This is a genomic window from Cellulosimicrobium sp. SH8, assembly GCF_025818875.1.
Lineage (GTDB): Bacteria > Actinomycetota > Actinomycetes > Actinomycetales > Cellulomonadaceae > Cellulosimicrobium > Cellulosimicrobium cellulans_D.
In genome coordinates, this window is sequence record NZ_JAMXMH010000001.1 from 457,780 (window position 1) to 515,450 (window position 57,671).

Below are 57,671 nucleotides of genomic sequence, written 5' to 3' on the forward strand. Positions count from 1 at the left end.
GAGCGGCGGGATCTCGCTCGCGCAGTGGGACGCGGTCCGCGCCGTCCCCGGCGTCGAGGTCGCGGCCCCGCTCGCGACCGTCGGTTACGTCATGCAGCACGTGGCCGTGCCCGTCGACCTGACGTCGGCGGTCGACCCGGGGGCGGAGCGCCAGGTCCTGCGCGTGCGCCCGACCGTCGTCTCCGACCGCGGCACGACGCACGTCCCCGACGGCGACACCTACCTCTACGCGACCGAGCACCCGATCGAGATGGTCCCGGGGGAGCCCTGGGAGGACGGGGTCGTGTACGAGGCCGGCGAGCTCCCCGCCCCGGTTCGCCTCGTGGAGCACGACCCTGACGGCGCGACGGAGGACTGCGTGTGGGGTGCGGCCCGGGACGACCAGGACGTCGACCGGTTCGCGCCGCGCGACCGGGAGTCCTTCGCGTGCTGGTCGTCGGCGGGGTCGGTCGCCGCGGCGCCCGAGGCACCGACGGCCTGGGTCGGCGTGACCGTCCCGCTGCTCGTCGTCGCGGTCGACCCGGCGCAGGAGGCCGCGCTCGACGGGCTCGACGGCGCGGTCGTGGACGGGCGGTATCTCGGTGAAGGTACAGGTGCCGGTGCCGACGCCGAACCGGCGGCGCCCGGCGAGCTGCCCGTCCTCGCGGCGACGAGCACGGCGCTCGACCAGACCGTCACGCTCGACGTCGAGCGGCTGCCCGCCGACGCCGCGACGACCGTCGCGTCGTCGCGGACCGTGGGAGCGGCGCTCGACCTGCTCGGGGACGCCCCGGGGACCGTCGTCGACCGGGTCGAGATCGACCCGCAGGACGTGCACGACCGGCTGCTCGCCACCCTCGCGTCGCCGCCCGGCGCGGGCGAGCCGCCCTGGCTCCGCGCGCCGACCACGATCGTCGGGCCCGACGCGACCACCGTGGTCGACGCGGTCCGCGTCGTCGGTCCGGCGACCAGCGGGCCGGTCGACGTCGCCGGGGACGAGTGGGCGGGAGCGTTCCGCGACGACCCCGGGCACGACCCCGTCCCCGTCACGTCCGCGGACCTCCCGTCGCGCCCCGTCGCCCGGTACACCCCGCAGGACCGCGGGCTGGGCCTCACCCTGCGGGCCGTGGGCGCGTTCGACCCGGCGCTCGTCGAGTCCGGCCCGGAGCTCGCGACCCTCCCGTTCGAGCCGACCGCGCCCGCGGGGGCGGACGGCGCCGACGACGCGAGCCGGGCCGCGCTCGGTGACCGGCCGCTGCTGCCCGGCCCGGCCGTGAGCGGCTGGACGGGGCAGCGCCCTGCGCTCGTCACGTCGCTCGAGGCCGCGGCGTCCCTCGCGGGCTACACGCGGGCCGGCGAGCCGCTCCCCGTCGGCTCCGCCGCCCCGCTCGCGTCCCTGCGCGTGCGCGTCGAGGGGGACGTGGGGCTCGACGCGCGGTCCCAGGAGCGCGTGCGGGCCGTCGCCGACCGCATCCACACCGCGACGGGCCTCCGCGTCGACCTCCTGGTCGGGTCGTCCACGACGCACGTCCCCGCTGCCGTGCCCGCGGGAGCGTTCGGCCGGCCGGACCTCGTCGTCGCCGACCCCTGGCTCCAGGAGGGCGTCGCGACCGCGATCGTCACCGCGGTCGACACCAAGAGCCTCGCCCTGGCCGTCCTCGTCCTCGTCGCGTGCGCGCTCGCGGTCGGGAACGCGACGAGCTCGGCGGTGCGCGTGCGCTCGACCGAGCTCGCGGTGCTGGCGTGCGTCGGCTGGCCGCGCCACCGGCTCTTCGGCCTCGTGCTCCTGGAGTCGCTCGTCACCTGCGGCGTCGCGGGGGTGCTCGGCGCGGCCGTCGCCGTGGTCGGCGCGCCCCTGCTCGGGGTCACCCTCGTGCCGTCGTCCGTGCTGCTGGCCGTGCCCGCGGCGGTCGCGCTCGGCGCCGTGTCCGCGCTCGTGCCCGCGTGGCGCGCGGCGCGCGCCGACCCCGGCTCGGCCACTCGCGCGCCCGTCGCGCACGTCGGCCGGGCGTGGTCGCCGCGCCGCGTCGGGACCCTCGCGGTGCTCGGCGTGGCGCGGGCGCCCGGCCGGACGCTCGTCGGCGCGCTCGCCCTGGCGCTCGGCGTCGGGGCGGTCGGGGTGCTCGTCGCGGTCTCCGTCGCGTTCCGGGGGGCCGTCACCGGGACCGTGCTGGGCGACGCCGTGACCGTCCAGGTGCGCGCGGCGGACTATGTCGCCGCCGGCCTCGTCGCGCTCCTCGGCGCCGTGACGGTCGCCGACGTGCTGTACGTCGCGGTCCGCGAGCGCGCGGCCGAGCTCGCGCTCCTGGAGGCCGTGGGGTGGGGCTCGCGCAGCGTCGCCCGGCTCGTGCTCACCGAGGCCGCGGTCGTGGGTGCGGTCGGCTCGCTCGTCGGGGCCGGGGCGGCGCTCGCCGTCGCGGGCCTGCTCGCCGACGACGTCCCGGCCGCGGTCGTCGTCGCGGCGACGGGCGCCGCCGTGGGCGGGGTCCTCCTGGCGCTGCTCGCGGCGTGGTGGCCCGTGCGGACCGTGCGACGTCTGCCCGTCGCGCGTCTGCTCGCCGCCGAGTGAGACCAGGAACGGCCCGCCAGCACGGCTGCCCCGGACCGTGACGGTCCGGGGCAGCGGGGGGCCGTCCGCGTGCGGGACGGCGCAGGGCGTGACGCTCCTGGGTCAGATCCAGTAGCAGTACGTCGTGTTGATGGGCACGACCCGGCAGCACTCCTCGATGCGGCCGCCCGAGAAGTAGTTGTGCCAGCAGTAGTAGTCCTTGGCCTCGGCCTTCGCCGTCGGGAGCAGGGCGCCCAGGAGCCGGTCTCCGAGCGTGTGCAGTCGCGTCATCGCGTGTCCTTCCAGAGGTCGACGTGCAGCGCGCGACGACGGGGTGTCGCCGTGCGCGCCGAGCGTCGCGCGGCGTCCTGACGGTCCGCTGACGCTCCGCTACCGGTGCTCAGCCCAGCCGCTGCTTCGCCGCGAGGACCCGCACGACGGCGGCGTCCACCTTCGCCGCGAACGCCGGGTCGGTCGTCGCGCGCTCGACGACGGCCGCCACCATGGGCTGCACGACGCCCGGGTCGGCGGACGCGAGCACCATGTCGCCGCCCGCGTCGATCGTCAGGACGGCGCGGTCGGCGGGCGACCACGCCTGCACCTGCTGCGCCGCGGACACGTCGTCCGTGATGACGACGCCGTCGAACCCCAGGTCGCCGCGCAGCATCCCGTCGACGACGACGGGCGAGAACGCCGCGGGCAGCGAGCCGTCGATCTGCGCGTAGACCGCCGTGGACGTCATGACGAACGCGGCGCCCGCCTCGATCCCCGACGCGAAGACCGCGACGGACGGGTCGTCGCGCGTCGTCACGTCGTCCGTGACACCCGCGTCGGTGTCCGTGTTCTCCGTGACGCGGCCCAGCCCCGGGAAGTGCTTGATCGTCACGTCCACCCCGGACGCCTCCATGCCGGCGCTGAAGGCGTTCGCGTGGGCCGTCACCGAGTCCGGCGTGAACCCGTAGTTCCGCTGGAAGTACCCGATCGGCGGGTTCTGCGCCGCCGTCCCCTCGGGCACCAGGTCCATCACCGGCGCGAGGTTGAGGTTCACCCCGGCCGCCGCGAGCTCGCCGCCCCACGTCGTCGCGTCCGCCTGCAGCGTCGCCGGGTCCAGCGTCGCCTGGTCCGTGGCCGTGGGGATCTGCGAGAACCCGGGCCCGCGCAGCACCTGGACGTACCCGCCCTCCTGGTCGGTCGCGACGAACAGCGGCGTGCCGTTGGTCGTGTCCGCCGAGACGAGCGCCGTGAAGCCCGCGACGAGGTCCGCCGTCGGGCCGGTGCCCGCCTGCGACCGCCCGGCGAGGAACACGTTGCCGACGTGGAGCTGCGACACCGCGTCGTAGCTCACCTGCTGCGGGCTGCTCACGTCGACGCCGACCATGAAGAGCTGTCCGACCTTCTGCTCGAGCGTCCACCCGGCCAGCGGGTCCTCGGGCGGGGTGGACGGCGTCGGGGGAGGGCCCGACGGCGACGGGTCGGGGGAGGCGGTCGGCGCGCCCGAGGGCGACGGGGCCGGGGCGGGGCCCGGGCGGGTGAGGTACCACGCGACCGCCGAGACGGCGGCGAGCGTGGTGACGACGGCGACGACGATCCAGGTGGTCCGGGCACGGGGGGTCAAGGGCGGCACCTCCAGCGGCAACCGTAGCCCGGCGTCGCTCGACGCGCGGAACCCGGAGCGGCGCGACATGATGCCCGCACGGACAGCCGCGTCCCGGGGCAACGGTGCCTCGGGACCCGCGCGCTGCAGACGACGTCACCGATCCTGGAGCACGGCATGACCCACCGCCCGCCCGCCCGTCTCGTCGCCCTCGACCGTGCTCGCCGGGCCACCGCCGCGCTCGTCGCCGCCGCGCTCGCGCTGGCGGGCGCGGTCGCCCTGGTGGCCGGCCCGCAGGCCCGTCCCGCCGCGGCGGCGAGCGGGTTCTGCCCCGACCCCGACGACTTCCCGAACATCGGCCCGCTGCCGATCTTCACGGACAACAACGTCGCGGTGTACGCGGGCGGGGACTACACGGCGACGGGGACCTCGGCCGAGAGCGAGGGTGTGCTCGTCGTGCGGGGGGACGCGACGTTCGACACCCCGGGGAGCTTCAACGTGGGCACGGTCGGTGCCGGGTCGGGCATCACCCCCGCGCCGGGGTCGCCCATGCTGCAGGTTGGCGGCGTGATGAGCATCGCCACCGGGACCAACGTGATCGTGGGCGCGAACCTCGTCGGCGGCGGGGCGGTGCACGTCGGCGGGGACCTGGCGGACGCGGGCGGCCTCGACACCAACGGCGGCGCGGTCGAGACGAACATGGGCGCGGACGCGGCGATCGCGCCGTGGCAGGGCTTCCAGGACGCCGTCGTCGACACGTCGGCCGTGCTGGGCGCCGCGCCGGACACCGGTACGACCGCGCGCGACGGAGGCCGCGTCACGTTCACCAGCGCCGACCCGGGCAACACCACGCTCCAGGCGTTCACCGTCGACGCCGCGGTCCTCGACGGCGCGTCGGAGTTCTTCTTCGAGGGCATCCCGGACGGCGCGCCGATCGTCGTCAACGTCGTCGGCGACGAGCCCGTGACCGTCTCGTCCGCATACGTCGACATCAACGGCGAGCGCGTCGACGACCCGGCGAACATCGGCAACGCGGCCGCGCGCACCCTGTGGAACTTCACGGGCACGGGCGACGTCACGGTGAGCGGTGCCGGGCAGTGGGTGGGCTCGATCCTGGTGCCGTCCGCGGACCAGGTGACGCTCACGGCGAGCACCAACGGGCGCGTCTACGCGGGCAACGACCTCACGACGTCGGGCAGCGGCAACGAGCAGCACAACTACCCCTGGATCGGCCCGGGGCCGTTCGACTGCATCCCGTCGGCGAGCTTCGTCGTCCAGAAGACCGTGACGGGCGAGGCCGCCGCCGACGTGCCCGCCGACACGACGTTCGAGGTCGGGTACACCTACGAGGAGCCGGACGGGACGACCGGCGGCGACACGCTCGTCGTGCCGATCAGCGGCGCGCTCGTCAGCGGACCGACGCTCCCCGTCGGCACCGTCGTGACGATCACCGAGACGAACCTGCCGACGGTGCCCGGCGTCGAGTGGGGCACGCCCGTCATCGAGGTGAACGGCGAGCCGCTCGGAGACCCCGCGCAGTTCACGATCCAGGAGAACCAGACCGTCACCGTCACCGTGGTGAACACGGCGAACGGTGGTGGCGTCCCGGTGGTCGGCGGGTTCTCCGTGGCCAAGGCCGTGACGGGCGACGCCGCGGGGCTCGTCCCCGACGACACCGCGTTCCTCGTCGACTGGGAGGCCACGCTTCCCGAGGGGGCCACGTACGACGGCGACCTGTCGGGCACCCTGACCGTGCTCGCGGACGGGACCGTCGTGGACGGCCCGTCCGACCTGCCCGTCGGCACGACCGTCACGCTCACGGAGCAGACGCCGCTGCCGGAGGTCGACGGCGTGGAGTGGGGTGAACCCGTGCTCAGCCCGGCGTCGCCGATCACGATCGTCGAGGGCGCGACCGGGGTCGCGGTCACGGTGACCAACGTCGCGGGCGCCGTGGTCGGGGGCTTCACCGTCCAGAAGTCGCTCGAAGGCGACGCGGCCGGCGTCGTCCCGCCGGGCACCGCGTTCCTCGTCGACTGGACGGCGACCGTCCCCGCGGGTGTCGTGTACGACGGCGACACGTCGGGCACGCTGACGGTCCTCGCCGACGGGACCGTGACGGACGGCCCGTCCGACCTGCCGGTCGGCACGACCGTCACGCTCGTCGAGCAGCCGCTGCCCGACGTCGACGGCGTCGTCTGGGGCCTGCCGACGCTCGAGCCCGCGTCCCCGATCACGATCGTCGAGGGGCCGACGAGCGTCGCGGTGACCGTGACGAACACGGCGAACGCGCCCGAGGAGGTCGGCGGGTTCGCGGTCCAGAAGTCCGTCACGGGCGACGCGTCCGGGGCCGTGCCGCCGGGCACCGCGTTCGTCGTCGCCTGGGAGGCCGAGCTTCCGCCCGACTCCGGCTACGAGGGCCCGACCTCCGGGACGGTGACCGTGCTCGCGGACGGGACCGTGGTGGACGGCCCGCAGGACCTGCCCGAGGGCACGGTCGTGACGTTCACGGAGCAGACCATGCCCGACGTCCCCGGCGTCGACTGGGGGCAGCCCACCGTCTCGCCCGGCACCGTGACGATCGGCGAGGGGGACGCCGTCGCGGGCGTCGTCGTGACGAACACGGCGACCGCGCAGGTCGGCGGGTTCTCGCTCGCGAAGGCGGTCGAGGGCGACCTCGCCGGGAGCGTGCCGCCCGGGACGACGTTCGAGGCCGAGTGGTCCGCGACCCTGCCCACGGGCTTCACGTACGACGGCCCGCTCACGGGGACGCTGACCGTGCTCGCGGACGGCACCGTGGTCGACGGCCCGCAAGACCTCCCCGTCGGGACGGTCGTGACGTTCACCGAGATCAACCTGCCGGAGGTCGACGGCGTCGTCTGGGGCGCCCCCACGTTCTCCCCGGGTTCCGTGACGGTCGGCGACGAGGAGAACACCCTCGTCACGCTGACCAACACCACGCAGGACGTGGCCGAGGTCGGCGGGTTCTCCGTCGCCAAGGAGGTGACCGGCGACCGCGCGGACCTCGTGCCCGCCGGCACCGAGTTCACCGTCGCGTACTCGTACGAGCTCGACGGCACCCTCGTCGGCGGCTACCTCCAGGTCCCGGCCGACGGGACGGTCGTCGCCGGCCCGCAGAACCTCCCCGTCGGCACGGTCGTCACGTTCACGGAGGCGGACCTGCCGGAGATCCCCGGCGTCGCGTGGGGCGTCCCGACGTTCAGCCCGCCGACGGTCGTCGTCGGCGACGGGGAGGACACGCTCGTCACCGCGACCAACACGGCGAACCAGGCGGTCGGCGGGTTCTCCGTGGTCAAGCGGGTGACCGGCGAGGCGTCCGACGCCGTCCCCGCGACCACGGAGTTCGTCGTGGGCTACGCGTACGACGGCCCGGACGGCACCGTCACCGGGTCGCTCACCGTCCGCGCAGACGGGGTCGCCGTCGACGGCCCGCAGGACCTGCCCGTGGGGACCGTGGTCCGGCTCACCGAGACCGACGTGCCCGAGATCGGCGGGGTCGACTGGGGCACGCCGACCTTCACGGTCGACGGGACGGCGGTCACCGAGGTGACGGTCGGCGACGGCACGGTGGTCGTGACGCTCACCAACACCGCGGAGGACGAGCAGCTCGCGATCACCGGCACCGACGCGGTGCTCGTGACCGTCCTCGCCCTGGCGTTCCTCGGGGCCGGCAGCGCGCTCCTGCTGTTCCGCGCCCGCCGTCGCCGCCCCGCCTGACGAGCACCGGACCGACGGCCGGCGTCCCGCGGGGTGCCGGCCGTCGTCGCACCGGCGCGGGCCGATCAGCACGGGGACCGGGACGAACGCCCCCGGGCAGAGACGAGGATCACAGGCGAGACTGCGTCATGGGGGGAGAGCAGCGACGTCTCAGAGACAGACGGTGGCACCACGACCCGGGTACCACCGACCGCCTGACCAGGAGCGTGCATGACCCGAGGTTCCCGCCCCCGATCGTTCGACTCTCTGCGCCGAGCCGTCGCGGCTGTGACCGCGGCGACCCTCGCGCTCGCCGGGGCGGTCGTGCTGGTGACCGGGCCCCAGGCCGCACCCTCGTTCGCCGCGGTCGGGCAGTGCCCGGACCCGGGCCAGTTCCCCGGCCTCGGGAGCGGCGCACCTCTGTTCACGGACAACAACGTTGCGGTCTACGCCGGGGGCGACTACACGGTCGGGGGCGGAGCGTCGGAGTCCGAGGGCCTGCTCGTCGTCCGTGGCAACGCGACGTTCAACAAGACTGGTGCCGACCAGCGGTTCAACGTGGGTACCGTCGGGGCGGGCTCGCTCATCGCGCCTGATCCCGGATCGGTGATGATGCGGGTCGGAGGGGATCTGAACGTCGTCGACCCGACTCGACTCATCATCGGCGAGATCAGCGGAGCCGCGACCCAGCCTGGAGGCCAGGTCCTCGTCGGCGGTGGGCTGACCGGCACCGGGCTGATCGAGAACTATGACGCGCCTCCGCCGGAGACCGGTCTGGGTGCGGCGGGGGCACTCGGTCCGCTCACGGACTTCCAGGACCTCCTCGTCGACACCTCCGCACAGCTCGGTGCGCTCGCACCGACGCAGCCTGCGCCTGTGCCCGGGCAGTTCCTCACGTTCACGGGGCCGGGTGTCGGCGCGCCGACCGACGAGCTCATCGTGTTCGACGTCGACGCCTCGGCGCTCGCAGGCAACATCTCGCTCGCGTTCGAGAACATGCCGGAGTGGGCGCCTGTCGCGATCAACGTGCGCGGCGCCGGCGCGGTCACCTTCAACATCCAGTCGGTCCTCTGGAACGGGGTGCAGCAGAACTACCCGGGTGGCCCGGACATCGGCAACGTCTCCGCGGCCCTCCTGTGGAACTTCGTCGAGACGGACACGATCAACCTGACGGGGGGCGGTCAGTTCGTCGGATCCATCCTGGCCCCGAACGCTGGGCTCACCGCCCAGCAGAGCACGAACGGCCGCATCTACGTCGGCGGCGACTTCACGACGGACGGTCAGGGCAACGAGCAGCACAACTACCCCTGGATCGGGCCGGGGCCCTTCAACTGCGTCGCGACGACGAGCTTCGTCGTGCAGAAGACGGTGACGGGCGCCGCCTCCGCGGCCGTCCCCGCCGGGACGATGTTCACGATCCACTACTCCTACGTCGAGCCGGACAGCACGACCGGCGAGGGCGACCTCGAGGTCCCGCTCAACGGCAACCTCGTCGCGGGCCCGGACCTCCCCGTCGGGACCGTCGTGACCATGTCCGAGCCGACGTTGCCGAGCGTCCCCGGCGTGTCGTGGGGATCGCCGGTGTTCCGCGTCAACGGTGACGTGGTGAGCGATCCCGCCTCGTTCACCGTCGTCGACGGCACGATGATGACCGTGACGGTGGTCAACACCGCGAACGCCGGCGGTCCCGTCGGCGGGTTCTCCGTGCAGAAGGCACCGCTCCAGGGCAACGCGGCGGGCGCCGTCGACCCCGCGACGGAGTACCAGGTCGAGTGGGCGGCCACGCTCCCGGAGGGAGCGACGTACGACGGCGACCTGTCGGGCACGCTCACCGTGCTCGCGGGCGGCGCGGTCGTCGACGGCCCGCAGGACCTGCCGGTCGGCACGACCGTGACGTTCACGGAGGTCACGCCCGACCCGGTCGACGGCGTCGTCTGGGCGACGCCCGTCGTCGATCCGTCGACCGTGACGGTCGGGGAGGGCCAGGACACGCTCGTCACGGTGACCAACACGGCGACCTCGCAGGTCGGCGGGTTCACGGTCGTGAAGATCGTGGACGGCAACGCCGCGGGGCTCGTCCCGGACGGCACGCCCTTCACGGTGACGTGGACCGCGGACGTCCCCGACGGCGTCGACTACGGGGGCCCGACCACGGGCGAGGGCGAGTTCTTCTGGAACGGCGAGCCCTACGCCGGTCCTGTCGATCTTCCCGTCGGGACGGTCGTCACGTTCACGGAGGTCGCGCCGCCGACGATCGACGGCGTCGTGTGGGGCACGCCGTCCATCAGCCCCGCCGAGCTCACGGTGGGCCAGGGCCAGCCGGCGATCGTCCAGGTGACGAACACCGCGAGCACCGTGAACGGCGGGTTCACGCTCCAGAAGGCTCTCCTGGGCAACGCGGCGGGTGCCGTGCCGGGCGGCACGGAGTTCCTCGTGGACTGGGCGGCGACGCTGCCGACCGGGGTCACCTACGGCGGCCCCCTCGCCGGGACGCTCACCGTGCTCCGGGACGGGACCGTGGTGGACGGCCCGCAGGACCTCCCGGTCGGGACGGTCGTGACGTTCGCCGAGCAGACGCCGCTGCCCGAGGTCGACGGCGTCCAGTGGGGCAGCCCGATCATCTCGCCCGAGTCGCTCGTCGTGAGCGAGAACGGCGGGCAGCCGGTCGCGGTGACGGTCACGAACGTCGCGACCTCCGTCAACGGCGGGTTCACGCTCCAGAAGGCGCTCGCGGGGAACGCGTCGGGCGCCGTACCGGACGACACCGAGTTCCTCGTGGACTGGTCGGCGGTGCTGCCGACAGGCGTGACGTACGACGGCGCTCTCTCCGGCACGCTGACGGTGCTCGCGGACGGGACCGTCGTGGACGGCCCGCAGAACCTCCCGGTGGGCACCGTCGTCACGCTCACGGAGCAGACCCCCCTGCCGGACGTGCCGAACGTCGTCTGGGGCGAGCCGTCGTTCGACCCGGGCGCGGAGATCACCATCACCGAGAACGGTGGTGAGGCGGTCGGCATCACCGTGACCAACACGGCGACCAGCACGGTGGGCGGGTTCGCGGTCGCCAAGGACGTCGTCGGGGACGCGGAGGGCCTCGTGCCCGGGAGCACGCAGTTCTCCGTGACGTGGGTCGCGACGCTCCCCGCGGGCGTCACGTACGAGGGCCCGGTCACCGGGACGCTGACCGTCCTCGCGGACGGGACCGTCGTGGACGGACCGCAGGACCTCCCGGTCGGGACGACCGTGACGTTCTCCGAGACGGCGTTCCCGACGATCCCGAACGTCGTGTGGGGCGACCCGTCGTTCGACCCCGCCACGCTGACGGTCACCGAGACCGGGGACACCCCCACGCTCGTGACGGTGACCAACACGGCGTCGAGCGTCGTCGGCGGCTTCACGCTGCAGAAGGACGTCCAGGGGAACGCGGCCGGGATCGTGCCCGACATCACCACGTTCACCGTCACCTGGACCGCGGTCCTGCCGCCGGACGTCGCCTACGGCGGCCCGCTCACCGGCACGCTGACGGTCCGGGCCGACGGGACGGTCGTGGACGGCCCGGCGGACCTCCCGGTGGGCACCGTGGTGACGTTCGCCGAGCAGACCCCGCTGCCGGAGGTCGGCGACGTCGTGTGGGGCCCGCCGTCGTTCACCCCGGCCCAGCTCACCGTCACCGAGAACGACGGCGAGCCCGTCGCGGTCACGGTGACGAACACGGCGAACTCGGTCGTCGGGTCGTTCGGCGTCGCGAAGGCGGTCGCGGGCAACGCCGCCGGGCTGGTGCCCCGCGACACCGCGTTCCTCGTGGACTGGAGCGTTACGATCCCCGACGGCGTCGAGTACGACGGCGACCGGTCGGGCACGCTCACCGTCCTCGCCGACGGCACGGTCGTCGACGGGCCGGCCGACCTGCCGGTCGGGACGGTCGTGACCCTGAGCGAGCAGACCCCGCTCCCGGAGATCGACGGCGTCGTGTGGGGCACGCCGTCCTACGACCCCGGCACCACGGTCACCATCACCGAGAACGCCGGCGCGCCCGTCGTCGTGACGCTGACGAACACCGCGACCACGGTGGACGGCGGGTTCTCGATCGCGAAGGCGCTGACCGGGAACGCGGCCGGGCTGGTGCCCGGCGACACCGCGTTCCTCGTGGACTGGTCCGCGGAGCTTCCCGACGGCGTCACGTACGCGGGGCCGCTGACCGGGACGGTGACCGTGCTCGCGAGCGGGGCCGTCGTCGACGGCCCGCAGGACCTCCCGGTGGGCACGACGGTGACGTTCACCGAGCGCACCCCGCTGCCGTCGGTCGACGGCGTGGTCTGGGGCGTGGCGTCCTTCGCTCCCGCGTCGACGCTCGTCGTCGTGGAGAACGGGGGCGACCCCGTCACGGTGACGGTCACCAACACGGCCGCGACGGTGAACGGCGGGTTCACGGTGGCAAAGGCCGTGACCGGGAACGCCGCCGGCCTCGTGCCGGACGACACGGAGTTCGTCGTGGGCTGGACGGCGGTGCTGCCCGAGGGCGTGACATACGCCGGTCCGCTGACCGGCACCCTCACGGTCCTCGCGGACGGGACGGTCGTGGACGGTCCGGCGGACCTGCCGGTGGGCACGGTCGTGACGTTCACGGAGCAGACCCCGCTGCCCGAGGCGCCGAACGTGGTCTGGGGGAGCCCGGCGTTCGCGCCCGGTGCCCAGGTGACGGTCGTCGAGGGCGCGACGGGCGTCGAGCTCACCGTGACGAACACGGCGTCGAGCGCCGTCGGCGGGTTCACGCTGCAGAAGGACGTGACCGGGAACGCCGCCGGCCTCGTGCCGGGCGACACCGCGTTCTCCGTGACCTGGGTGGCGACCCTCCCTGCGGGCGTGACGTATGACGGGTTCCTCACCGGGACGCTGACGATCCTGGCCGACGGGACCGTCGTGGACGGCCCGCAGGACCTGCCGGTGGGCACCACGGTGACGTTCACCGAGGCGACGCCTCCCGCGCTCGACGGCGTCACGTGGGGTGCGGTGTCCGTGGACCCCGCGACGCTGACGGTCGCCGAGAACGGTGGGGCGCCGTCCGCGGTGACCGTGACGAACACCGCGAACGCGGTGACCGGGTCGTTCGGGGTGGCCAAGGCGCTCGCGGGGAACGCGGCCGGCGTGGTGCCGGACGACACGGCGTTCCTCGTCGACTGGACCGCGACGATCCCGACCGGGGTCGACTACGACGGCGACACGTCCGGCACGCTGAGCGTGCTCGCGGACGGCACCGTCGCGGACGGTCCGGCGGACCTGCCGGTCGGCACGGTCGTGACGTTCGCCGAGCAGACGCCGCTCCCCGAGCTCGCGGACGTGGTCTGGGGCACGCCGGAGCTTTCGCCGGAGTCGGTGACGATCGCCGAGGGCGACGAGCCGGTCGTGGTGACGGTGACGAACACGGCGACGAGCGTCGTCGGCGGGTTCTCGCTGGCGAAGGGCGTCCAGGGCGACGCGGCCGGGGTCGTGCCGGACGACACCGCGTTCCTCGTGGACTGGACGGCGACCCTGCCTGTCGGCGTGACGTACCCCGGCCCGCTGACCGGCACCCTCACGGTGCTCGCCGACGGGACGGTCGTGGACGGTCCGCAGAACCTGCCCGTGGGCTCGGTCGTCACGTTCGCCGAGCGGACCCCGCTGCCCGAGGTCGAGAACGTCGGGTGGGGTACCCCGACGTACGCGCCGGGCGCCGAGCTGACCATCACGGAGAACGACGGGCAGCCTGTCGCGGTGACCGTGACCAACACGGCGACGAGCCTCGTGGGCGGGTTCACCGTGCACAAGGAGGTCGGCGGCGACGCCGCGAGCCTCGTCCCGGGTGGCACGGCGTTCCAGGTCGACTGGACCGCCCTGCTCCCGGCCGGGGTCGAGTACGACGGCGCCACGGAGGGCACGCTCACCGTCCTCGCCGACGGCACCGTGGTCGCCGGTCCGCAGGACCTGCCCGCGGGGACCGAGGTGACGTTCACCGAGCGCACCCCGCTGCCGGAGGTCCCGGGCGTCCTCTGGGGCGAGCCGACGTTCGCGGTGGACGGCGTGGCCGTCGACCCGGCGACCCTCACGGTCGTCGCGGACACCGAGGTCGCGGTCGCCCTGACCAACACGGCGAACGACGCGCACCTCGTCGGCGGGTTCGCCGTGCACAAGGTCGTCACCGGAACCGCGGCGGGCCGGGTGCCCGACGACACCCCGTTCACGGTCACCTGGACCGCGGACGTCCCGGGCGGGACGCTCTACGAGGGCCCGACGTCGGGGCGCCTCACGGTCCGCGCCGACGGCACCGTCGTCACGGGCCCCGCGGACCTCCCCGAGGGGACCGTCGTGACGCTCGGCGAGGTCGACCTGCCGAGCATCGACGGCGTCCGGTGGGGCACGCCGGCCTTCACGGTCGACGGCGAGCGCACCACCCGGCTGACGGTCGCCGTCGGCGAGCTGGCGGACGTGACGCTCACCAACACGGCGAGCACGACCGGGGGTCTCGCCGTGACCGGCGCGACCACGGGCGGGCTCGTCGGCCTGGGCGCGCTGCTCGTCCTCGGCGGGGCCGCGCTGCTCACCGTGACGAGGCGCCGCCGGACCGCCTGACGGGCAGGACGCCGTCGCCCACCGCGACGCACGACGGGCCGGTCACCCCGCGGGGTGTCCGGCCCGTCGTCGTACCGCTCGCGCGAAGGTGCCCGACCTCAGTCGTGGCCCGCGAGCGTCGCGAGGGCCTTGGTCCACAGCGTGTGCGCGCGCTCCGCGCGCTCTGCCGTCTCGATGTTGCGCTCGACGACGCGCACGCGCGTCCCGGAGTCGTCCGGCTCGAGCGTGATGGCGATGTCGTGGTAGTTCTCGGGGACGTCGGGCAGGCCCATGGTCGGCGAGAAGTGCGTGAAGTGCAGCAGTCGCGGCCGCTCGACCGCGACGACGGTGCCCCAGTCCGCGAACTCGCGGCCCATGTAGTGCCCCTCGAACGTGACGGGGCTGCCGGGCCGGAAGTCGGTCTCGACGTTCATGCCGAGCATCCAGCGGGCGCTCGGGTGCAGCAGCTCGGCCCAGACGACCTGCGGCGGCCGCGCGACGTGGATCTCGGAGGTCGTGCTGTGCTCGGTCAGGGCTGGGTCGGTCATGGGTACCTCCGGGGGGCTCGGGGGCGGGGGCCCGCTTCTGGGGCGACGGTAGACCCTCCGGGCGGCACCGGCAGCCGGTAGGTTCGGGCGCGTGACCCGACTCGTGCTCGTCCACGGCCGCGACAACCAGGGCCTCGACGCCGACGTCCTCGACCGCACGTGGACCGTGGTGCTGGACGCGGGGCTGCGAGCGGCGGGATCGAGCCGCGTGCTGGACGACGCCGACACGTCGTTCGTCTTCTACGGCGACGCCCTCGCGGGGCTCGTCGCGGGCGACGCGGAGCCGCCGCCGGTGACGGTGCACGCGCTCACGGCCCTGCCCGGCGACGAGCTCGCGTTCGTCGCGGCCGTCGTCGAGGAGGTGCTGCGGGGCGCGGGGGCGGGCGTCCCGGCACGCCCCGAGGGCGCCGGTGCCGGTGCGGGGGAGTGGCTGAACCTGCTGCTGTCCGCGCTCGACCGGTACGTGCCCGGCCTGAGCAGCGCCGTCGTCGTGCTGCTCGCGCGCGACGTCTGGGCGTACCTGCACGACGACGCCGTGCGCACGACGATCGACGACGCGCTCGCCGCCGCGATCCCCACGGACGGCCCGGCCGTCGTGGTCGCGCACTCGCTCGGGTCGGTCGTCGCGTACTCGGTGCTGCGCGAGCACCCCGACGCCGCGCGGTGGGACGTGCCGCTGCTGCTCACGCTGGGCTCCCCGCTCGCGATCCGGGCGATCCGCGACGTCCTCGCCGCGCGCGCCCCGGTGCGCGTTCCCGCGCCGGTGCGCCGCTGGGTAGCGGCGCGCGACCGCCGGGACGCGCTCGCGCTCCACGGCCTCGGCGCCGACGCGTTCCCGCTCGACCCCGCGACGCCCGCGATCGAGGACCTCGTCGTCGCGAACGCGGCGCCGGGCCACCACGCCGCAGCGGTGCTGCTCACCGACGGCAGCCCGGCGGGCTACCTCGCGCGCCCGGAGGTCGCGGGCACGGTGGCGGCCGCGCTGGACGGCTGACGCGACCTGTCAGCGCCAGGTCTCGGCACGGCGCGACGTCGTGCCGGCAGGTTCACGACACGCCGTGGAGCCGCGCGTGCAGCGACCGGATCTCGGGAGCCAGCTCGTAGGCAGGGCCGTGCACGGGCACGCCCGGCGCGACGTCCCCGATCGCGAGGGGTCTGACGGGTCCGGGCGCCACGCCCCACTCGTCGAGCCAGCCGACGAGCTGCGTCGTGCTGGACGCGTAGACGATCGGGCCGAGCCCGACCCACGCGTGCGCCGCGCTGCACATCGCGCAGTGCTCGCCGGACGTGTACACGACCGCGGCGCGCCGCTCGTCGGGCGTGAGGTGCTCGGCGGCCCAGCGGGCGATCTCGAACTCCGGGTGCCGGGTCGCGTCGCCGTCCTTCACGCGGTTGCGGTCCTCGAACCGCACGACCCCCGCGTGGTCGACGAGGAGCGAGCCGAAGGGCTCGTCGCCGTCGTCGAGCGCCTCGCGCGCGAGCTCGACGCAGCGGCGCAGGTGCACGAGGTCGTCGGGGGTGGGGAGGGTCTCGGAAGTCATGGCGCCCATCCTCGCCCGGTCAGCGCGCGAGCGCGAGGACGCTGCGCACGTCCGCGACGAACCCGTCCACGTCGTCCTGGGTCGTGTCCCACGCGCACATCCAGCGGACCTCGACCCGGTCGGGCGACTCGCCCGGCCCCCAGTCGTAGAAGCGGTGCCGCTCGCGCAGACGCTCGACGGCGACGCGGGGGAGGGTCGCGAAGACCGCGTTGACGAGCGTGGGCTGGGTGAAGGCGAGGCCCGGCGCCGGAGCGGGGGCGCCGCCGTCGGGCTTGACCGCCGCCGGGACGACGACGTCCGCGAGCCCGGCGCGCAACCGCCCGGCCATCGCGTTCGCGTGCCGCGCGTTGCGCAGCCACAGCTCGTCCTCGTCCGCGAGCTCGTCGACCTCGGCGACCGCGTCGCCCACCGGCTCGAACAGCGCAAGGAGCTGCGCGGAGACGTAGCGCATCTTCGACGCGAGCTGCATGGTCGCCTTGCGCACGAACTCGACGCCGTCGACGGCCGACGGGTCGAGCACGACGACCGCCTCCCCGAGAGCGAGCCCGTTCTTGGTGCCGCCGAACGACAGCACGTCCACGCCCGCGTCCGTGGTCAGCGCGCGCAGCGGGACGTCGAGCGCCGCGGCGGCGTTCGCGAGTCGCGAGCCGTCGAGGTGCACGCGCATGCCGCGGGCGTGCGCGGCGTCCGCCACCGCGCGGATCTCGGCCGGGGTGTAGAGCGTGCCGAGCTCCGTGGACTGCGTGAGCGACACGACGAGCGGCTGCGCGCGGTGCGGGTCGCCGAGGTCGCCCGCGAACCGCTCCACGGCGTCGGGCGTGAGCTTCCCGTCCGGCGCCGGCACGGCGAGCACCTTGATCCCGCCCACCCGCTCGGGCGCGCCGTTCTCGTCCGTGTTGAGGTGCGCGTGCTCCGTCGCGACGACGGCGCCCCAGCGCGGCAGCATCGCCATGAGCGCGACGACGTTCGCCCCCGTCCCCGTGAGCACCGGGTAGGCCGTGGCGTCCGGGCCGAAGCGGGACCGTACGGCGTCCTGCAAGCGGGCCGTCCACGGGTCCTCGCCGTACGAGATCTCGTGCCCGGCGCTCGCCGCGGCGAGCGCGGCGAGGACGTCGGGATGGGCGGGGGAGTAGTTGTCCGAGGCGAACGAGGTCACGTGCCCAGCGTAGGGACCCGGTGAGGCGCGGGCGCGAGCGAGCGGGCGCACACGTGCCTAGCGTCGAAGGTGCGCCCGGCCGGGCGCCGCGACCAGCGGAGGTGCAGCCATGACCATGAATCCCCACGACCCCGCCGACCCGGACCGGCCCACCGACCCGGGCGGACCGGTCGAGCCGGCGCGACCGGCCGAGCCCACGGTCGAGCCGCCGAAGTCCCCGGGGCCGCCCCCGGACCCGTCGGAGCCGCCGCACGACCCGAGCCACGCGGACCCGGTCCCGGGCGAGCCGCGGCCCTCGGACCCGACCCCCGACTCACCGCCCGACTGGCCGTCGTCGCCGGGTCGGCCCGTCGGCCCGGACGAGCCGAGCCACGACGACTGAGTACGGTCCGCGCCGCGCTCCCGAACGGCCGCCGGATCACAGGAGCCGGCGCGAGCCCGGGTGCGTGACGCGCAGCCAGCGGTAGCCGTAGCCGTCGAGCCGGACCTCGGTGCTCCCGTCGGGGTCCGGCTCGACGTCGTCCGCGTCGAGCAGGTCGACGAGGCGCGCGTCCTCCGGCAGGTCGTCGAGCGCGAGCCGGACCACGACCGGGTCCGGGGACAGGTTGTGGACGGTGACCATCGACGCCTCCTGCCACGTGCTGCGCAGCGCGAGGACCGACGGCTCCGGCTGGTCCAGCACGGCGACGTCGCCCCAGCCGAGCTCGGGGCACTCGCGGTAGCGGTGGGCGAGGAGGCGCACGAAGGTCAGCAGCGAGTCGGGGTCGCGTCGCTGGTCCGCGACGTTGACGTGCTCGGGCGCGTAGCCGTCGCCGGGAACGGGCCCGGAGAGGCGTCGGGCAGGAGCGCGCGAGAACCCGCCGTTGCGTCCGGACGTCCACTGCATCGGGGTCCGCACGGCGAGCCGTCCGTCCGCCGCGAGGTTCTCGCCCATGCCGATCTCCTCGCCGTAGTAGAGGACCGGCGTCCCCGGGAGCGCGAAGAGCAGCGAGTACACCATCCGGACGCGCCGCGGGTCGCCGCCCAGCATGGGCGGGAGCCGACGGCGCAGCCCCCGACCGTAGAGCTGCATGTCCTCCTCGGGCCCGAACGCGGCGAAGACCTCCTGGCGCTCGTCGTCGGAGAGCTTGTCGAGCGTCAGCTCGTCGTGGTTGCGCACGAACGTCGCCCACTGCGCGTCGTGGGGGGTCGGGGGGCGCGCGGCGAGCGACGCGGCGAGCGGCCCGGCCTCGTGCCGAGCGAGCGACAGGTACAGCGCCTGCATGCCGTTGAAGTCGAACTGCAGCGTGAGCTCCGAGCTCGACGGGCCGGACTCGCTCCCGTCGCCCTCCCCGTCGTCGCCGAAGTAGAGGCGCTGCTCCTCGAACGGCAGGTTGACCTCGCCCATGAGGATCGAGTCCCCGGTGCGGCGCGAGAGGAACGACCGCAGGGCGCGCAGGAAGTCGTGCGGGTCCTCGATCTCGTCCGACGGGTTGGCTGCCGCGTCCCCGAGGAAGAACGGCACCGCGTCGACGCGGAAGCCCGAGAGCCCGAGCTGGATCCAGTAGCCCATCGTCTTCGCGATCGCGTCCCGGACCTTCGGGTTGGCGGTGTTGAGGTCCGGCATGTGGCGGTAGAAGCGGTGCCGGTACCACTCGCCGGTGCGCTCGTCCTTGGTCCAGATGCCCTCCTCCTGGTCGGGGAAGATCACCTGGTCCTTCGTGGGCGGCGGCTCGTCGGCGCGCCACACGTAGAAGTCGCGGTACGGGTTGTCCGTGCTGGCGCGCGAGGCCTTGAACCACGGGTGCCGGTCGGACGTGTGGTTGACCACGAGGTCGGCGATGACCCGGATGCCGCGGTCGTGGGCCGTCCGGACCAGCTCGACGAGGTCGCCGACGTCGCCGAGCCGCGGGTCGACCGCGAGGAAGTCGGTGATGTCGTAGCCGTCGTCGCGGTCGGCGGTCGGGTAGAACGGCATGAGCCACAGGCACGTGACCCCGAGGTCGGCGAGGTGGTCGAGGCGCTGCACGAGCCCGGCGAGGTCGCCCACGCCGTCGTCGTCCCAGTCCATGAACGTCTCGACGTCGAGGCAGTAGATCACCGCGTTCTTCCACCACAGGTCGCCGGTGTCGCTGATCCTCATGCCGCACCTCCTTCGGTCGTCGCGGTCGCCGACCGCAGGAGCGGCAGCAGCGTCTCGCCCGCCGCGTCGAGGAACGCGTCCTGCTGCTGTCCCACGTGGTGCAGGTACACCTCGTCGAACCCGCACGCCGCCAGCTCGGCGACGCGGTCCGCGAAGCGCTCGGCGTCGTGCTCCACGAGGACCGTCCCGCGCACCTCCTCGGGACGCACGAGGTCAGCGACCGCGTCGAACTGCTCGGGGGTCTCGAGGTGCCAGCTCACGCTCGGGGGCAGCAGGTTGGAGCGCCACTGGTCGTGCGCGACGGCGAACGCCGCGGCGTCGTCGTCGCCCCACGCGACGTGGACCTGCAGGGCGAGCGGACCCCGGCCGCCCGCGTCGCGGTACGCGCCGACGACGCGGCGCAGCGACTCGACCGGCTGGTTGACGGTCACGAGGCCGTCGGCCCAGTCCGCGTGGCGGCGCGCCGTCGCCGGGGTGACGGCTGGGCCCACGAGGCGCGGGACGACGTCGGGCAGCGACCACACGCGCGCACGGTCCACGGTGACGTGGCCGCGGTGCGAGACCTCCTCGCCTGCGAGCAGCGCGCGGATGACGTCCACGCACTCGCGCAGGCGGTCGTCCCGGTCGGGCTTGGGGGGCCACGGGTCGCCCGTGACGTGCTCGTTCATCGCCTCGCCGGAGCCGAGCGCGGCCCAGAACCGGCCGGGGAACATCGCGCCGAGCGTCGCGATCGCTTGCGCGACCACCGCGGGGTGGTAGCGCTGGCCGGGCGCCGTGACGACGCCGAACGGCAGGTCCGTGCTGGCGAGCGCGGCGCCGAGCCAGGACCAGGAGTGGCCCGACTCGCCCTGCCGCACGCTCCAGGGCGCGAGGTGGTCGGAGCACATCGCGGCGTCGAACCCCACCTCCTGGGCACGACGCGCGGCACCCAGCAGAGGGCCCGGGGCGATCTGCTCGTGGGACGCGTGAAAACCGAGGGAGACCATGGCGCCAGTGAACCGAGGCTCCGCCGGACACGCTCGGCGAGGAGGGGGACCGGTGGAGGGAGCGTGCGCGCTCGGCGGGGGCCGCCCCGTGCCGACCCGGCCCCCGTACGCTGACGCGATGCGCCTGCTGACCTGGACGTTCGCCGCCTACCTCGCCGCCGTCCTCGTCGTGACGCTCTGGCCCTCCCCGCAGTCCACCGACGCGCCCGGCTGGGCGACGTCGACCCTCGGGTTCCTCCAGAGCCTCGGGATCCCGATCACGCTGCCCGTGCTCGAGGCGCTCGCGAACGTCGTCATGTTCGGGCCCTTCGGCCTGCTCGGGGTCCCGCTCCTGCGCGGCGCGACCGCCCGACGCCGTGGCGCGCCCCTGGGCGTGTGGCGCGCCGTCGGCGTCGTCACCCTCGCGGGCTGCGCGCTCTCGGTCGCGATCGAGCTGACGCAGAACCTCCTGCCGGGGCGCGTCCCGACCGTCCAGGACGTCGTCCTGAACACCGCGGGGGCGCTCCTGGGCTCGGCGCTCGTCGGGCTCGTGCTCGTCGCCACGGGCGCGCGGCGCGCCGTGGCGTCGCGTGCCGCGTGAGGCCCCCGGGACGGCGGCTCAGCCCACCGTCCCGTCGACGTAGTACCAGCGGTCGCCCTCGCGCACGAACCGGCTGACCTCGTGGAGGCGGCCGCGGTCCGCGCGGTCCGTGCGCGACCGGTGGTGCGCGACGAACTCGACGACGCCCGTGGCGTCGAACGGGCCGCCGGCCTCCGTGCGCACCACGTCGAGGCGGCGCCACTCGAGGTCGTCGTCGAGGTCGAGGTCGGACGGCCGGGTGGACGCGTGCCAGGTCGCACGCAGGTAGCGGGCGTCGCCGACGGCGAACGCGCTGTAGCGCGAGCGCATGAGCGCCTCCGCGGTCGGTGCGTGCGGGCCCGGTGCCGAGCCGACCGGACCGGGCCGCAGGCCTGCGTGGTAGCGGCCGCAGCACGCCCCGTAGGCGTCGCCCGACAGGCACGGGCACCGCGCGTCGTCGGCCGTGGTCACGACGCGGCCCGCCGCCGGTCCGTCTGAGCAGCCGCGGCGCACTCCGCCCCGGGCGCCCGGCCCGAGCGCTCCACCGCGTCCGCGATGGTGCGCGACACCGCCTCGAGACGGGCCAGCCCCTCGGGGCCGAGGGGCTCGAACACGACCTCGCGCAGCAGCTCGGTGTGCCCGCGCACGGTGCGCAGGAGCGCGCGCCGGCCCGGGTTCGTCAGGACGATCCACGTGCCGCGCGCGTCGTCGGCGCACTCGGTCCGCTCGACGAGACCGCGGTCGGCCATGCGGCGCGTGAGGTGCGAGACGCGGCTGCGCTCCCAGCAGAGCTCGGCGGCGAGCTCGCCCGTGCGGAGCGCACGGTCCGTCGCGGCGTGCAGCGCCGAGAGCGCCTGGAACTCGGCCTCGGACAGGTCGCCGTCGTCGCGCATCCCGGCGGCCAGCACGCGGTCGAGGGCCTTGCGCATCGTCACGTAGGCGTCCCACGCGTCGCGCTCGGCGTCGTCGAGGATCGGGTGTCCCGCCATGCGGACGATCCTACCGCGGTGGGTGACACGTCACCGAGATGGAGTTACGGTGACGCATCACCAACTTTGGTGACACGTCACTCTTCTGGAGGAACCATGACCTCGACCCCGCGCCTCGCGGTCCTCGTCGGGAGCACGCGCACCGGGCGCAACAGCGAGGGCGTCGCGCGCTGGGTGCTCGACCGCGCCGTGCAGCGCACCGACGCGACGTTCGAGCTCGTCGACCTCGCCGACCACCCCCTGCCCCACCTCGACGAGGCGCTCCCGCCGCGCCTGCAGCAGTACGAGAACCCGCTCGTGTGGGAGTGGTCGCGCGTGATCGACGGCTTCGACGGCTACGTCGTCGTGACGCCCGAGTACAACCACGCACCGCCCGCCGTGCTGAAGAACGCCCTCGACTGGCTGTACCACGAGTGGGCCGACAAGGCCGTGGGCTTCGTCGGCTACGGCGCGCAGGGCGGCACGCGCGCCGTCGAGCAGCTGCGCCTCGTCGCGGGCGAGCTGCAGCTCGCCGACGTCCGCACCCAGGTCGGGCTGTCGCTCTACGACGACTTCGAGGAGTTCCGGACCTTCGCGCCGCGCGAGCGCCACCTGCGCGACCTCGACGCGACCCTCGACGAGGTCGTCGCCTGGTCGCGCGCCCTCGCGACCGTGCGCGAGAGCAAGGCCGTCGCCGCCGCCTGACGCCCGGCCGGGGCCGTCCCCGTGCGCGACGGCGCCCGCCCACCGGGGTGAGCGGGCGCCGTCGGGCATCACCTCACCCGGGCCGGGGGCCCGGGCGGTCCGGCGACGGGGTGCGGGTCAGCTCTGCGCGGCCCACGGGCCCCAGCGGTCGCCGGGTGCCTGGTTCCGCGTCCACCACTTCGCGGTGTACGTCGTCCCCTCGTAGGTCACGCTGTCGCCCTTGACGTAGACGCGGCTCGGCTTCCACGCGCCGACCCCGTCCGCGTCGACGCCCGCGATCTCCTCCCACGGGCCCCACGGGTCACCGGGTGTCTGGCCCTTGGTCCACCACTGGGCCCGCCAGACGGCGCCGCCGTAGGTGACGGTGGACCCGCCGGTGTAGGTGGCGCCCTTGGACCAGGCCGGCGGCTCGGCGTACGTCGGCTGGGCCTGCGGGTTGAGCTCGTCCGTGAGGACCGTCTTCGCCGCGTTGGTGATCGGGTCGTCGAGCAGCAGGACGTCGAGCCCCTGCTGGATGTCGTTCGAGATGATCGCGCCGTTGTACCAGTAGGCCGACCACGAGCCGCCGAGGATCAGCCGCTCCGCGGACAGCGGGCCGCGGTCGAACCACGCGATCTCGACCGGGTTCGCCGAGTCCGTGAAGTCCCACACGGAGATGCCGCCCTGGTACCAGGCCTGGACCATGATGTCGCGGCCCGGGACGGGGATGAGCGAGCCGTTGTGCGCGACGCAGTTCTCCGTCGCCGCCTGCTCCCGCTCGATCTTGTAGTAGCTCTTGAAGACGAGCTCGCCGCCCACGATGTCGTAGATGGCGTCCGCGCCCTTCTCGGGCCCGACCGTCGGGTTGCACGTGGGCGCGCCGCCGCCGCCGAGCTCGTCGGTGAAGACGACCTTGGTGCCGGCGTTGTTGAACGTCGCCGAGTGCCAGAAGGCGAAGTTCGTCGTGTCGCGGACGACCTCGGTGACCACCGGGTGCGCGCGGTCGGAGATGTCCATGAGGATGCCGTCGCCCATGCACGCGCCCGCCGCGAGGTCCTTCGACGGGTAGGTCGTGATGTCGTGGCAGCCCGACGTCGTGCTCGAGCCGTTGCCGCCCGGGTTGCCGCCCTCCGGGAAGAGGACGGGCGTGGAGACGAGCTCGGCCGCGGCCGGGTCGTCGAGCGGGATCTGCACGACCGAGATGAGGTCGTGCGGCGGCTGGCAGTCGGGGAACGCCGCGTTGGGGCTGTACGACGAGACGTAGACGAACAGCTCCTCCCCGTCCTTCGACGGCGCGAGGGAGTGCGTGTGCGAGCCGCACTGCGTCTCGACGGCGGACACGTACTGCGGCGACGTCGGGTCGGAGATGTCGAAGACCTTGACGCCCTCCCACGAGTCCTTGACCGTGGCGCTCTGCGCGACGTTGTCACACGAGTCGTTGCTGCGCGACGAGTCGGTGCTGAGGACGAGCAGGTCCCCGTAGACCGAGATGTCGTTCTGGGAACCCGGGCAGACCACCTGCGCGACCTGCTGGGGGGCGGTCGGGTTCGCGACGTCGTACACCGTGAACCCGCCGTAGTTGCCGGCGAAGGCGTAGCGGCCCTGGAACGCGAGGTCGCTGCTGTACTGGCCCTCGGGCGCGAACTCGCCGTTCTTCGGGATGTTCGCGACATGGGTCAGGTTGGGGCTGCCGGCGACCTCCCCGGGCGCCAGGACGTCGGTGGCCTGGGCGAGGGGAGCGAGGCGCTGGGCGGGAAGGTCCGCGAGCGAGCCGGCGGCCTGCTCGGTGAGCGCGGCCACCGCCTCGGGAGAGCCGTCGGACGGTTCGGCGGCTGCCGACGTGGCGACGGCGAGCGAGGAGACGGCGAGAGAGGCCGCCATGGACGAGGCGAGCAGGACCCGGCTTCTTTGCCGGCGCGTCTTGTTCGTCGTTCGATGCACGAGCGAAACACCTCCTTGGTAGTGTTCTGCGAATTCTGTCCGGCAGGTGTGATCTGGACCACCCCAAGCGCGCGCATCGCGGTGACTTTTTACACGGAGGGAACAGGGCGGGTGCAGAGTTTTCCCAGCGGTAACGCAGTCCCGAGCCTCGGCGCACGCGCCCTGACCTGCGGCGCCGTCGTGCTCGGGGTCGCGCTCGGCGCCTCGGCGTGCACGCCGGACCCGGATCCGACCTCCACGCCGTCGAGCGTCGTCGTGCAGCCCGGGCGGCCGGGCGAGGAGGCGGCGACGGTGGCGCCCGAGGACTACGAGGCCGGGCCCGAGGAGGACTCCTGGAACCAGGCCGACGCCGCGTTCGTGACCGGGATGATCGAGCACCACCTCCAGGCGCTGGAGATCGCGGCGCTCGCGCCGGACCGCGCGGGGTCCGACGCCGTCCGGTCGTTCGCCGAGCGCGTCACCGCCGCGCAGGGCCCCGAGGTCCACGCCCTCGCGTCGTGGCTGCAGGCGCGCGACCTCGCCGTCCCGGAGGGTGCGGAGGACGTCGGCGGGACGGGCCCGCGCGCGCCCGAGGGATCGGGGCACGAGCACGGTGACGGCGTCTCCGGGATGCTCACGGACGAGCAGCTCGCCGCGCTCGAGGCGGCGAGCGGCGCGGAGTTCGACCGCCTCTTCCTCGAGGGCATGATCCAGCACCACCAGGGCGCGCTCGACATGGTCGACGTCGTGCTCGTCGAGGGACAGGACCTCTTCGCCAACGAGATCGCGGCCGAGACCGCCGCCGGCCAGGGCGGCGAGATCGACCGCATGCGCGACCTCCTCGCCGCGCTCTGACGTACCGAGCCAGATCCGCATCCAGCGAGGTAGAACCCTGGTCGCGCGAGGTAGAGCCGTGGTCCGTGCTCCGGTGCTGTCGCCCGTGGCGTGCGCGACCGTGGCCCGCCCCGGAGTCGGGACGGGCCACGATCACCTGCCCGGGGGCGGGGTCAGCAGTAGAGGTTCGCGCCCGTCGTCGTGCCGAGGATCTGCGCGAAGCGCTGGAACGCGGTGACGCGCGACTGGACCTGTGCCGGGTTGCCGCCGTTGCACTCGATCGAGCCGTTGATCGAGCGGATCGACTCGCCGAAGCCCGCGCCGGAGACGATCGCCTGGTGCCCGGACATCGAGCCCGCGCCGGACTGCGTGTTCCAGAACCACAGACCGGTCTTCCAGGCCACGGCCGAGTTCTGCTCCACGAGGTACGGGTTGTTGAGCAGGTCGATGCCGAGGGCGTCGCCCGCGGCCTTGTAGTTGTAGTTCCAGCTCAGCTGGACCGGGCCCTTGCCGTAGTACGCGCTCTGGCCCGCGGGGCATCCGTACGACTGGGAGTAGTCGCAGTAGTGCGGGTAGTTTGCGGTGTTGATCTCCTTGATGTAGACGAGCCCGCCGGTCTCGTGGTTGACGTTCGCGAGGAACGCCGCGGCCTCGCGCTTGGCGACCTCGGTGCCACCCGTCGTCGCGAAGCCCGGGTAGGCCGACAGCGCGTCGACGAGGCCCTGGTAGGAGTAGAACGCGTTCCGGTTCGGGAACATCTGGTTGAACTGGGCCTCGGAGACGACGAAGTTGCTCGGGTTGCCGGGGTTCCCGGGGTTGCCCGGGTCGGTCCCGCCGCCTCCGCACGCGCCCTGGGTGCGCCAGACGCCCCACTCGCCGGTGGTGCCGGGCGTCTCGCCCTGGGTCCACCAGCCGGCCTTCCAGTTCTGGCCGCCGTGCGAGACGACGGCGCCGCCCAGGTAGACCGTGCCGGAGCTCCACGCGGGGGCGCAGGTCGCGGCGTGCGCCTGCTGCGCCGGGCCGGCGACGGCCCACGAGAACGCTCCCACGAGCACGAGGAGAACGGCGAGGAGCAGGGCGAGGGGTCGGGACGCGGGCCGCTGGGCGACCGCGGCGGACGCCGCGGGGGAGGACGACGCCGGAGCTCGGGTGTGCATCGGTGCACCTTTCGTCGGTGGTCGGGTCGGTTCGAGCCTGGCGGCGCCGCGTGACGGTGGACAACCCCCGTACGGGGATCCCCGTACCTGTGGGACGTGGGGAGGCCGAGCCCGGGTCGCTCGTGGCGGGTTCGTGGCGGGTTCGCGGCGGGGTTGACGACGGCGACGGCGGGTGCGAGAGTGTGCGGAACCCGGAAACGTTTCCAGGGCTGTCGAGGTCGTCAGTCTGGAAACGTTTCCAACTCTGAACGGTCCTTCGACGACGAGGTGGACGACAGTGACGTCATCACGCGCCACGCTGATCCAGGTGGCACAGCGGGCCGGGGTCTCCCTGGCCTCGACCTCCCGCGCCCTGCACGGGACGGGCGCGAGCCCCGCGATGGTCGAGCGCGTGCGCGCCGCGGCCACCGAGCTCGGCTACAGCCCGGACGCGATCGGGCGCTCGCTGCGCCTGAAGAAGACGTTCCAGGTCGCGTTCGCCGTCGCCGACATCGGCAACCCCGTCTACGTCGAGATGATGACCGCGATCCACGAGGTCCTCGCGCCGCACGGCTACCGCGTCGTCGTCATGACGACGGGGGACACCACGCGGTCCACCGTCGAGCTCGTGCGCAGCCTGTCGAGCGGGTTCGTCGACGCGATGATCCTCAGCCCGCTGCGCACCGACGACGAGCTCGTCGAGGAGATCCGGCAGGCGCCGGTCCCCGTCGTCGTCATCGGCCGCACCCTGGCCGACCGCGGCATCGACTCCGTGTCCACCGACTCGGCGGGCGGCATCGGCGAGGCCGTGCGCCACCTGCTCGGCCTCGGCCGCCGCCGGCTCGCGTTCCTCAACGGCCCGCTCGACACCACGCCCGGTGAGGCGCGCCAGCGCGGCTTCGACGCCGCGACGCGCGGCGACGACTTCACGGGCGAGCGCGCCGACGCCGTCGTCGCGGCGGACTTCACCGTCGCGGCGGGCCTCGCCGCCACGCGCTCGCTCCTCGACGGGTCCGACGGCGGCGCTCGCCCGGACGCGATCGTCGCGGCCAACGACCTGCTCGCCATCGGCGCGATCCGGGCCGTCCGCGAGCGCGGCCTGTCGGTCCCCGAGGACGTCGCGGTGACCGGCATGGACGACACCGAGATCGGCCGCGTGTTCCAGCCCAGCCTCACGAGCGTCTCGCTCGGCTCGACCGAGCGCGGGCGGATCGCCGCGGAGCTCGTCGTCGACCTCGTGGACGGCGACGCGCAGGCCGGGCGGCACACCGCCGTCGGGCCGCGCCTCGTCGTGCGCGAGTCGACCGCCGCCCCGGCCGCGACGCCCGAGGCGGGGGCGCAGCACGCGGCGGGCGACGCCGTCGAGCACGCCGCCACCGCCGTCGAGCACGAGGTGACCGTCGACGCCACGGGAGGGGGTTCTCGATGAGCGCGCCGACCCTCGCGGGCGACCCGCACGCCGCGGCGGCGCGCCGACCGGACCGCGGCGCCCCGCGCCGGACCGGGGGCATGGCGCGCGCCAAGCGGCGCGAGGCGGTCGCGCTCGTCCTGCCGTCGCTCCTGCCGATCCTCGTGCTGAGCGTCGCGCCGCTCGTCATGGGCGTCGCGCTCGCGTTCACGGACGCGCGGCTCGTGCGCCACCCGGACTACCAGTTCGTGGGCGTCGACAACTTCGTGCGCCTCGCGGACAACTCGTTCTTCTGGGACTCGTTCCGCATCGGCATGATCTGGGCCGTCTCGGTGACGCTGCTCCAGCTCGTCGCGGCGATGGGCCTCGCGCTCCTGCTCAACTCCGGGCTCCGGCTCCAGGGGCTGACGCGCGTCCTCGCGCTCATCCCGTGGGCGATGCCGCCGGTCGTCGTGGCGATCATGTGGCAGATGATCTACTCGCCCAACGCGGGGCCGCTCAACGCGTTCCTCGGCGCCCTGGGCCTGCCGGACGACATCAACTGGCTCGCGGACTTCTCGACCGCGCTGCCCGCGGTGATCGTCGTCGGGGTGTGGGTCGGCATGCCGCAGACCACGGTGACGCTGCTCGCCGGGCTCCAGCAGATCCCGGACGAGCTCCACGAGGCCGCCGCGATGGACGGCGCGGGCGCGTGGCGCCGGTTCACGGCGGTGACGCTCCCGAGCCTGCGCCCGATCATCACGTCGATCACGTCGCTGAACTTCATCTGGAACTTCAACTCGTTCTCGCTGGTCTACGTGCTCACCGAGGGCGGGCCGGGCGGCCGGACCATGCTGCCGATGCTCTTCACCTACCTCGAGGCGTTCAAGAACCGGAACATCGGCTACGCCGCCGCGATGGGCGTCGTGCTCGTCGTCGTGGTCGTCCTCCTGCTCGCGATCTACCTGCGGTCGCAGTTCCGCTCCGAGAAGGAGAGCTGACCCGTGCGCGCACTCGTCCGCCCGGCCCAGTACGTGGCCCTCGCGTTCTACATCCTCTTCCTCGGCTTCCCGCTGCTCTGGCTCATCTCGGCGTCGCTCAAGTCGTCGGGCGAGCTCAACTCGCTCACCGTGAGCCTGATCCCGCAGGACTTCCACTGGGAGAACTACTCGCAGGCGCTCTCGCGGCAGGGCCTCGTGCGCTCGGCGTGGAACAGCGCGATCGTCGCGGTCGTCTCGACGATGCTCGTCATCGTCATCGCGCTGCCCGCGTCGTACGTGCTCGCGCGCCTGCGGGGCAAGATCCGCGCGGCGGGCGTCGGCTGGATCCTGGTGAGCCAGGTGTTCCCGGTGATCCTCATCATCCTGCCGCTGTTCCTCATCCTGCGGACCATCGGCCTCACGGACTCGCTCGTCGGGCTCACGCTCGTCCACACCACGTACACCCTGCCGTTCGCCCTGTGGATGATGCAGGGCTACGTCTCCGCGATCCCCGTGGACCTCGAGGAGGCGGGCTCCATGGACGGCGCGAGCCGGTTCACCGTGCTCCGCACGATCGTCTTCCCGCTGCTCATGCCGGGCGTCGTCGCGACGGCCATGTTCAGCTTCGTCTCCTCGTGGAACGAGTTCTTCTTCGCGCTCGTCCTGCTCCAGTCGCCCGAGAACTACACGCTGCCCATCACGCTGAAGATGTTCATCGGCGGCGAGGGCAAGGTGGCGCTCGGTCCGCTCGCCGCGGGCTCCGTGCTCGCGGCCATCCCCAGCATCGTCTTCTTCTCGATCATGCAGAAGAAGCTCACCGGCGGTCTGCTGTCCGGCGCCGTGAAGGGGTGACCCCCCCAGATGTACCCCCTGCAACACCCCCACCCGAAAGGTAGAACCATGAAGACTCGTGGTGCGTCCATCGCCGCATGCCTCACGATCACGACCCTGCTCGTCGCCTCCTGCTCGAGCGGGGGCGGCAGCGGGGACGACGGCGCCGACGGCGGCCCGGTCACGCTGAAGTTCCAGTCGCTGTCCGACCAGCCGGCCGCCATCGAGGCGACCGAGAAGATCGTCGCGGACTGGAACGAGGCCAACCCCGACGTCCAGGTCGAGATCGTGCCCGCCGGCTGGGACGGCATCTACGACAAGCTCATCACGCAGTTCAACGGCGGGGCCGCGCCGGACATCATCCACTACGAGGCCGCGAGCATCGTGCCCTTCGCCGTGGACGGCTACCTGGCCGACCTGTCGGAGTACATGTCGGACGAGAAGCGCGCCGACATCCCCGAGGGCATCCTCGACTCCGTGACGGTGGACGACCAGGTCATCGCGTACCCGACCGAGCTGCAGTCCTACATGGTGTTCGCCAACAAGACGATGCTCGAGGCCGCCGGCGTCGAGATCCCGACCGGCGAGACCATGACGTGGGACGAGCTGCGCGAGATCTCGAAGGCCACGACGAAGGACGGCGCGTACGGGCTCGGGTGGGGGCTCGCGAGCCCGACGGCCGCGTTCATGGCGATGGCCCCCGGGTTCGGCGGCCAGTACTTCGAGGGCACCGGGGCCGACGCGAGCATCACCATCGGCGAGGGTGAGATGGCGCTGCCGGAGCTCGTCGACGAGATGGCGCACACCGACAACACGGTGCTGCCGGTGACGCTCACGCAGTCCGGGTCGGAGACGCTCGCGTCGTTCTACGCGGGCCAGGTCGCGATGACGATCCAGGGCTCGTTCCAGGCCGCGAACATCGCCAACGACGCCCCCGAGGGCTTCGACTGGGTCGTGCTGCCGCCGCTCGAGGGTCCCGACGGCGCCGAGCAGGCCGCCAACCCGCAGACGCTGTCGGTGAACATCGACTCCGAGCACGTCGAGGAGTCCGCGGAGTTCATCGAGTTCTTCACGGACACCGAGAACCTCGCCGCGCTCAACGAGGCGGACGCGCTCATCCCGGCGACGACGTCGGCCCAGGAGGCCATGGCGGCGTCGCTCGGCGACGAGAACGGCTGGTCGACGATCCTCTCGTCCGGCCAGTTCCTCACGTCGGCGCCGTACCTGTTCGTCGACGCGTACGCGCAGTGGAAGGACACGGTCGCGACGCCCGCGTACCAGAAGTTCCTCGCCCAGGAGATCGACGCCGACCAGCTCGCGACCGAGCTCGAGGCCGGCTGGGACGAGATCACCAAGTAGCACCTCGGCCGCTCGCCGCGCACCGTGACAGCGGTCGTGGCGAGCACCGAGCAGCAGCGGCCGGGGCGGTCGCGCACACGACCGCCCCGGCCGGGAACCGCGGCCCCGACGGGTCGCACCGGGCGCCTCGCGCGCCGAGGAGAGATCGACAGGGAGTGGACCGTGACCTGGCTGGACGACCGAGCGGTGGCAGTGATCACCGGAGCGGCGGTGGGGGACGCGCTGGGGGGCGCCACCGAGGGCTGGACCCCCGAGCAGATCGAGGAGCGCCACGGGGGGCGCGTGACGGGGATCGTGGAGCCCTGGTACCCGAACTGGCAGGACGCGCGTCCGATCGCGCCCTACCACAAGGGCGACGGGCACATCACGGACGACACCCTCATGACGCGCGCGCTCGTGGAGGTGTACGCGAAGCGGCGCGAGCACCTCGACGCGTACGCGATGGCCGAGGACCTCGTGCCGCTCATGATCGGCGAGCCGCGCTGGATCCCGGAGCTCGAGTCGACCGCGCTGCTGCTGCAGCGCGTGTTCCTCGCCGAGAAGTGGATCGTCGCGCGCCTGCACTACGGGCACGTGGACCCGCGCGAGGCGGGCGTCGGGAACGTCGTCAACTGCGGTGCCGCGATGTACGTCGCGCCCGTCGGTCTCGCGAACGCGGGCGACCCCCGTGGCGCCTACGCCGAGGCGATCGACCTCACCGGCGCGCACCAGTCGAGCTACGGCCGCGAGGCCGCGGGCGTGTTCGCGGCCATGGTCGCCGCGTCCGTCGCGCCGGGGGCCACGGTCGACGACGTCGTGCACGCCGCGCTCGACGTCGCGCACGACGGCACGGCCGCCGCGCTCCAGGCCGTCGTCGAGGCGTTCGACGGCTGGACGACGGCGCCCACGACCGACGAGGAGGAGCGCGCGCTCGCGCGGCTCGTCCGGGAGACGGTGGCCCCGTTCGACTCGGTCGGGCCCGCGTACCGGCAGATGTCGATGGACGCGCGCCGCCCGTCGCGCACCAAGTCCATCGAAGAGCTCCCCGCGGCCCTCGGGTTCGTGCTCGGGCACCGCGGCGACTTCCGCGGCGCGGTCCTCGGCGCCGTGAACTACGGGCGCGACGCCGACTCGATCGCCGTCATGGCCGGTGCCGTGTGCGCCGGGCTGGGCGGGACCGCCGTCGTGCCGGACGAGTGGCTCGACGCGATCGAGCAGGCGAGCCGCATGGACGTCCGGGAGACCGGCCGCCTCATGGCCTCCGCGGCGGCGGACATCCTCCGCTCCGACCGCGAGCGCGCCACGTCGCGCCTGCGCGCGCTCGCCGAGCTCGGCGGCGCGTCCGTGGACGGGAACGGGACTGGCGTGCCCGACGGCGCGGCGCAGTCCGCGCGGGCGGGTGACCCGGCGTGAGGCTCACCTGGGCCCAGCCCGAGGACCTGCTCGCGCACGAGCTCGTCCAGGCGACGGCGGAGGGTAAGGACCCCGCGTCGCTCGCCGACGTCCGCGACCGTTGGGTCGCCGCGGGTGGCGACCCCGTCCCCGCGGTGAGCGGCGCCGGTCCCGTCCCCGCGACCCCGGCGCTGCGCGCGCTCGCGCGCGACCTGCTCGTCGAGCTCGACGCGCTCCCCGCGGCGCCCGCGCCGCACGAGCCCGACGACTGGGACGCGATCCTCGCCATGCTCCCGGCGGCGCCCGGCCTGCCCACCCGCCCGGGCGCCGTCGGGTCCTCCGCCGGCACGGCCGTGGGCACGGGCACCGCCGACGCCGCGTACGCGGACCGCGTGCTCGGCGCGTGGACCGGGCGCGCGGCGGGCTGCCTGCTCGGCAAGCCCGTGGAGAAGATCCCGCGCGCGGGCATCGAGGAGATCCTGCGCGCGACGGGCCGGTGGCCGCTCGACCGCTGGTTCACCGCCGTCGGGCTGCCCGACGACGTCGCCGCGCGCTGGCCGTGGAACCGGCGCAGCGCCCCGACGTCGCTCGAGGAGAACATCGACGGGATGCCCGAGGACGACGACCTCAACTACCCGATCCTCGCGCTCGCCCTGCTGGAGCGGCACGGGCGCGGGTTCACGACGGACGACGTCGCACAGCTCTGGCTCGACGCGCTGCCCGCGGGCCGCGTGTTCACCGCCGAGCGCGCCGCGTACCGCAACATCCTGGACGCGCGGCCGGTGCCGGAGACGGCGACGCACCACAACCCGTTCCGGGAGTGGATCGGCGCGCTCATCCGCACGGACGTGCTCGGCTGGGTCTCGCCCGGCGACGTGCGCGAGGCCGCGCGCCTCGCGTGGACGGACGCGCGCCTGAGCCACACGCGCAACGGCGTCTACGGCGCGATGTGGGCGGCCGCGCTCGCGTCGGCGGCGATGGTCTGCGAGACGGTGGACGAGGTGCTCGACGCGGCGGACGCCGTCCTGCCGCCGGGCAGCCGGCTGGCCGCTTCGATCCGGCTCGGCCGCGACGCGGGCCGCGACGGCGACGCGTCCGAGGCGGGCGTGCGCGCCGGGCTCGACACGATCCACGCCGCGTACGGCGACCTGCACTGGGTGCACGTGCTCGACAACGCCGCGGTGATCGCCTACGCGCTCACCGCAGGGCGTGGCGCGGACGGTCGCGGCGACTTCGGCGCGAGCGTCGCGATCGCCGTCACCGCGGGCTGGGACACCGACTCCGCGGGGGCGACGGTCGGCGGCGTGGTGGGTGCGCTGCAGGGCGTCGACGGGATCGGGGACCAGTGGACCCGTCCGCTCGACGGCCACATCGCGACCTCGCTGCCCGGCGGCGAGCAGAGGATCGTGGACCTCGCGGCGCGGACGGTCGCGCTCGCGACGGTCCCGGTCGTGGTGGCCGGGGGAGCCGTGCAGGGTCCCACGGAGGAGGCACAGGCATGAGCACGACGGCGGACGCGGGGCAGGACCCGGCGCGCGGCGGGACCGTCCCGGGTGGCTCGGGGCGGGTCGTGGTGGTCGGGTCGGCGAACGTCGACCTCGTCGTCGACGTGCCGCGCCACCCCGGCGGCGGCGAGACCATCCTCGGCGGCGACCTCCGCCGCAACCCGGGCGGCAAGGGCGCGAACCAGGCCGTCGGCGCGGCGCGCGCGGGCGGAGCGGACACGACGTTCGTCGGCGCGCTCGGGCACGACGACGCGGCCGACCTGCTGCTCGCGTCGCTCGACCGCGGGGGCGTGCGGACGGACCTCGTCGAGCGCGTCGACGTCCCGACCGGCACCGCCCTCATCACCGTCTCGCCCGACGGCGAGAACGCGATCGTCGTCGCGCCCGGCGCGAACTCGCACGTGACGGTCAGCGCGGCCCAGGCCGAGCGGATCGCCGCGGCGGACGTCGTGCTCGCGCAGCTCGAGATCCCGCTCGACGTCGTCCGTGCCGCCGCGGCCGCGCGTCGCCCCGGCGCGCTGCTGGTGCTCAACGCGGCGCCGTCGCGCGACCTGCCGGACGACGTCTGGGCCGCGATCGACGTGCTCGTCGTCAACGAGCACGAGGCCGCCGACCTCGCCGGGGTCGCCCTCCGTACGGCGCCACGTCCCGGAGACGTGCAGGGCGCCGAGGGCGCTCCGGGCCCCGAGGGGGCGACGGCGCGCGAGACCGACCCGAGCAGCCTCGCGAGTCTCCTGCTCCTGCGCGTCCCGGCCGTCGTCGTGACGCTCGGCGGCCGGGGGAGCCTCGTGGCCGAGCGCCTGCCCGGGGGGAAGCTGCTCACTGACGTCCCCGCGGTCGCCGTCGAGGCCGTGGACACGACCGGAGCGGGCGACACGTTCTGCGGCGTCCTCGCCGCGGCGCTCGCGCGCGGCGCCGACGTGCCCGACGCCGCCCGGCTGGCCGCGGCCGCGGGCGCGCTGGCGGTGACCCGGCCCGGGGCGCAGGACGCCGCGCCCGACGCGGCGGACGTCGTCGCGCTCGCGCGGCGGGCCGAGGGCCTCGCCTGACCGACCTGAGCCACTTCGCAGCACGACCGAGCGCGGGCCCGCCCGCCGAGGGAAAGGCACCATGACGTACACGTTCGACCCGCTGGTCCCGCGACCGATCGACCTGCCGACCGCGGTCGCGCTCGACGGGCCGCTCACGCCCGAGCAGTCGCTCGCGCTCGACGAGGCGAAGATCTTCGTCGGCCCGGTCGACCCCGCCGACCGTCCGGCCTGGCGCGAGCGCCTCGCCGCGTGGCGCGACGACGCCCGCCGCCGCCACGGGTACACCGGTGCCGCGTACGACCGCCCGGACGCCGCGTGGGCTGCCGGGTGCTCGACGGTCGCGCAGGTCTGGCTCTGGGACGAGCTGCTGTACTCGTTCGAGGAGCACCGGTTCACGCCGGAGCGGTTCCTCGCCGACGCGCGCGAGCGGTTCGGCGGCCTCGACGCCGTCGTGCTGTGGCACGCGTACCCCGTCATCGGGATCGACGACCGCAACCAGTGGGACTTCTACCGCGACGTCCCGGGGTTCGTCGACCTCGTGCAGACGTTCCACGACGCGGGCCTGCACGTGTTCGTCGACTACAACCCGTGGGACGTGGGCACGCGTCGCGGGGACGACGACCTCACCGAGCTCGCCGCCGTCGTGCGCGACCTCGGCGCCGACGGCGTCTTCCTCGACACCCTGAAGAAGGCCGAGCCTGAGCTCGTCGCGCGGCTCGAGGGCGCGCGGCCCGGCATCGTCCTGGAGGGCGAGTCGAAGCTTCCGGTCGAGCGCATCGAGGACCACTCGTCGTCGTGGGCGCAGTTCTTCGCCGACTCGCCCGTGCCCGGCGTGCTGCGCGCGCACTGGTACGAGCGCCGGCACATGCAGCACCACGTGCGCCGCTGGCACCGTGACCACTCCGAGGAGCTCCAGTCCGCGTGGCTCAACGGCGTGGGCGTCATGGTGTGGGAGGTCGTGTTCGGGGTGTGGGTCGGATGGTCGCCGCGCGACGCCGCGACGGTCAAGCGCCTGGTCACGGTCCAGCGCGCGGCGCGACCGTTGCTGCTGGACGGCGAGTGGACGCCCCTCACCGAGCTCGCCCCCGAGGCGGAGGAGGCGGGGGTCTACGCCTCGCGCTGGGACCTCGACGGCGTCACCCTGTGGACGCTCGCGAACCGCGGCGACGAGGACTACGACGGCCCGCTGCTCCCGTTGGACCACCCCTCCCGTCGAACCCTGGATCGTTCCTCAGCCGGGGCCGTCGGTGGGGAGGAATCCGGGGTTCGGCGGGGCGTGCGGGTGCCGGGGCGGGGGATCGCCGCGGTGCTGTGCGTGGCGGACGGCGTCGGCGAGCCCGACTGGCTGCCGCATCTGCGCGACGTCGTCGCCTCGCTCGACACGTCTGCGCCGCACGACGCCGACGCGCGGTTCCCGCACCGGCTCGCGCGACGCCTCGCGCCGGGCGGGACGGGGGCGACGGGCGCGCCCGAGCCGGGGGCCGTCGTCGTCCCCGCGGGGCCGTACGTGCTGACCGTCCGGTACCGGGCGCGCGAGACCGGGATGTACCAGGGCGCGCCGTACGTGGACGAGTGGAAGCCGCTCCCGCCGCGCCTGCACGACGCGCGGACCCTCCAGCGCGACGGCGAGCTCGCCGCGCCCGTCGCGGTCGGCCGCGACGTGACGAACGCGGAGTTCGCGGAGTTCCTCGCGGCCACCGGGTACGTGCCCGCCGTCGCGCACCGCTTCCTCGCGCACTGGGCGGACGGCCGTCCCCTGCCCGGCACGGAGGACGAGCCCGTGACCTTCGTCGACCTCGACGACGCGCGCGCGTTCTGCGCGTGGCGCGGCGGGCGCCTGCCGACCGAGGACGAGTGGCAGCTCGCGGCGGAGCAGCCCGGGTGGACGCGCGGCGAGCCCGCCGTGTGGAGCTGGACGGGCTCCGAGCACTCCGACGGCCGCACGCGGTTCGTCATGCTCAAGGGCGGCAGCGACTACCGCGCCGACGGCTCCGACTGGTACGTCGAGGGCGGGCGCCACGCGGCGGACTACGCGGTCAAGCTCCTCGTCCCCGGACTGGGGCTCGCCCGCGGCGCGACCGTCGGGTTCCGCTGCGCGTGGGACCTCGCCGACGGCGACCCCTCGCCCGGGCGGGTGGCGCACCCCGGCGCGCGCGCGGCGTCGGGCACGAACGACACGGAGGTGACGGCATGACGGACGGACCTCGGATCTCGCGCGACCCGTCCACCGGGGCGCTCGCGGGACTGCGCGTCGTCGACGCGTCGACGCTGTTCGCCGGGCCCATGGCGGCGATGCACCTCGGCGACCTGGGCGCCGACGTCGTCAAGGTCGAGCACCCCACCAAGCCCGACCCGTCGCGCACGCACGGTGCCGCGAAGGACGGCGTGAACCTGTGGTGGAAGACGCTCGGGCGCAACAAGCGCACCGTCACCGCGAACCTCGGGAGCGACGGCGGCCGGGAGGTGTTCCTCGCCCTCGTCGCCGAGGCGGACGTCGTCATCGAGAACTTCCGGCCCGGCACGCTCGAGCGCTGGGGCCTCGGCTACGACGAGCTGTCCGCGCGCAACCCGCGGCTCGTGCTCGCGCGCGTGAGCGGGTTCGGGCAGGTCGGGCCGTACCGCACCCGCCCCGGGTTCGGCACGCTCGCCGAGGCGATGAGCGGGTTCGCCGCGATGACCGGCGAGCCCGACGGCCCGCCGACCCTCCCGCCGTTCGGGCTCGCCGACGGCGTCGCGTCGCTCGCGACCGCGTTCGCCGTCATGGTCGCGCTGTCCACGCGCGAGCGCACCGGGCACGGGCAGGTCGTGGACACGGCGATCATCGAGCCCATCCTCGCGATGCTCGGGCCGCAGATCACGCGCTGGGACCAGCTCCGCACCGTGCAGCCGCGCACCGGCAACCGGTCCGCGAACAACGCGCCGCGCAACACGTACCGCACGCGCGACGGTCAGTGGGTCGCGGTGTCGACGTCGGCGCAGTCCATCGCCGAGCGCGTCATGCGCCTCGTGGGGCGCCCCGAGATCGTCGACGAGCCGTGGTTCGCGAGCGGCGTCGAGCGCGCGCAGCACGCCGACCTGCTCGACGCGGCCGTCGGCGGCTGGATCGCGCAGCGCACGCGCGACGAGGTCGTCGCCGCGTTCGAGGAGGCGCAGGCCGCCGTCGCGCCGATCTACGACGCGCACGACATCGTCGACGACCCGCAGTTCCGCGCGCTCGGCACGATCCACGAGATCGAGGACCCCGAGCTCGGGCCGATGCTCATGCAGGGCCCGCTGTTCCGGCTGTCCGAGAACGACGGCGTCATCCGCTTCACCGGCCGCGCGCACGGCGCCGACACCGACGCCGTGCTCGGCGAGCTCGGGTTCGCGCCCGAGCGCGTCGCGGAGCTGCGGGCGGAGGGCGCGGTATGAGTGCGGGCGCCCGGTCGGGTCCGCGAGACGGGTCCGGGTCGGGAGACCGGTCCGCATCCCGGGCCGGTGCGCCGCCGCTGACCTTGCTGTACGTGCCCGCGGACCGGCCGGACCGGGTCGCCAAGGCGCTCGGGTCCGCGGCCGACGTCGTGCTCGTGGACCTCGAGGACGCCGTCGCCCCCGCGCGCAAGGACGAGGCGCGGGGGAACGTCGTCGGGCTGCTCGACGCCGCGGCGGCCGCGCGCGGGGTCCAGGTGCGGATCAACCACCCCGCGACGCCGTGGCACGCCGACGACGTCGCGGTGCTCGCGGGCCTGCCGCTCGCCGTCGGTGTGCGCGCGCCGAAGGCCGAGTCCGCCGACGAGGTGCGCGCGCTCGCCGCGGCGCTGCCCGGGCGGGCGCTGCACCTGCTCGTCGAGTCGGCGCTCGGTGTCGAGCGCGCGTTCGAGCTCGCGTCGGCGTCGCCGCAGGTCGCGTCCCTCGGGCTCGGCGAGGCCGACCTGCGCTCCGACCTGCGGGTCGACGACGAGGCCGGGCTCGCGTGGGCGCGCAGCCGGGTCGTCGTGGCGGCCCGAGCGGCGGGGTTGCCGTCGCCCGCGATGTCCGCGTTCACGCACGTGCGCGACCTCGACGGGCTCGCCACGTCGTGCCGCGCCGGGCGGGCGCTCGGGTTCTGCGGCCGCACCGCGATCCACCCCGACCAGCTCGCCACGATCCGCGACGCGTTCCTGCCGACGCCCGACGAGGTGGACCGAGCGCGCGAGGTCGTCGAGCGCGTGGGCGACGCCGCGGCGTCGGGCACGGGCGTCGTCGCGCTGGCGGACGGCACGTTCCTCGACGTCGCGATGGTCGAGCGCGCGCACACCGTGCTGGCACTGGCGGACCGCCGCCCGGCCGGGTAGCGCCCGGCGCCGAGAACGACCCTCCCCCCGGTCGAGCACGACGTTGCTGTCGATATCCGCCCGATAACGACAGCAACGTCGTGCTCGACCGGGACGGAGGGAGGGGGAGGGGGCAGCACATCACCGGATCTCGACGAGGAGACACGATGGACGCAGCACCACGGGACATGGCACGACGGTCGGGCCGACGGTCCGGGACGACGGCGGTCGGGACCGCGCTGGCCCTCGCGGTCGGGCTGGGCGGGCTCGGGCTCGCGCTGCCCGCGACGGCCGCGGAGCAGGGCACGGTCGAGTCGGCGCGGGTCGCGGACTCCGCGGCGGGGCCGATCGACTACACGGTCTACCTGCCGCCCGGCTACGACGACGGCGAGCAGGAGTACCCGACGCTCTACCTGCTGCACGGGCGCGGGGACACGCAGGCGGCGTGGCAGCAGGTCACGGGCGACCTGGACGAGCTCATCGGGGCGGGGGAGATCCAGCCGATGGTCGTCGTCATGCCCGACGCGCCGTGGAACGACCGCGGATCCTGGTACACGGACTCGCTGTACGAGGGCGATGGCACCGGGGCCGGTGCGGGCACGGCGGTCGAGACGGCGTTCACGCGCGATCTCGTCGCGCACGTCGACGCGACCTACCGGACCGTCGAGGACCGCGAGGCGCGCGCCGTCGGCGGGTACTCGATGGGGGGCGCGGGCGCGCTGCGGTTCACGCTCGCGCACCAGGACACGTTCTCCGCGGGCATCGTGCTGAGCCCCGCGGTGTACGTGCCGCAGCCCCCGGCGGACTCCTCGGCGCGCGACTATGGCGCGTACGGCGTCGGCGCCGCGCCGTTCGACGCCGACCGGTACACCGAGCTCTCCTACCCCGCCGCGCTCGCGGCGCTCGACCCTGCGCTCCCGGTGCACCTGTTCGTCGCCGTCGGCGACGACGAGTGGGCGAACCCCGACCCCGCCGAGGCGACGCACGACATCGACTTCGAGTCGGCACGCCTCTACAACCAGGCGCGCCGCGTCCCGGGCGTGACGGCCGAGCTGCGCGTGCTCGACGGCGGTCACGACTGGGACGTGTGGCGGCCCGGGTTCCGGGAGGGGATCGTCGACGTCTCGGCGCGGCTGCGCACCACGCCCGCCGCACCGTGGGACGCCGAGCTCCTCGGCTCCGCGGGCGACGACCGCGCGGGCGGCGCCACGGCGCTGCCCGACGGCGGGACCGTCGTCGCGCTGAACCTCGCCGGGGCGTGGGACGGGTACGAGCCCGCGGGCGGCCTGGACGCGGTGGTCGTGAGTCGCGACGCCGACGGCGCCGAGGTCTGGCGGCACGCGGTCGCGACGGCCGCGGACGACCGCGCGTACGGCGTCGTGCCGGGCGCCGACGGCGGCGTGCTCGTCGCTGGGTACACGAAGGGCGACCTCGACGGCGCCCACGCGGGCGCGACGCGCGACGACGGGTTCGTCGCGGCCGTGACCGCAGACGGCGAGCGCGCCTGGACGCTGCAGACCGGCGACCCCGGCGCGGCCGACCGCTTCTACGCCGTCGCGCCCGACGGCGCGGGCGGCGCCTACGTCGCCGGGTACACGAGCGGTGCCGTCGGCGGAGCGCCGAGCGCCGGGGACAAGGACGCGCTGCTCGGCCGGGTCTCCGCGACGGGCGAGCTGCGGTGGCTGCGCCAGGTCGGCGGGCCCGGCGAGGACAAGGCGCTCGCGGTCGCGGCGTCGCCCGACGGCGCGGTGTACGTGGGCGGGGTGTCGGGCGGCGGGATGCCCGGGGCCGAGCACGCGGGCGCGAACGACGGCTGGGTCGCGCGGTACGCCGCGGACGGCGAGCAGGAGTGGCTGCGCGCCGTCGCGACGAGCGAGAACGACCAGGTCAGCGGTCTCGTGGCGCGCTCGGACGGGTCGGTCGTGGCCGTCGGGCACACGCGCGGGGCGCTCGGCGAGGACGGCAACCTCGGGGACAACGACGTCGTGGCACGGGCCTTCGGCCCCGCGGGCGAGGTCGTGTGGACGACGCAGGTCGGCACGTCCACGGACGACCGGGGCGTCACGGGTGTCCTCGGCGCGGACGACGCCGTGCTCGTCGTCGGCACGACGTACGGCGCGATGGAGACCGCCGTCGGCGGGGTGGACGTCGTGACGATCCCCGTCGCGGCCGACGGCACCCCGGGCGAGGCGACGCAGACCGGCTCGCGCGAGCGCGACGGCGCGGACGAGTGGGACGACGCGAACCTGTTCGCGGCACCGGCCCCCGCGGCCGACGGCCGCGACGGTGCGGCGCTGCTCACCGGGCTCACCTACGGTGCGCCCGCGGGGGTGACGAACGCGGGCGCCGCGGACGTGTTCGTCGCGCGCGTGCCGTGGGACGCCGTCGTGCCGGGGTCCGGGACGGGGGAGCCGCCGCTGACCGTGACCGCCCAGGCGCGGTGCCTGGCCGGGAAGGCGTACGTCGCGGTGCGCGCGACGAGCACGGCGGACGCACCGGTCGACGTCGAGCTCGCCACGCCGTACGGCTCGCGCGTCGTCGCGGACGTCGCGCCGGGGACGAGCGCCTACCAGTCGTTCCCCGCCCGCGCCGCGACGATCCCGGCCGGGGAGGCGACGGCGACCACGGACGGCCGCACCGCCGTCGTCCCGTACGACGCGCTCACCTGCGCCTGACCACGACCTTGCGCGCAGCCGAGCACGAGGTTGCTGTCGTTATCGGCCTGACAACGACAGCGACGTCGTGTTCGGCGCGGGGCGGGCGGGGCGGTCAGCAGGTGAGGTGGTCGCCCGTCGTGGTGCCGACGATCTCGACATAGTGGCGGAAGAGGCGGACGCGGTTGTTCATCTGGCGGGGGTTGCCGCCCTCGCACTCGAGCGGGCCGTTGATGGAGCGGATCGTCTCGGCGAAGCCGTGCTCGCCGACGATCGCGTCGTGGCACGTCATCGACGCGGTGCCGGGCTGCGTGTTCCAGTACCAGAGCGCGGTCTGCCACGCGACGGTCGGGTCCTGCTCGACGAGCCACGGGTCGGCCAGGAGGTCGATCCCGAGCGCCTCCCCGGCCGCGCGGTAGTTGAAGTTCCAGGAGAGCTGGAGCGGGCCGCGGCCGTAGTACGCGTCCTGGCCGGCCGGGCACCCGTACGGCTGCGCGGGGTCGCAGTAGTGCGGGTAGTTCGCGGTGTTCACCTCGACCACGTGCACGAGCCCGTGCGTCTCGTGGCTCACGTTCGCGAGGAACGCTGCCGCCTCGCGTCGGGCGACCCGGTCGCCGCCCGTCGTCGCGAACTCCGGGTACGCGGCCGTCGCGGCGACGAGTCCCGCGTACGTGTAGAACGCGCTCCGCTCGGGGAACATCGCCTCGAACTGCTGCTCGGTCACGACGAACGTCGGCGGCGTGGCGGCGGTCGGCGTCGGGTCGGTCATGGGTCCCCCTCGTCGGGTCGGTGCGGGCGCTGCGTCGCGCCCCGACCCCACCCTAGGGGATTCGTGAGGAGACCTGCGTAAGTCTCGCGTCCGGGTGCTTCCGCTCCCGGACGCGCCCGGGTCCGCGCCCGAGCACGTCGCGGCCCGCCCTCGAGCACGACCTGAGGGCCGCTATCGACTCGATAGCGGCCCCCAGGTCGTGCTCTGCAGGGATGGTCAGACCGTCAGCGGCACGACGTCTCCGGGTAGGCCGCCGTGGCCTCCGACTGCACGTCTCGGCCCGCGACGGTCTTGGACGCGACGAGCGTCGCCTCGCCCGCCTCGATCGCCTTGCCCTTGACGGCGAACGTCTTGTCGACCGTCCCGCCGGCGGGGACCGCGGAGAACGTGTGCTCGCCCGCCGCCGCCTGCACGTGGACGTCGATCGGCACCGTGTCCGTGTTCGTCACCGACACCGTGAGCCAGAGCTGCTTGCCCGCCGCCTTGCACGACGGCGTGGCCGTGCCCGAGAAGAGGACGGTCGTGGACCCCGGCTCGGCGCCGACCGTGGCCGCCGTCGCGGACTGGTCGAACGACGCGTTGCCGTAGGTCGTGAACCAACCCTGCGCCGTGGCGAAGTCGTCGGTGAAGGCGCGCGACAGGAGCAGCAGGAGCCGCGCCTTGACGGCGGTGAGGTCACCGCCCGCGATGATGCCCGTACCGCCCCCGTACGACGACCCGGAGCCGGTGCGCGTCGTGGAGACGAACCACACGCCCTTGTCGCGGATCGCCGCGGTGCGGGCCTGGCTCATCGCGGACGAGATGCCCCCCGCGCCGGTGCCCGCGGTGACGATGCCTCGGACGCCCGCGTTCGCGAACGCCGCGACGCCCTCGCCGCCCGCCTGCTGGTAGGACGTGACGATCTCGACGCGCGGGAGCGTCTTCGGGTCGACCTTCGCGAGGTCGAACGGCGTGAACCACTCCTCGGTGTCGCACGCCAGGACGCGTGCCGGCGCGCGGCCCAGCGTGATGTTGTCGCCGTCGATCCAGCCGAGCACGCCGTACTCGCGCGTCTGGAACGTGTCGGTGCGGTACGAGTTCGTCTTGGTGACCTCGCGGGCCGCCTGGATCTCGTCGTTGAGCATGAGCACGGTGCCGAAGCAGAACGTCTGCTGCGACGCCGCGACCTTGATCGCGTTGTACAGGTTGGCGGGCGCGTCCGTGCCGAACACGAGGCTCGAGCCCGGCCCGTCGCCCGACCCCCACGGGCGCATCGAGCCGGACGTGACGACGGGCTTGCGCGACCGGACCGTGAGGTCGAGCCAGTACGCGAACTCCTCCTGCGTGTCGGTGCCCGTCGTGACGACGACGGCGTCCGCCGTCGCGAGCTGCTTCTCCACCTCGAGCGTGAGCGCGTGGAACTGCTCCATCGAGTAGCCGGACGAGCCGGCGTTGCCGAACTGGACGGCCGTGACGTCGGCGACCGCGTCGAGCTCGGGGCGCAACGTGTTCAGCATGTCCTCCATGAGGTACGTGCCGGCGCGGTAGCTCGTGAACGTGTCGCGGCCGGTCGCCTTGCCGGCCATGGTGCCGCCGGTCGCGACGACGACGACCTTCGGCTTCTCCGCGGCGGCGGTCGCCGTCGCGGTCGCGTACCGGGCGGACGCGATGCCGAGCGGGTTGGCCGGCGCGGTCCCGGACGCGAGGACCGGCGCCGCGGCGCCCTCGGCGCGCGCGGCGGCGGCCGACGCCCGGGAGTCGGCGACGGTGTACGCGACCGTCGCGGCCAGGGCGGCGCACGCGAGGACGAGCGCGACGACGGCCGCGACGGCGCGGCCGGACAGGGTCAGGGTGAACGTTCTCAACAGGGGGGCCTTCCGTCGGGGGAACATCTGGCCCGCCCGACGCTAGGGACCGTGTGTTGCCTGACGGTTGCCTGTGCGTAAGAAGTACTCGCGTACCGGATCGGCGGACTCGTCCCGCCGACGGGCGCCGGTGCGCGGGTCGCGGTTGCCCCGCCCACGGGGCGGGTCCAGCCTGGTCGGAGGGGCCGGCGTCGGTCCGGCCCGGTCAGGAGCCGGTCATGGACGACCGCGACGCCGCCCTCCTGCGGGCGCACGAGCACGCCGCTGCGTGGCTCGACTCCCTCGCGACACGGCCCGTCCCGCCGCAGGCGACCGTCGGGGACGTCGTCGCCGCGCTGGGCCCCGACCTGCCCGACGGCCCCACGACGGCCGCGGACGTCGTCGACCTGCTCGCGACCGCGTGCGGTCCCGGCCTCACGGCCATGCCGTCCGGCCGCTTCTACGGCATGGTCATCGGCGGCAGCCACCCCGCGGCGCTCGCGGCCGACTGGCTCACGAGCGCGTGGGACCAGAACTCCGCGCTGCGCACCGTGACCCCCGCGCACACGGCCGTCGAGGACGTGACGAGCGCGTGGCTGCTCGACCTGCTGGGCCTGCCGTCGTCCGGTGCGGTCGGGTTCGTCACCGGTGCGACGACTGCGAACTTCACGGCGCTCGCGGCGGCACGGGGCGAGGTCCTGAGGCGCGCGGGGTGGGACGTGCGGCGCGACGGGCTGACCGGGGCGCCGCGCGTCCGCGTGCTCGTGGGCGCCGAGCGGCACGAGTCGGTCGACCTCGCGCTGTCCTACCTCGGGCTCGGTGCGCCCGAGGTCGTGGCTGCGGACGACCAGGGCCGCATCTCGGTCGCCGCGCTGGACGAGGCGCTGACGGACCAGGGCTCTACCTGGCAGGGGGTGCCGGGCGGTCCGACGATCGTCGTGCTGCAGGCGGGGAACGTGCACTCGGGGGCGTTCGACCCGTTCCGCGCGGCGGTCGAGGTGGCGCACCGGCACGGCGCGTGGGTGCACGTCGACGGCGCGTTCGGGCTCTTCGCCGCCGCGTCGCCGTCGTACCGCCACCTCGTCGCGGGGTACGAGGGCGCGGACTCGTGGGCGACCGACGCGCACAAGACGCTCAACGTCCCGTACGACTGCGGGCTCGCGATCGTCGCGGACCCCGCGCCGCTGCGCGCGGCGATGGGGATGCACGGCGACTACCTCATCCAGAGCGACACGGGCGACCCGCTCGACAAGGTGCCGGAGCTCTCGCGCCGCGGGCGCGCGTTCCCCGTGTGGGCGGTGCTGCGTGCCCTCGGGCGCTCCGGCGTCGCGGAGCTGGTGGACGGCTTCTGCCGGCACGCGACCGCGTTCGCCGCGGGGATGCGGGCGCTCGACGGCGCAGAGGTGCTCAACGACGTCGTCTTCACCCAGGTGTGCGCCGCGTTCGGGGACGACGCGCGCACGCAGGACGTCGTGCGCCGCGTCCTCGACGACGGCACGGCCTGGATGTCCGGGTCGCGGTGGCACGACCGCGCGGTGCTGCGCGTGTCGGTGAGCTCGTGGGCGACGACGGACGCCGACGTCCGCGTGAGCCTCGACGCCCTCCGCCGCGCGGCGTCGTCGGACTGAGGACGGGCACCGACCGGCACGGCCCGGCACGGCCCGGCACCGCCCAGCACCGACGGGCGCACCGACCGTCGCGGGACGGGCCCGGCCCCGGACGCGGGTGCTGCGCCTACACTCGCTGCCGTGCCCACCGCCGAGGACCTCGCCGCCGCCGTCCGCGCGCGCGCCGAGGGGACGCCGTACCGGATCGTCGGCGAGCGCCCGGACGGGTTCGAGCTGCGGCTCGACCGCCCCGACGCGGCGTGGTGGCGCATCTTCTCGCACAGCTACTACGCGACGCTCGTCACCCACGAGGTTAGTGTCCTGCCGGACGGGCTGCGGATCGAGCTCACCGATGTCGTGCGGCGCACGCACTGGGCTCTCGACGCCGACGGGCGGTTCGTCGAGCCCGAACGTGGCTGGGTGCGCTCCGTCTCGCGCGGGACCATCCGCTCGACGTTCACCGCGTCGATCGCCGACGACGAGTCGGGGGCGCGGACGCGCGTCCTCTTCGACACCGCGGCCGGGCGCCGGATCGTCACCGACGCGGCCCAGGGCCTGGGCATGAGCGTCGGGGCCTCGGCCGGCACCCGCACCGCGACCGTCGTCGGCCTCGTCGCCGCCGGGCTCGGGCTGGCCGTCGCCCTCAGCGCCGTCGTCATGATCTTCGTCGTCGGGCGGGGCTGACGGCCCGAGCCACGACGCGCACCGGCACGACGCGGCCCGGGCGCCCCCGCCGGAGCGAGGGCGTCCGGGCCGCGCCGCAGGCCGGTCGACGGCCGTCAGCGACCGCGGTGCTTGCCGAGGTCGACGCGCACGAGGTGCCCGTCGGGCGGCGTCGTCTCGTCCGCGGGCAGCACGTTCGTCGTCGCGAGCAGCCCCTTGCCGTCCCACTCGAGACCTGCGGGCAGCGGGACCTCCACGACCGTGCTCGGGCCGCGCTTGCCGACCTGCGAGATCTTCCCGCCGAACAGCTCGCTCACGTAGACCGTGCCCTGGTCCGTCACGGCGAGGTTCGTCGCGCCCACGAACCCGGACCCGAGCTGGCGCACCTTCCCCTTCCACGGGTCCACGGTGTAGACGGCGCCGCGCGCGCCGAGGCTCGCGTCCTCCGGCCCGCCGGGGAGCGTCGTCACGTAGAGCACGCCGCGCGGGCCCACCTCGACGTCCGTCGGGACGGGCTCGAACCAGTACGTCTCCCCGACGACGCAGTCGGGCCAGCCGATGGCCGCGGCCGCCTCCGCGGTGACCACCGCGGGCTGGGCCGGGAGGACGGCGACCGTGCGGACCTTCCCGCGGTCGCTGATCGACAGGATCGCGTTCGCGCCCGCGTCGGCGACGTAGGTCGTGCCGCGCGACGTGGTCGTCGCGTACGGGTGGGAGTCGGCGATCCCCGTGTACAGGCCCGGGACCGGCACCGGGGGCACCTGCGCGACGCACGCGGGGTCGGTCTCGCGCAGGCCGTACGTCACGCCCGCGTCCGGGTTGTTCGCCTGCTCGTACGCGAACGTGTCCGCGAGGACGCGGGGCGTGCCGGTCGGGTTCCCCCAGCGGTCCGTGCCCAGGGTCGAGACCTCCGACGCGACCGGGCCCTCCTCGCCGAGCTGCGTCTCGGTGAACGTGATGCGGCGGTCGGCGTAGGAGACGCCGCCGACCTCGCCGCCGTCGGGCGACGCGTAGAGCACGCTCGGGGTGCCGTCGCGCCCGACGGCCGTGAGCAGGCCGGGGAAGTTCTGGGTGACGTAGGTCGTGCCGCGCGGTCCGACCGCGAGGCTGAGGGGGGTGACGAGCCCGGTCGCGACGTCCGTCACGGTGGGTGGGCGTGGGTCGGGCTTCCCGCCGCCGTGCGCGACGGCGGGGCTCGCGACGAGCACGAGGGCGGCGGTCGCTGCGGCGACGCCTGCGGGCAGGGCGGTGCGGAGTCTTCTCATGGGTGCTCCAGGTCCGGCGGTCCCGGGGCGCGGCAGGGGTGTCGTCGCCGTGCTGCGGGGCAGCACGCGTGCGCGTCGCGCCGGGGACGTGGGTGAGATGGTCGTCGGGCCGGACGACGTGGCGCGCCACGGGTGTGCTGCGGGCGTGCTGTGCGACCGGCGGGGCGCCGGCCGGGAGTCTGCTGTGCGTCGGCGGTGAGCACAGACCTCCGAGTGTGCACCCGGCGGCCGTCGCGGTCCAGGACCGTCGCCCCGGGCGACGAGCGCCCGGGGCGAGGGCGGGACGGTCAGCCGCGGACGGCCAGGTCCACCCAGACGAGCCGGTGGTCGCTGCTCGGGAACGGGAAGACGCCCGTGAGCCGCGACAGCGGGTCCGCCTGGACCGGCCAGAACACGCCGGCGTCGCGCACGCGCAGGTCGCGCGACGGCAGCACGTAGTCCGCGCGCAGGTTGCCCGGCGCGGTGTCCGCGAAGTCGGCGGTGTCGAGCGCGGGGTCGCCGCGGTGCGTCGCGTTCGCGCCGCCCTGGAGCGCGGCCGCCTCGACGGCGCCGGCCGAGCGGGGCGCGGGGTCCTGGACGCGCCGGTGGTCGAGGAGCTGCTCGATCGCGGCGTCGACCGAGTCGCCGTCGAGCGGGTCGGCGTTCTGGTCGCCCAGGACGACGAAGCTCTCGCCCGGCTTCAGCCCGCCGCGACGGCCGGCGTCGTCGTACACGTACCGCGACGCCTTGCCGGGCGTCACGTAGTCCGCCCAGAACCGGATCTCGTCGTGGTTGCGGCGCCCGTTGCGGTCCTCGGGGCCGTCGAACGTGGGCGGTGTGGGATGGGACGCGAGCACGTGGACCGTCTCGCGGCCCACCCGCACGGGCACGTCCCAGTGCGACTTGCTCGACAGCCGCACGACCTCGAGCTCCTCGGGCGTGAACCAGTCCGCGGGCGCGGCCGTCGCCGGGTCGTCGGGGAGCAGCGCGCCGGGCATGTCCTTCCACAGGAAGTGCTGGAAGGTGCGGACGCCGCGCGTGTCGATCGGGTACCGCGACAGCACGACCATGCCGTACTGGCCCTCGAAGGCCCCGAATCCGAACGCGTCGTCGCCCCCGCCGACCGTGCCGTCGTTGTTGAGGTCGAACCCGCTGGGTACGCCCGTGTTCGACGGCGCGACGTACGCGTAGCGGTACTCGATCGGCGTCGCGCCGCCCTGGGCGACCTCGAGGTAGTGGTCGCGGAACAGGTCGACCGCGCGCCCGTCGGGCACGTAGTCGAACTCGTTGAGCAGCACGACGTCCGGCCGCGTGCGCTGGAGCACCTCGGCGATCGTCGCGGCCTGGGGGTCGTCGGGCGTCGAGAGGTCCGCCTCGAGCTCGCCCGCCGCGGCGCGGTTGAGGCTCGCGTTGTACGTCGCGACGCGCAGCGTCCCGGCGCCGTGCCCGTTCGCGTGCCCGTCCGCCTGCCCGTTCGCGTGCCCGGACCCGTTGCCGCCGTGCGCGACGGCGGGGCTCGCGGCGGCGCCGACGCCTCCCACGGTCAGGGCGACGGCGAGTGCGACGGGAACGGCGAGGGCGGGGACCAGGACGGTGCGGGCGGCGCGGGCGTGGTGAGCAGGTCTCGTGGACAGTCTCGTGGACACGGTGGCTCCTCGTCGTCGGGGACGGTGGTCGTCGAGAGGTTCCTCGCCACCGTACGCACGCCCGTCCCCGCACGGAAGGGCGGCGAGGTGACCGGCGGATGAACGCCCCGGTGGCCCTGCCGGTGTGGGCGCACGGTGGGATCCTGAGGCATGGACACCTCGCAGTCCCGGCCGACCCGCACCTACCCGCACGGCGTGCCGTGCTGGGTGGACACCGAGCAGCCCGACGTCGACGCCGCGCTCGCGTTCTACGGCGCCCTCTTCGGGTGGGACTTCGAGGACAGGCTCCCGCCTGGCGCGGGGGAGAGGTATGTCGTCGCCTCGCTCGGCGGGCAGGACGTCGCCGCGGTCGCGTCCGGGACCGGCGAGCCGGCGTGGATCACGTACGTCGCGGTCGACGACGTGGACGCCTCCTCGCGCGGCGTCCCCGACCTCGGCGGGGAGGTCCTCGACGGCCCGACGACGGTCGGTCCGCCGGGGCGCATGGCGTCCGTCCGCGACCCGCAGGGCGCGACGTTCCGGCTCTGGGAGCCCGGGACGCGCGTCGGGGCGCAGCGGGTCAACGAGCCGGGCACGTGGAACTTCAGCGTGCTGCACACGCCCGACGTCGCGCGGGCGCTGCACTTCTACGGGCCGCTCCTCGGGTGGGAGGTGGACCCGGGGCTCGGCGCGGGCATGGCCCGCGTCGAGGGCTACGGCGACCACCTCGCCCGGACCGTCTACCCGGAGATCGACGCGAACCAGGAGGGCGCGCCGCCCGGGTTCCGGGACGTCGTGGCGGGCGTGCTCGAGGACGGCGGTCCCCCGCGGCACTCGGTGACGTTCGCCGTCGCCGACCGGGACACGGCCGCCGCGGCCGCGGAGCGCGCGGGCGGCGTCGTGCTCTCGTCGGCCGACACGGAGTGGACCCGCGAGGCCGAGGTGCGCGACCCGCAGGGTGCGGTGCTCACGCTCTCGCAGTTCACCCCGCCCGAGGGCTTCTGACGGCGGGGTCGTCCTCCGGTCGTGCGGGTGACGTGGTCGGGGTGCCGACCCGGCCGCGCGCGTGCGGCATCATGACGCCGTGAACGTCGTCACCCGCACCCCGCACGACCAGGTCGTCGCTCGTCTGCGCGCCGCAGACCTCGAGTACGGGCGGGTCGGCCCGACGGACGAGCGCGGCTGGACCTTCGCCGAGGTCGACACGGAGGTCGACGCCGAGGCCGGTCGCGAGCCCGGCGCGCCCGCGTCGGTCGCGCAGGCGCTCGCGCGCGTCGACGAGCTGGTCCCGGCGCCGTGGGTCGTGCAGCTCGACGCCGGGTCGGACCTGCTGCCCGACGGCGTGAGCGCGATCCTCGCAGCCCGCACCGACCCGGTGGCTCCGCCGGCGGTCGTCACCTGGGTGCCCGTCGACCCGTCCGGGACGAGCACCGACCACGCGATGCGCCTCGACGACGAGCCGGGCGAGGTGCTCGCGGCCGTCGCCGCGCTCGTCGGGCTGCGGGACGCGTCGACCGCGCCGGACCTCCTGCGCGAGCTCGAGCACCCCGACGACCTGCTCGACACGTTCACCGCCGTCGCCGACCTGCCGGCGAGCGACTCAGCGGCACCCGACGCCGTCGTCCAGCTCGTGCGCGCCGACGCTGCGTTCGTGCGCGCCGCGGTGCGTCGCGCCGGGTCGGCGTGGGTGCGCGCGACGGACGAGCGCACGGCCGTGTGGACGGTCGCCCGCCCGCCCGCGCCCGTGCCGGGTGCGCCCGACGACGACGTGCGGGAGGCGTTCACGGCGGCCCTCGGCGGGGAGTTCCGTGCCCGGTCCGCGATCGAGCGCGGCCTGCGCCCGGGCGAGGCGATGGTCAGCCTGGAGCGGGCGGGTTCCGGGGTCTCCTGGACGCTCACCACGCCCGGGCGGCCGTGGGTCTTCGGGAGCTGGAACGACTCGTGGACGGACCTGTCGACCTCCGGGACCGAGGGCGCGTACGACGCGCTCGTCGAGACCTTCGGCGAGCCGCGCGACCCGAACCGGCTGCGCGCGCTGCTCGCCGCGTCCACGTGGCCTGGCGACCCGGTCGCCGACCTCGCCTATCTCCTCGGCCTGCCGTCGGCGGTCGTGGAGGCGGTCGACGACCCGGCGCGGTTCCGGCACGGCGCCGAGCGCGTCCAGCCCCTCGGCCCGACGGCGCCGCTCACCCCGGCCGAGAAGGCGGTGCTCGTGGCCCGCGCGCCCCGGCGCGGGGCGGGGAAGACCGTGCGGGACGTCGTCCTGCTCGTGCTGGGCGTCGTGCTCCTCGGCCTCGGGGCGACGATCCTCGCGACCGACGGCGCCGTCGTCGGGTCGGACGGCTCGCCCGACTGGTCCGTCGCCGTCTGGATCGCGGGCGGCGTCCTCGCGCTCGCCGGCTGGGCGGGGCTGGGCTCGGCCCGCTCGGACCGGCGCCGCTTCCTGTCCGACGCCTGAGCGGGCCCGTCCCGGTCGTCCTGTCGACGGGGACGGACCCTCTGCCGGCGGGGTCCTGCGCGTCAGCGGCCGTCGAGATGCGCGATCTCCTCGAGCAGGCGCTCGCGCACGCCCGCGTCGTCGACGAACCTCTCGACGGTCCGCCGCACCGACTCCCAGCGTCCCGCCTCGGTCGCGGTCAGCGCGTTGACGAGCTGACCGGGCGGGAGGTCGAGCAGCGCGACACGGGCGCGCAGCCCCTCGGGCGTGACCGTGACGACGACGGTCCGCTCCGCCGTCGCTTCGCCGCCCGCTCCCCGGGCCGTGGCGGAGACGGTGTGCTCGCCGAGCGCGAGGTCGGCGGCGGCGACCGCCGCCCCGTTCTCGACCAGCTCGCCGTCGAGCGAGACGGCGACCTCGTCCGCGTCCGTGGCGCTCGCGGCGAGGACGAGCGTGCCGCCGCGCTCGACCTCTGCACCCTCGGCCGGGCTCACGACCTCGACCGTCGGCGCGGCGGGAGCCGGTGCCTCTTGCTCGCGCGCCTGCTTCCAGCCGATGAACGCGCCCGCCCGGTCGGTGATGACGCCGTCGACCCCGATCTCGGTGAGCCGGGCCCAGTCGGCCGCGGAGTTCACGGTGTACGGCATCACGGCGATGCCGGCCTCGTTGAGGTCCGCGACGACGCTCGGGCGCGCGAGCAGCGCGCTCGCCGACGGGTTGTACATGACCGCCCCGAGGTCCTGCGCGACGGCGACCGGGTCGGCGTCGAGCGAGCCGCGCAACAGGCCGCGCGGGATCTGCGGCGCGTGCTCGCGCGCGGACCGCAGCGCGGCGACGTCGAACGACTGGAGCACCACGCGGTCCTCGAGCCCGGCCTCGACGACCATGTCCACGACCCGCTCGACCTCGGCGGACGTCTCCGGCCCCTTGAGCTCCAGCAGGAGGGTCGACGAGCCGGTCTCCAGGAGGTCGAGCACCTGCGCGAACGTCGGCAGGTGCTGACCGGCGAACGCGGGGGAGAACCACGACCCGGCGTCGAGCGCGGTGACCTGCCCACCGGGCAGGACGGCGACGTCGCCCGAGCCCTCGGTCGTGCGGTCCACGGTCTGGTCGTGGAGCACCACGGGCAGACCGTCCGCCGTGGTGTGCACGTCGATCTCGACGTACTCGGCGCCGGTGCGCATGCCCGCCGCCACCGCGGCGAGAGTGTTCTCCGGCGCGACCGACGAGTACCCGCGGTGCGCGACCGTGACGGGGAGCTCCCCGTCGCCGCCGACGTAGGACGCGGGCTCGATCTCGGTGACGGTGACGTCGTCGACGCTCACGGTCGCGCCCGCGGTCACGAAGCCGAGCGCGCCGTCGCGGGACCGGTCGATCCGCCCCTCCAGCAGGGTCTTCCCGTCGAGCGCGCAGGTGACCGCGGCGCCCTGTACCTCGACCGACAGGTGCACGTCGCGGCCCGTCGCCGCGTCCGCCGAGGCGGAGGCCGTGTACGGGACGTTCCACGCGTTCGCGGCCGTCCGCTGCGCGATCTCGACGCCGTTGCTCGCGGTCGTCGTGCTGCGCAGGACCGCCTGCCACCACGGCACCGCGCCGTCGGGCGCGACGTCGAGGATCGCGCCCGCCCAGCGGGAGGCGTTGTCCACGCTCTCGAAGCGCAGCGTCGCGTCGAGGCGGTAGTTCTCCGCCGACTGCCCGAAGACGATGCGCGCCGGCGACGACCCGTCAGGTGCGTCGCCGACGAGCCGGCCGTCGCGCACCTGCCAGTCGCCGAGGACGGGCGTCCACCCGTCGGGGAGGGTGTCGCCGTCGAACGACTCGGCGAGCAGGACGTCGCCGGGCGCGGCGGCGGCCGGGGCGGCGAACGGGACGGTCGCGGTCGTGGCCGCCGCGGCGACGAGCGTGCTCGCGAGCAGGGTTCCTGCCAGCGCGGCGGCGGTACCGCGCACGGCGCGGCGTCGGGTGGTCGTCATCGGTTCCTCCGAACGTCGGGACGGTTGCCCCGGCGACGCTACGAATGCCGCATGACGGTCCGGTGGACTCCGGGCGACGCCGGAGGGACGGGCAGGTGTCGGGTGCCCGTGGGGGCCGCCGCGAGGGTCACGCGGGCGGCGGCGTGCCCGTCAGCAGGCGCGCGACGTCGTGCCCGGCGTCGAGGAGCGCGACGGTGCGGAGCGCGATCGTGCCGAGGCGCGCGTCCAGCGCGGCGAGCGGGTCGGCGACGTCGGCCGGCCCGGTGGTCCGGCGCAGCGCGTCGATGGTTCTCCGCACGTCCGGGACCCGGTACCCGGCCGCGCGCAGGGCCGCGACGACGCGCGCCTCGCGGACCGCGGCCGGCGGGTAGCGACGGGCCGAGACCGACCCCGCGCGCGAGGCGACGCGGTCCGGCGCGAGGAGCCCCTCGCGCTCCCAGAACCGGAGCGTGGACGCGCGCACCCCCAGCGCGGCCGCGAGCTGCGTGATCGTGAGGACGGACGCGTCGGCGTCGTCCTGTCCCGCGGTCACGTCGCCGGGAGGGCGGGCCTCGTCGTCGCCCTCCGCACGGATCGCGAGGAGCGCGCGCCGGGCGGCGAGCGCCTCCTCGCGCTCGCGCGCGAGGGTCACGTGCAGCGCGCCGACGAGCGCCGTCGCCTCGTCCCGGGACAGCGTGCGCACGGCGCGCAGGACCCGGCGCGCCTCGACCGGCCCGACCGCGGTCGCGAGACCGCGGTACGCGCGCAGAGCCAGGACGTGCTCGTCGCCGAAGGTGCGGTAGCCGTTCGCGGACCGGCCCGCGGGCGGCAGGACGCCGAGCGCCTCCAGGTCCCGCACCTGCTGCACGGACCATCCGGTCGCGCGCGCGACGTCGGACGTCCGCAGCGGGCGAGAACCCACCCCGCCGGACGGACCACGCCCGGGCTCCTTCGTCACGACCCTCCAGAAGCACTTCAAGCAGACACTCGAATCATGAGTATGAAGCAGATCCTCGACACGGTCCGGTCCCTCGACGGCGTCCTCGTGCTCTCGCCCGGTCCCGGCAGCGAGTTCCCCGAGCTGGCGTGGGGCGACCACTTCTTCTACCACGCCCCCGACGGCGAGATCCCCCACGGGCAGCCGTACGGCACGGTCGTCACGAAGGACTACCCCGACGACACCACCTCACGACTCGACGACGAGGGCCGGTGGAGGGTCAACGTGCACGTGGGCCGCGACCGGTTCCGCGACCTGGTCGGCTCCGATCCCCGTGACGGAGAGCCGTCGGAGGTGGGGGAGACCGACGTCGTCGTGCCGCACCCGGTCTACGGCGCGCTCGGCTGGGTGTGCGTCGTCAACCCGGCCGAGCGCACGACCGGACTCGTCCTCGACCTGCTGCGCGCCGCCCACGACGACGCCCGCGCCCGCGCCGCCCGCCGCACCGCGCGGTAGCGACGGCCCCCGGGTGCCGGTCGACCACGAGGCCGCACCGCGTCGACCACGGGGTTGCTGTCGTCATCGACCGGAGAACGACAGCAACCCCGTGGTCGACGGGAGTCGCTCAGACCGGGACGGCGGCGGCCGACGGCGCGGGGCGCGCGGCGACGTGGCCGTGCCCGGCGACGTCGACGCCGACCGCGAGGACGCGCGGGACACCGTCGGTCACCTCGACGGTGGACACCGACGCGTTGGGCAGGGCCGCGAGGCCGGACGGGTCGAGCGTCGCGAGCCACGCGCCGAGCGTGAGGCCGTGGCCCACCACGAGCACGTGCCGGTCGAGCACCGCGCCGGGGCGGGACGCGTCGTCGTGCGCGGCGACGACCCGGGCGAAGACGTCGCGCACGCGGGCCATGAAGTCCTTGCCGGGCTCGCCGCCGCCGACGCCGGGGTGCGTGCCGGCGAGCATGCGCGGCACGAGCTCCGCCCACGGCTCGACGGCGTCGAGGTGCGACTCCGGGCGCCGCTCGTACGACCCGAACGACAGCTCGCGCAGGTCGTGGTCGACGGTCAGCGGGAGGTCGGGGTGGTGGCGCAGGATTTCCATCGCCGTGAGGACCGCGCGGCCCTGCGGGGAGGAGTACGCGGCGGCGAAGTCGTGCCGCGCGAGGTGCTGCGCGGTGACGCGCACGCCCGCGCGCCCCGTGCGGGTCAGGGGGGAGTCGCACGACCCCTGCAGGTGGCGCCGTGCGTTGAGGTAGGTCTGCCCGTGTCGTACGAGCGTGATCGTCAGGGTCATCGTCGCTGTGCCCTCTCCGGTCGTCCCGGTCTGCTGGTCACGGCCGACGCTAGGGCGTCCCGGTTTCGGGACGACGACGTCCCGGTGACGATCGTGTGGCCGGTGCCGGAACGCCGTGGGCCTCGGGGCGCTGCGACCGTGCGGCGCAGCGGCCCGGGCCGTCACACGGGTGCGGCGACCTCGTCGCGCTGCGCGCTCGGGACCTGCTCGCGGTCCGTGTCCTCCGAGCGGTCGGTCGCCTCCGCGGCGTCCACGGGCTCCATCGACGAGCCGCCCGTCTCCGCTGCGGCGTCCGACTCCTGCCGGCCGGCCGCCGGCGTCGCCGCCGGCGCGGGCCACGGTTCCTCGGCATCCCCGGCGGCGTCAGGCACCGCGCCGGCCGCCCGGTGCACGACGACCGCGAGCGGTGCGACGAACACCCCGCAGACCAGGCCCCACCCCAGGCCCGCCTGGAGCACGGGGAGGACGCGTCCGGCGTCGGGCAGGACGCCGCCGGAGGCGACGGTCGAGACGACGACGGGCACCGCCGCGGCGACGGCCGCCCCCGCGACGCACGCGAACCAGGTGGCGAGCAGGAGCGCCCAGCGGCCCTCCACCGGGGGCAGGCGGCGCGCGGCGAGCGCGGTGAGCAGCCCCACGGCCAGCCCGACGCCGAGCGGCAGCGCGAGGTGCACCGGGTCGGCGAGGAGGGCGTCCCGGTCGACGGCGAGGCGCGCGGAGGGCAGCAGCACGACGTCCCGGGCGACGCCCCACGGCGACTGCGGGTCGGATGCGCCGGGGAGCAGGGTCCGCCCGACGCCCGCGGCCGCCCAGAGCACGCCCGTCGTCGTGCCCGCCGCGAGGGCCGCCGGCCAGGCGCGCACCGTCGTCGGCGTGCGGGTGTGCCGCGTGCCCGCCGGGTCGTCGCGGCGGTCGGTGAGCGCGCGCGTCACGACGACCGCGAGCCCGACGAGCAGGCCGTTGACGAGCCCCCACCAGCCGCCGAGCGCGGTCGCGACGAGCTCGGTGATCGTGTCCGCGCGCCAGGGCA

43 protein-coding genes (2 of these 43 only partly in view) are annotated in these 57,671 nt (G+C 74.8%); 24 read left to right on the forward strand and 19 right to left on the reverse strand.

The annotated features are described in order from the left end of the window. Positions 1-2,548 carry the 3' portion of an ABC transporter permease gene (locus NF338_RS02020; RefSeq protein ID WP_264029240.1) on the forward strand. The gene continues 242 nt to the left of window position 1, outside the view, so the window shows 2,548 of its 2,790 coding nt (coding positions 243-2,790); the start codon falls outside the window, past its left edge; it ends in the stop codon at positions 2,546-2,548. A gap of 102 nt (positions 2,549-2,650) precedes the next feature. Here NF338_RS02020 and NF338_RS02025 read toward each other — a convergent pair whose 3' ends face one another. Both NF338_RS02025 and NF338_RS02030 read right to left on the reverse strand, forming a co-directional pair. Beyond that, on the reverse strand, positions 2,651-2,818 hold the full coding sequence (locus NF338_RS02025) for a hypothetical protein (protein WP_204543332.1): 168 nt from the start codon (positions 2,816-2,818) through the stop codon (positions 2,651-2,653). A gap of 109 nt (positions 2,819-2,927) precedes the next feature. Beyond that, entirely contained in the window at positions 2,928-4,151 is a 1,224-nt protein-coding gene (locus tag NF338_RS02030) for a glycoside hydrolase family 3 N-terminal domain-containing protein (RefSeq protein ID WP_264029242.1), read from the reverse strand. Positions 4,152-4,298: 147 nt separating this feature from the next. Here NF338_RS02030 and NF338_RS02035 point away from each other — a divergent pair, with 147 nt between their 5' ends. Further along, positions 4,299-7,856: a choice-of-anchor A family protein gene (locus NF338_RS02035; RefSeq protein WP_264029243.1), complete on the forward strand. Its 3,558-nt coding sequence runs from the start codon at positions 4,299-4,301 to the stop codon at positions 7,854-7,856. Between the two features lie 267 nt (positions 7,857-8,123). Beyond that, positions 8,124-14,441, forward strand: a complete 6,318-nt coding sequence (locus NF338_RS02040) for a DUF5979 domain-containing protein (protein WP_264029244.1) — start codon at positions 8,124-8,126, stop codon at positions 14,439-14,441. A 98-nt stretch (positions 14,442-14,539) separates the two neighbouring features. Here NF338_RS02040 and NF338_RS02045 read toward each other — a convergent pair whose 3' ends face one another. Further along, entirely contained in the window at positions 14,540-14,968 is a 429-nt protein-coding gene (locus NF338_RS02045; protein ID WP_264029245.1) for an SRPBCC family protein, read from the reverse strand. Positions 14,969-15,059: 91 nt separating this feature from the next. On the opposite strand from NF338_RS02045, the gene NF338_RS02050 reads away from it, so the two are divergent. Beyond that, positions 15,060-15,962: a hypothetical protein gene (locus NF338_RS02050; protein ID WP_264029246.1), complete on the forward strand. Its 903-nt coding sequence runs from the start codon at positions 15,060-15,062 to the stop codon at positions 15,960-15,962. A gap of 52 nt (positions 15,963-16,014) precedes the next feature. Here the strand turns inward: NF338_RS02050 and NF338_RS02055 are convergent, their stop codons facing one another. Together NF338_RS02055 and NF338_RS02060 are read right to left on the reverse strand one after the other, a co-directional pair. Next, complete coding sequence (locus NF338_RS02055; RefSeq protein WP_264029247.1) at positions 16,015-16,509, reverse strand: nucleoside deaminase; 495 nt, start codon at positions 16,507-16,509, stop codon at positions 16,015-16,017. A 19-nt stretch (positions 16,510-16,528) separates the two neighbouring features. After that, on the reverse strand, positions 16,529-17,665 hold the full coding sequence (locus NF338_RS02060) for a threonine aldolase family protein (RefSeq protein WP_264029248.1): 1,137 nt from the start codon (positions 17,663-17,665) through the stop codon (positions 16,529-16,531). Positions 17,666-17,774: 109 nt separating this feature from the next. Here NF338_RS02060 and NF338_RS02065 point away from each other — a divergent pair, with 109 nt between their 5' ends. After that, positions 17,775-18,047 (forward strand): hypothetical protein, encoded by a 273-nt coding sequence (locus tag NF338_RS02065; RefSeq protein ID WP_264029249.1) that lies wholly within the window; start codon positions 17,775-17,777, stop codon positions 18,045-18,047. A 36-nt stretch (positions 18,048-18,083) separates the two neighbouring features. On the opposite strand, the gene NF338_RS02070 is transcribed toward NF338_RS02065, so the two are convergent. Further along, a complete protein-coding gene (locus NF338_RS02070) occupies positions 18,084-19,787 on the reverse strand; it encodes an alpha-amylase family protein (protein ID WP_264029250.1) in 1,704 nt (567 codons plus the stop codon). After that, positions 19,784-20,773 (reverse strand): TIGR03885 family FMN-dependent LLM class oxidoreductase, encoded by a 990-nt coding sequence (locus NF338_RS02075; RefSeq protein ID WP_264029251.1) that lies wholly within the window; start codon positions 20,771-20,773, stop codon positions 19,784-19,786. Before NF338_RS02075 ends, NF338_RS02070 begins: the two co-directional genes overlap by 4 nt. Before the next feature lie 118 nt (positions 20,774-20,891). Here NF338_RS02075 and NF338_RS02080 point away from each other — a divergent pair, with 118 nt between their 5' ends. After that, positions 20,892-21,353 (forward strand): VanZ family protein, encoded by a 462-nt coding sequence (locus NF338_RS02080; RefSeq protein ID WP_264029252.1) that lies wholly within the window; start codon positions 20,892-20,894, stop codon positions 21,351-21,353. Positions 21,354-21,371: 18 nt separating this feature from the next. On the opposite strand, the gene NF338_RS02085 is transcribed toward NF338_RS02080, so the two are convergent. Both NF338_RS02085 and NF338_RS02090 read right to left on the reverse strand, forming a co-directional pair. Further along, positions 21,372-21,803 (reverse strand): YchJ family protein, encoded by a 432-nt coding sequence (locus tag NF338_RS02085; RefSeq protein ID WP_264029253.1) that lies wholly within the window; start codon positions 21,801-21,803, stop codon positions 21,372-21,374. After that, a complete protein-coding gene (locus NF338_RS02090) occupies positions 21,800-22,321 on the reverse strand; it encodes a MarR family winged helix-turn-helix transcriptional regulator (protein WP_264029254.1) in 522 nt (173 codons plus the stop codon). The genes NF338_RS02085 and NF338_RS02090 overlap by 4 nt, the downstream gene beginning before the upstream one ends. A 96-nt stretch (positions 22,322-22,417) precedes the next feature. Here NF338_RS02090 and NF338_RS02095 point away from each other — a divergent pair, with 96 nt between their 5' ends. Next, positions 22,418-23,005, forward strand: coding sequence for an NADPH-dependent FMN reductase (locus NF338_RS02095; RefSeq protein ID WP_087470182.1), 588 nt, complete (start codon positions 22,418-22,420; stop codon positions 23,003-23,005). A 117-nt stretch (positions 23,006-23,122) separates the two neighbouring features. On the opposite strand, the gene NF338_RS02100 is transcribed toward NF338_RS02095, so the two are convergent. Then, positions 23,123-24,925 (reverse strand): carbohydrate-binding protein, encoded by a 1,803-nt coding sequence (locus NF338_RS02100; protein ID WP_264029255.1) that lies wholly within the window; start codon positions 24,923-24,925, stop codon positions 23,123-23,125. A gap of 111 nt (positions 24,926-25,036) precedes the next feature. Here NF338_RS02100 and NF338_RS02105 point away from each other — a divergent pair, with 111 nt between their 5' ends. Beyond that, a complete protein-coding gene (locus NF338_RS02105; RefSeq protein ID WP_264029256.1) occupies positions 25,037-25,759 on the forward strand; it encodes a DUF305 domain-containing protein in 723 nt (240 codons plus the stop codon). A 152-nt stretch (positions 25,760-25,911) separates the two neighbouring features. Here NF338_RS02105 and NF338_RS02110 read toward each other — a convergent pair whose 3' ends face one another. Then, positions 25,912-26,895: a glycoside hydrolase family 19 protein gene (locus NF338_RS02110; protein ID WP_264029257.1), complete on the reverse strand. Its 984-nt coding sequence runs from the start codon at positions 26,893-26,895 to the stop codon at positions 25,912-25,914. Positions 26,896-27,172: 277 nt separating this feature from the next. On the opposite strand from NF338_RS02110, the gene NF338_RS02115 reads away from it, so the two are divergent. From NF338_RS02115 to NF338_RS02165, 11 genes are all read left to right on the forward strand, one after another. Beyond that, complete coding sequence (locus tag NF338_RS02115; protein WP_264029258.1) at positions 27,173-28,303, forward strand: LacI family DNA-binding transcriptional regulator; 1,131 nt, start codon at positions 27,173-27,175, stop codon at positions 28,301-28,303. Further along, complete coding sequence (locus tag NF338_RS02120) at positions 28,300-29,262, forward strand: carbohydrate ABC transporter permease (protein WP_264029259.1); 963 nt, start codon at positions 28,300-28,302, stop codon at positions 29,260-29,262. The genes NF338_RS02115 and NF338_RS02120 overlap by 4 nt, the downstream gene beginning before the upstream one ends. Positions 29,263-29,265: 3 nt before the next feature. Continuing rightward, complete coding sequence (locus tag NF338_RS02125) at positions 29,266-30,093, forward strand: carbohydrate ABC transporter permease (protein ID WP_264029260.1); 828 nt, start codon at positions 29,266-29,268, stop codon at positions 30,091-30,093. Between the two features lie 48 nt (positions 30,094-30,141). Beyond that, positions 30,142-31,431 carry an ABC transporter substrate-binding protein gene (locus NF338_RS02130; protein ID WP_264029261.1) on the forward strand — a complete coding sequence of 430 codons (1,290 nt, stop codon included), beginning with the start codon at positions 30,142-30,144 and terminating at the stop codon, positions 31,429-31,431. Positions 31,432-31,617: 186 nt separating this feature from the next. Further along, positions 31,618-32,823, forward strand: a complete 1,206-nt coding sequence (locus NF338_RS02135; protein ID WP_264029262.1) for an ADP-ribosylglycohydrolase family protein — start codon at positions 31,618-31,620, stop codon at positions 32,821-32,823. Further along, a complete protein-coding gene (locus NF338_RS02140; protein ID WP_264029263.1) occupies positions 32,820-34,304 on the forward strand; it encodes an ADP-ribosylglycohydrolase family protein in 1,485 nt (494 codons plus the stop codon). The genes NF338_RS02135 and NF338_RS02140 overlap by 4 nt, the downstream gene beginning before the upstream one ends. Next, entirely contained in the window at positions 34,301-35,356 is a 1,056-nt protein-coding gene (locus tag NF338_RS02145; protein WP_264029264.1) for a ribokinase, read from the forward strand. The genes NF338_RS02140 and NF338_RS02145 overlap by 4 nt, the downstream gene beginning before the upstream one ends. 61 nt (positions 35,357-35,417) lie before the next feature. After that, the gene (locus NF338_RS02150) at positions 35,418-37,532 is read left to right on the forward strand and encodes a formylglycine-generating enzyme family protein (protein ID WP_264029265.1); all 2,115 of its coding nucleotides are present in this window, start codon (positions 35,418-35,420) and stop codon (positions 37,530-37,532) included. Further along, positions 37,529-38,749, forward strand: a complete 1,221-nt coding sequence (locus NF338_RS02155; RefSeq protein WP_264029266.1) for a CaiB/BaiF CoA transferase family protein — start codon at positions 37,529-37,531, stop codon at positions 38,747-38,749. Before NF338_RS02150 ends, NF338_RS02155 begins: the two co-directional genes overlap by 4 nt. 92 nt (positions 38,750-38,841) lie before the next feature. After that, on the forward strand, positions 38,842-39,651 hold the full coding sequence (locus tag NF338_RS02160; protein WP_264029267.1) for an HpcH/HpaI aldolase/citrate lyase family protein: 810 nt from the start codon (positions 38,842-38,844) through the stop codon (positions 39,649-39,651). Positions 39,652-39,797: 146 nt separating this feature from the next. Further along, on the forward strand, positions 39,798-42,305 hold the full coding sequence (locus NF338_RS02165) for an alpha/beta hydrolase-fold protein (protein WP_264029268.1): 2,508 nt from the start codon (positions 39,798-39,800) through the stop codon (positions 42,303-42,305). Between the two features lie 94 nt (positions 42,306-42,399). On the opposite strand, the gene NF338_RS02170 is transcribed toward NF338_RS02165, so the two are convergent. Together NF338_RS02170 and NF338_RS02175 are read right to left on the reverse strand one after the other, a co-directional pair. Continuing rightward, positions 42,400-43,053 (reverse strand): chitinase, encoded by a 654-nt coding sequence (locus NF338_RS02170; protein ID WP_264029269.1) that lies wholly within the window; start codon positions 43,051-43,053, stop codon positions 42,400-42,402. Positions 43,054-43,277: 224 nt separating this feature from the next. After that, complete coding sequence (locus tag NF338_RS02175) at positions 43,278-44,897, reverse strand: asparaginase (protein WP_264029270.1); 1,620 nt, start codon at positions 44,895-44,897, stop codon at positions 43,278-43,280. 218 nt (positions 44,898-45,115) lie between these two features. On the opposite strand from NF338_RS02175, the gene NF338_RS02180 reads away from it, so the two are divergent. Beyond that, the gene (locus tag NF338_RS02180; RefSeq protein ID WP_264029271.1) at positions 45,116-46,504 is read left to right on the forward strand and encodes a pyridoxal phosphate-dependent decarboxylase family protein; all 1,389 of its coding nucleotides are present in this window, start codon (positions 45,116-45,118) and stop codon (positions 46,502-46,504) included. A 120-nt stretch (positions 46,505-46,624) separates the two neighbouring features. Next, positions 46,625-47,167, forward strand: coding sequence for a hypothetical protein (locus NF338_RS02185; RefSeq protein ID WP_264029272.1), 543 nt, complete (start codon positions 46,625-46,627; stop codon positions 47,165-47,167). Between the two features lie 95 nt (positions 47,168-47,262). Here NF338_RS02185 and NF338_RS02190 read toward each other — a convergent pair whose 3' ends face one another. Together NF338_RS02190 and NF338_RS02195 are read right to left on the reverse strand one after the other, a co-directional pair. Beyond that, a complete protein-coding gene (locus NF338_RS02190; RefSeq protein ID WP_264029273.1) occupies positions 47,263-48,411 on the reverse strand; it encodes a ScyD/ScyE family protein in 1,149 nt (382 codons plus the stop codon). A 287-nt stretch (positions 48,412-48,698) separates the two neighbouring features. Beyond that, a complete protein-coding gene (locus NF338_RS02195; RefSeq protein WP_264029382.1) occupies positions 48,699-49,820 on the reverse strand; it encodes an endonuclease/exonuclease/phosphatase family protein in 1,122 nt (373 codons plus the stop codon). Positions 49,821-50,186: 366 nt separating this feature from the next. On the opposite strand from NF338_RS02195, the gene NF338_RS02200 reads away from it, so the two are divergent. Further along, positions 50,187-51,020, forward strand: coding sequence for a VOC family protein (locus NF338_RS02200; protein WP_264029274.1), 834 nt, complete (start codon positions 50,187-50,189; stop codon positions 51,018-51,020). A 79-nt stretch (positions 51,021-51,099) separates the two neighbouring features. Continuing rightward, on the forward strand, positions 51,100-52,473 hold the full coding sequence (locus tag NF338_RS02205) for a hypothetical protein (protein WP_264029275.1): 1,374 nt from the start codon (positions 51,100-51,102) through the stop codon (positions 52,471-52,473). A gap of 62 nt (positions 52,474-52,535) precedes the next feature. Here NF338_RS02205 and NF338_RS02210 read toward each other — a convergent pair whose 3' ends face one another. Next, positions 52,536-54,425 carry a glycerophosphodiester phosphodiesterase family protein gene (locus NF338_RS02210; protein ID WP_264029276.1) on the reverse strand — a complete coding sequence of 630 codons (1,890 nt, stop codon included), beginning with the start codon at positions 54,423-54,425 and terminating at the stop codon, positions 52,536-52,538. Between the two features lie 127 nt (positions 54,426-54,552). Next, positions 54,553-55,362, reverse strand: coding sequence for a MerR family transcriptional regulator (locus NF338_RS02215; RefSeq protein ID WP_264029277.1), 810 nt, complete (start codon positions 55,360-55,362; stop codon positions 54,553-54,555). Positions 55,363-55,398: 36 nt separating this feature from the next. On the opposite strand from NF338_RS02215, the gene NF338_RS02220 reads away from it, so the two are divergent. Beyond that, positions 55,399-55,857, forward strand: coding sequence for a DUF6194 family protein (locus tag NF338_RS02220; RefSeq protein WP_264029278.1), 459 nt, complete (start codon positions 55,399-55,401; stop codon positions 55,855-55,857). Positions 55,858-55,966: 109 nt separating this feature from the next. On the opposite strand, the gene NF338_RS02225 is transcribed toward NF338_RS02220, so the two are convergent. Continuing rightward, positions 55,967-56,641: a histidine phosphatase family protein gene (locus NF338_RS02225; protein WP_264029279.1), complete on the reverse strand. Its 675-nt coding sequence runs from the start codon at positions 56,639-56,641 to the stop codon at positions 55,967-55,969. 161 nt (positions 56,642-56,802) lie between these two features. Further along, positions 56,803-57,671, reverse strand: partial view of a hypothetical protein gene (locus NF338_RS02230; protein ID WP_264029280.1) — the 3' portion only. 355 nt of this gene lie beyond the right edge of the window; 869 of the gene's 1,224 nt are visible here — the last part of the coding sequence; its start codon lies off the right edge, out of view — the gene reads right to left on this strand; its stop codon occupies positions 56,803-56,805.

Coding starts and splice junctions, on each gene's coding strand:
- NF338_RS02210 (WP_264029276.1), bottom strand. CDS start 54,425: ATGACGACCACCCGACGCCGCGCCGTGCGCGGTACCGCCGCCGCGCTG.
- NF338_RS02120 (WP_264029259.1), top strand. CDS start 28,300: ATGAGCGCGCCGACCCTCGCGGGCGACCCGCACGCCGCGGCGGCGCGC.
- NF338_RS02025 (WP_204543332.1), bottom strand. CDS start 2,818: ATGACGCGACTGCACACGCTCGGAGACCGGCTCCTGGGCGCCCTGCTC.
- NF338_RS02155 (WP_264029266.1), top strand. CDS start 37,529: ATGACGGACGGACCTCGGATCTCGCGCGACCCGTCCACCGGGGCGCTC.
- NF338_RS02045 (WP_264029245.1), bottom strand. CDS start 14,968: ATGACCGACCCAGCCCTGACCGAGCACAGCACGACCTCCGAGATCCAC.
- NF338_RS02220 (WP_264029278.1), top strand. CDS start 55,399: ATGAGTATGAAGCAGATCCTCGACACGGTCCGGTCCCTCGACGGCGTC.
- NF338_RS02055 (WP_264029247.1), bottom strand. CDS start 16,509: ATGACTTCCGAGACCCTCCCCACCCCCGACGACCTCGTGCACCTGCGC.
- NF338_RS02170 (WP_264029269.1), bottom strand. CDS start 43,053: ATGACCGACCCGACGCCGACCGCCGCCACGCCGCCGACGTTCGTCGTG.
- NF338_RS02095 (WP_087470182.1), top strand. CDS start 22,418: ATGACCTCGACCCCGCGCCTCGCGGTCCTCGTCGGGAGCACGCGCACC.
- NF338_RS02075 (WP_264029251.1), bottom strand. CDS start 20,773: ATGGTCTCCCTCGGTTTTCACGCGTCCCACGAGCAGATCGCCCCGGGC.
- NF338_RS02190 (WP_264029273.1), bottom strand. CDS start 48,411: ATGAGAAGACTCCGCACCGCCCTGCCCGCAGGCGTCGCCGCAGCGACC.
- NF338_RS02165 (WP_264029268.1), top strand. CDS start 39,798: ATGGACGCAGCACCACGGGACATGGCACGACGGTCGGGCCGACGGTCC.
- NF338_RS02225 (WP_264029279.1), bottom strand. CDS start 56,641: ATGACCCTGACGATCACGCTCGTACGACACGGGCAGACCTACCTCAAC.
- NF338_RS02080 (WP_264029252.1), top strand. CDS start 20,892: ATGCGCCTGCTGACCTGGACGTTCGCCGCCTACCTCGCCGCCGTCCTC.
- NF338_RS02090 (WP_264029254.1), bottom strand. CDS start 22,321: ATGGCGGGACACCCGATCCTCGACGACGCCGAGCGCGACGCGTGGGAC.
- NF338_RS02110 (WP_264029257.1), bottom strand. CDS start 26,895: ATGCACACCCGAGCTCCGGCGTCGTCCTCCCCCGCGGCGTCCGCCGCG.
- NF338_RS02130 (WP_264029261.1), top strand. CDS start 30,142: ATGAAGACTCGTGGTGCGTCCATCGCCGCATGCCTCACGATCACGACC.
- NF338_RS02150 (WP_264029265.1), top strand. CDS start 35,418: ATGACGTACACGTTCGACCCGCTGGTCCCGCGACCGATCGACCTGCCG.
- NF338_RS02035 (WP_264029243.1), top strand. CDS start 4,299: ATGACCCACCGCCCGCCCGCCCGTCTCGTCGCCCTCGACCGTGCTCGC.
- NF338_RS02065 (WP_264029249.1), top strand. CDS start 17,775: ATGACCATGAATCCCCACGACCCCGCCGACCCGGACCGGCCCACCGAC.
- NF338_RS02070 (WP_264029250.1), bottom strand. CDS start 19,787: ATGAGGATCAGCGACACCGGCGACCTGTGGTGGAAGAACGCGGTGATC.
- NF338_RS02145 (WP_264029264.1), top strand. CDS start 34,301: ATGAGCACGACGGCGGACGCGGGGCAGGACCCGGCGCGCGGCGGGACC.
- NF338_RS02180 (WP_264029271.1), top strand. CDS start 45,116: ATGGACGACCGCGACGCCGCCCTCCTGCGGGCGCACGAGCACGCCGCT.
- NF338_RS02200 (WP_264029274.1), top strand. CDS start 50,187: ATGGACACCTCGCAGTCCCGGCCGACCCGCACCTACCCGCACGGCGTG.